This is a genomic window from Mangrovibacter phragmitis (assembly GCF_001655675.1).
GTDB lineage: Bacteria > Pseudomonadota > Gammaproteobacteria > Enterobacterales > Enterobacteriaceae > Mangrovibacter > Mangrovibacter phragmitis.
Genome location: NZ_LYRP01000009.1, coordinates 1 through 57,671 on the forward strand (window position 1 = coordinate 1; position 57,671 = coordinate 57,671).

A 57,671-nucleotide genomic window follows, 5' to 3' on the forward strand; every position below is an offset into this window, starting at 1 on the left:
CCGGTGGAGCATGGCAGGGAAGGGTACATCACAGGTTTACAGATGCTGCTGCAGGTGGAATCCCGGCTGGAATGGCTGCCCACCCTGCTGCTGTTGCCGTTGTCACTGGTGGAAAGCGTGTCGAGGTATATAGGCACGCAGACCAGCAGGCGCCCGCAGTGGTCAGCAGAGGTGGAAATGGCCTGCCGGCCAGAGCCGGGTGACCCGGTGAATGTGGGAGCAGAGCACAATGGGCCTGGCCGCTGGCGCACGGTACTGGCCAACGAACCCCGTGCTGTTTACGATGCCAAAAACCAGTATCTGAAAGATGCCAACCAGAAAATAAGGAATAAAATGGCTCATAACAGGGATGCGTGAACATCATAATGTCTGGTGTGTACAGGTGAACCCTGTGGTTGTGATTTATTCATCAATCCGCCTGTTACAAGGCGGGTTTTACTTGGTGGTATAGTAAAAATAAAGAAGAGTAACTATTTATATATATTCTTTGCTCTGGGTGTTCATCATAAGATGAATATAGTATGTGAGTTATTTGATGTTTTATTGCCATGTTAATTATTTTTTTAAATGCTCTGATTTTTATCGATTGGTTCAGTCTGTACTCTGATGTTGATTATCCATATTTATAATTATTTGAGGGAAATAAATGAAAGGAATTATTCGGGTTGGAGATAAAACCACAGGCGGAGGTATTGTGGTGTCTGGTTCAAATAAAATGAAGTTCGGTGGGGTAGGGGTTGCCCGGTTAAATGACCCAGTGATTTGCCCCATTCCTGGCCATACACCTTCGTTTATATCTGAAGGTCATCTAACGATGAAAGATAATGGTTTGCCTGTCGCTTTTCATGGATGCAAATGCTCTTGTGGGTGTTCGCTAATCTCATCGCTAACTAATGTGAAAATGAGCCCATAATGCCTGTCGACCTCTCTACTATTCCGCAGCCTGCAAGGCGTAAGCCACCGCCATCAGTAAAAAGATGGTTGGTGTATTTATTAGGTTCTCTTGTTTGTGGTGGTATTGTAACTCTTTGGCTATGGCCGGAAACGATTCCTGTTAAGAGTGCATTGTTTTGGCATTGCTTTATTATTATACCCTTTGTGCTTTGGGGAATAACAGCAGCAATACGTTGGCTACTCTGGCTGAGTTTTGAATGGTTTGCAGATGGTTGGGACAATGAGCGCGAACTGGATTTAAAAAATGAAATTGAACGTGCTCAGCGTTTTATTGTACTGAATGCAATTTCTGTTCATTTACCACATGTTGCTGCTTCGGAGTCAATAAGCCAGCAATTCCTATTGCCAGAAGGTGTTTCTCTGCCCGCCGTGGTCGATGAAAACACGCTCTCTGTGAGCCACTATGCTGAATTTAATGATGCGGGTGAATTGCTGTCAGTTCGCATTAACAAATGGATTGGTTTGTTGCTTGCCGATCCAATCATTCAGTCTGGCCTGTACAGAGGTAATCCAGAGTATCGGTTGAAAGTTGTTATTCAAATAGCGAATGAGTCTCAGCTTAATGAACAGGAAATTTCTGCTATAAAAAAAATAGTTATCCCATTAGTTCCCTCATCAGCCATAATTGAAATCATCTCTGACTATGGGTTGTCTGATATTGATAACTGGTTGGATGAACCTGATACTTTCCACATGTTATTGGTTCTTTCCGTAAATTTACTTGATAGCATGTCTGATGGTGAGGGGGAGGTTGCAGTTGGGCTTTTATTTTGTTCAACAGACAGTAATTGTGGTGAACCCTATATTGCCCGGGTTCACAGACCTGAATGTACTAAAGAACCTCTATCTGTTCACTCTGCTGCGTTGCAGGCAATGCGATGGGGAAAAGTTAGTGCAGATGATGTGGCAACTTTATGGCTATCCGGGGTAAATAGTGAATATAATCTACCAGCCATGCTGGCTGGTCATAACCTGAAATTTCCGCGGGTTGAAGAAAATAAGCAGTTGATACATATTGATGTAAAAAGTGGCACTACAGGCTTGTCATCCCCCTGGCTGGCACTTGCCCTTGCTGCAGGGAACAGCGAGTCAGTATCATTTCCTCAATTGGTAATCAATATAGAAAAACCGGATATAACCCTTTGGTGGTTTGTAGTACATCCTTATATATCCCCTTAGCTAAAATGATAACTTATGCAGTGTTATCTTATTAGGTGATTCTGTATTTTTCATTGCGAGTTGTTTCATATCAGGAGAAAAAATGGAGCAGAAAAAGCAGGGAGCAAAAATTGCAATATACAGGCTATGGTTTATTTTATTCTTTTTTCTGTTACTTGGCGTGATTGTTAGTTTGATGCTGAGTATTTACCCTGTCCAAATGGGTTTTATTTCAGGTGAAAAAATATCTTTTTTTATGTTAAGTTTATCAATAACTGTCGGGTTAACTATAGTCGTTACGATCACTTTTATTGTATTGATTTTCTTGGGTAAGTTTATTTATGTGCATGTTAAAGAAGAGGCCGGTAAGAAAAATGAAACTGAGTTAAAAAGGCGGGAAGTCAAAATATCATCATCAGTGCTCTGCTACCAACAGTTAAAGGTATATTTGCATAATCGTTATTATTTTTTTTGGCGCCGCAAAGTCCGCCTGATCCTGATTACCGGTGATGACGGTGCTGTCAGTCGCCTGGTCCCAGGTCTTAAAGAAAACCAGTGGTTGGAATGCAACGGCACCGTGCTGATATACGGCGGTAATCTGGATAGCCTGCCTGATACTGAAAAGCTTAATGCCTTGCGTAAACTGCGCCGCTTCCGCCCACTGGACGCCATTATCCGGGTGCTGGACACCACTCAGTCTCTGACCCCCCAGCGTAGTGACACCGACCTGCGTAGCCTGGAAAAGATCAGTGAAATCCTGCGTTATTCTCCCCCTGTCTGGCTGTGGCAACTGTGTGCCAGTGCATGGCCACAGGAAGGCAGAGAACCACAGGCAGTGGGAATAACCCTGCCGCGCAATGCCAGGTCGGAAGATGTGGAAGCACAGCTAAATACACTGTTGCCGCAGTTACGCCAGCAAGGGTTGTCGCAGGTGGGAAGTAACTGGTCATATGATTTTTTGCTGCGCCTGGCATGGCAACTGGGGCAAGGGGGCAGCGCACAATGGAAGGCTCAACTGATGCCCTGGCTGCAGGGTGCGTCATCGCGCATTTCACTTAGAGGGGTGATGTTCAGCCAGCCTGAGCCTGTGGGAAAAAATGGTGGTAAGGAGACTGTCCCATTGCATCCTCATGCGCTGGTGTTGCCACCAACCTGGCAAGGGGTGTTGAATGGCTGTGCGCGGGTACGTGGTTTTCGGGTGGGCCGCCCATGGGAGCCGGTACTTGCATGGAGCCTGGCGGCTTTATGTGCTGCCTGGTTTACCGGCCTGTTGATTTCAGCAACGGTCAATTACCACCATATTTCCACTGTTGCTGCTCGTGCTCACGCCCTGGATGTCAACCCGCCAGTATCAGATGCTCAGCTCACTGCTCTGCACGCCCTGCGTAACGATGCCGGGCGCTTGCAATACCACATCCAGCAGCGCGCGCCTTTGTACTGGCGTTTTGGTCTGGATCATAGCCAGCCTTTGCTGGATGCGCTGCTACCTTATTACGGCGGGGCGAATAACCACCTGATACGTGACTCAGCCAGCCAGGCGCTGGCACAGGCATTACGTACCCTGGTGAATACCCCTCCGGACAGTAACCAACGAGCGGAGCTGGCCAAATCCGGCTATGACCAGCTAAAAGCCTGGCTGATGATGTCCCGGCCTGAGCGAGTGGATGCCGCCTTTTTTACCGAAGTCATGGCAAGCGTACAGCCAGCACAGCCCGGTTTGTCTCAAGGGTTGTGGCAGGCACTGGCGCCGGATTTATGGGCGTTCTGGATGGATTTGCTGCCATCTCAGCCTGGCTGGGCAATTACGCCCGACAATGCCCTGGTGACCTGGAGCCGTCAGGTGCTGTTACAACAGGTGGGGCAGCGTAGCGCGGAAAGCAATCTGTATAACGGTATTCTGCTGGCTGTGCGGCGTAATGTGGCAGATGTCACGTTGGAAGACATGACAAACGGTACAGAAGTAGGGCGATTATTCTCAACGCGGGAAGTGGTTCCGGGAATGTTTACCCGACAGGCCTGGGAAAATAGTGTTGCACAGGCCATTGACAGTGCGGCGAATGCCAGGCGAGAAGAAATTGACTGGGTTCTGAGTGACGGGCGGAACAGTGTATTGGCAGATATCTCACCGGAAGCCCTGAAAACCCGGCTCACACAACGGTATTTTACTGATTTTGCCGGGGCCTGGCTGAATTTTCTCAATAGCCTTCAACTTACACCGGCAAACACAATTGCTGATGTTACCGACCAACTGACCCTGATAAGTGATGTCCGTCAGTCTCCGGTTATTGCCCTGATGAACACGCTTGCCTGGCAGGGCCAGACAGGGCGGCAGGGAGAAGGGTTATCAGGCATTCTGTTGCGCCCGGTTAAAAATCTGACCAGTGGGCCAGGACCTGTTATAGACCAGCTTGCCGCCGAACCACAAGGGCCGCTGGATGATACTTTTGGTCCTTTACTGGCGCTGTCTGGCATTTCAGGTGGCACTGGCGTGATGAGCGCAGACAGCAGCTTAAGCCTGCAAACCTGGCTGACCCGTATTACGCGGGTGCGTCTGCGCCTGCAACAAGTGGCTGCAGCGCCAGACCCACAGGAAATGATGCAGTCCCTGGCACAAACTGTGTTTCAGGGAAAAAGCGTGGATCTGACAGATACGCGCCAGTATGGCAGCCTGATGGCCGCGAGCCTGGGGGAAGAGTGGAGCGGTTTTGGTAGAACTGTCTTTGTGGAGCCTCTGACACGGGCATGGGAAGCGGTTCTGCATCCGTCAGCCATCAGCCTGAATGGTCACTGGAAACGCTCTGTGGTGGCCGACTGGCAGACCGCTTTTGGTGGGCGTTACCCACTGGCAGACAGTAAGAGTGAGGTGTCACTGCCAATGCTGGCGGAATTTATTCGCGCTGACAATGGGCGGATTGACCGTTTCTTGTCCACACAACTGGGTGGTGTCTTGCACAAGGAGGGCAGCCGGTGGGTTCCCGATAGCGCGAACAGCCAGGGGCTGGCATTCGACCCGGCTTTTCTGGAAGCAGTAAACCAACTGAACCAGTTAGCAGAGATCCTGTTTACCAATGGTCAGCAAGGTATTCGCTTTGAACTCCAGGCGCGTCCGGCACCGGATGTAGTGGAAACTCGCCTGACCATTGATGGCCAGCAACTGCACTACTTTAACCAAATGGCCGACTGGCATACTTTCCGGTGGCCGGGAGAAACATACCAGCCCGGGCTGATGCTGACATGGGCATCAACCCGGGCTGGCACTCGCTTGTTTGGTGATTATACCGGTACCTGGGGGCTTGTCCGTTGGCTGGAACAGGGAAAAAGCAGGCCGCTTAGCCGCAGCGAGTGGATGATAAGTTTCACAGCACCGGATGGCCGGGAGCTGGAGTGGGTATTACGTTCACAACTGGGGAAAGGACCGCTGGCTTTGTTAGCCCTGCGGGGTTTCCGGTTGCCAGAAAAAATATTTATTGTGGAACCGCATACCCCCAGCCCAAACGCCCCTGGCGCCAGCAACAGCGTAGTGATGCAAGGAACTGAAGAATGAGCAACCTCCAGAATCTTATTTCCGCCTGTGGTACAGACGAAAAGACATTAAGAGCACAAACACAGTCGCATATTGTTGACTGGGAACGCTGGATACAACCAATCAATGAAAACGATCCAACTGGGGGTGATTCGGGCTATGACGATGATTTCCAGTTGATGCGCGATGAAGTTAATAAACTCACCGGTACAGACACCGCCCTGATTTGCCAGCTTGCCGAAAAGCTACTTACCGCTACCAGTAAAGACCTGCGTGTAATCACATTTTATGTTTGGGCGCGTTTACATCAGGATGGAGAAACTGGCTTTGCCGAAGGGCTTGAATTACTGGCGGGCATGCTTGAGCGATATGGCACCCGTCTGCATCCTTTGCGCGAACGCACCCGGAAATCGGCACTTGAATGGTTAACCAGCCGCAAGGTTATGGACAGCCTGTTGCTGTACCCCGAAGTTGATATGGCCGTGATGCCACGTATTACAGGCGCTTTATTGTTGGTGGAGCAGGCGATTGTGCAGTTAGATGTGCCGTCACGGCCAGTGCTGGCACCGCTATACCAGGGGTTAAACCAGCGCCTGGAACAAAGCGGTGGAGCCAGTAGCCTTGTGCCGCAGAACAGCCGTGAAGAGACTAATAGCATCCCTGCCACGAGATCTCCGGCACCTGTTATGTCTTCGGTCTCTTCGGGGCGCGATCTGCTTGATCAGGCCAAAGTGCTGGCAGCATACCTGCGTGATCAGCCCGGGGGCTGGCTTGCAGGGCATCACCTGATAAAGAGTATCCGTTGGGACACGCTGGCAACCTTACCGCCGCTGGATTCAGCAGGCCGCACACGCCTGGTGCCGCCAAAGCCGGATAACCGGGCACATCTGAAGCGCCTTTATCTTCAGCAAAGCTGGAACGAATTACTTGAGCGGGCAGATAGCTTACAGGCGCAGGGGGTTAACCACCTGTGGCTTGATGTGCAGTGGTATATCTGGCAAGCCCTGCTCAAAATGGATAACGACACTGTTCGGGCCGACATTATTTGCCGTGATCTTCAGGGCTTGCTAACCCGGCTTCCCGGGCTGGAAACCCTGGCCTTTGACGATGGCACGCCTTTTGCGGATGAAGTCACACTGAGCTGGATTAACGCCACTGTGCTGGGGGAACCTGACAACTGGAAAGAAGAGCCAGTTAATGCGCCAGACTTAGCCAGTGATACAGTACTGGAGCTTGAGGCTGAAGCGATACAACTCGCTGATACCGAAGGCGTTGAAGCAGCATTAAACTGGCTGCAATTACGGCCAGGCATTACTTCGGTCAAAGACCGCTGGATGGTCCGCCTGCTGATGGCAAGGGTAGCCGAGCAGTACAATAAAAATGAACTGGCACTGCATTTGTTAAGTGACCTGGATAACCGAGCCAGTGAGCTCACCCTTGACCAGTGGATACCTGAACTTATGTTTGAAGTTAAAGCCCGTTGGGTCAGGTTACTCCGGGCAAAAGCCGGGCGTAATGAAACAGATAAGTTGCGCCTTCAGGCAGAGATGGACACTCTGTTGTCCGGGTTGATTGCGCTGGATCCTGCCAGGGCTGCGGTATTGTGCCATTGAATACACAGGCAATTAATTGAAAAAAGGATGAGTTATGGCTAAAGGCCATTATCTGGTAATGGGCGACAGGACAACCTGTGGTGGAAGAATTATAGAAGGGGCAGAGGATCACCAGTTACTTGGTATGCCAGTTGCGCGTGAGGGCGATAAGGTTTCTTGTGGTCTGACTCCTTTTATTTATGTGATTCAGGGAGGAATATTAAATGACACGCTGCATGGGCGAAAGCTGGCAGGTACCCTTGAAAGTTTCAGTACCTGCCCGTGTAAAGCTCGGTTCATTTCTTCACTCCCGCTGGATACTTATGAGTGAATCAGAGTATTGCTGTGCGCTGTAGTGTTATTTTATGGTATTCAATTGCTGTGATGTTTACAGCTAAAATAAATGAAATGTATTTTTTTGTGAAACTGATTGTTGTTTTTAATTGAAATTAATAATCAATTTTTTATTTTTATAAACTATATGTGGTGAATCTTTTTGCCATCCCTGAGAGTGTTGCAAGTTGGTTTTTTTATATTTCACAAACAAAAGATGGTTAGTGAAGACTTACAATTATTACTCAAGTAGAAAATATTATGGATGATTTAACTCTGCGTTATTACGACGCTGAAATGCGTTACCTGCAAGAAGCGGGTGAAGAATTTGCCCGGGCTTACCCGGACCGGGCAGCCATGCTTAATCTTGATAAATCCGGTGCCCGTGATCCGTATGTTGAACGCTTGTTTGAAGGGTTCGCATTTTTAATGGGACGGTTACGGGAAAAACTGGATGATGACCTGCCTGAACTGACAGAAGGGCTGGTCAGCCTGTTGTGGCCTCACTATTTGCGCACTATTCCTTCGCTATCTATCGTCGAGTTTTCCCCTGACTGGCGCGAAATGAAGGAAAGGCACCAGATCCGTAAAGGTTTTGAAGTGCTTTCCCGTCCAATAGGCGAAAAGGGAACTCAGTGCTGCTACACCACTACCCGCGAACTGAGCCTGTACCCACTCTCGCTGGAAAAGGTCTCTTTGAAAACCAATCAGAATGGATGCTCAGTAATTAATTTCCGTTTTAGTTGTAGTAACCTTGCAGACTGGAGCCATATTAACCTGAGTGAACTACCGCTTTATTTTAATGCGGATGCCCCGCTGGCCTGTGCAATGCACGAGGCATTTACCATGAATGTGGACCGAATATGGTTACAGTTATCGGATGGTAGTGAAGCTCGTGAACTGAGGGGATATTTCACTGCTTACGGTTTTGATGATGATGATAACCTGTGGCCAAAAAGCCATAGCAGCTTTAGTGGTTATCAGTTATTACTGGAATATTTTACCTTCCGTGAAAAGTTCATGTTCACCAGCTTGCGTGGCCTGGAAACCGTCAACTTCCCGCCGAATTTGCAATGGTTTGAGGTTGAGGTTCTCCTGGCCCGGCGGTGGGAGCATGATTTCAGCTTTACTGAAAAACACATACGCCTGAACTGTGTACCCGTTATTAATTTGTTTCGGCTGGAGTCAGACCCGCTCAATATAAATTCTCTGCAAACAGAATACCTGTTAACGCCAATGCGGATTCAGGACGGTTATACAGAAATTTACGCTGTCGATGAGGTAACCTCATCCAGCTCACATACCTATGTGCCATTCTCAAGCTTCCGCCATAAAGGCGGCATGATGTGCCATGAGGCACCTGAGTATTATTATCATACCCGCGTTCGTCGTGGCCCATCCGGTTTGCATAACACCTGGCTGATTCTGGGTGGTGAGGCATTTGATAGCCATACTGTCCCCGCAGATGAAAGCCTGTCCCTCACGTTAACCGGAACGAATGGCCAACTGCCACACCGGGCGTTGCAAAGTACGGTATTGGATACTGTGATGAGAGCGACCGCTGTCAGTATCACGGTAACCAATCTGTGCGCACCCACGCTCCCTTGTTACCCACCCGAGCAGGACCGCTTTCACTGGCGAATTCTCAGTCATCTTGGCAGCAGCTTCTTATCCATGATGGATGACGCAGAAGTATTACGCGGCACGCTGGCGCTTTATGAATGGACTCACAGCGAGATGAACCGACGCAGGCTGGAGGCCATCATTGATGTTACGCATTCAGAAACCGAACGCTTTGAGCAAGGGTACCTGGTTCGTGGTGTGCAAATTGAGGTAACACTCGACAGTCATGGTTTTGCCGGAAGAGGGGATATTTGCCTGTTTGGCGAAATGTTAAGCCGCTTCTTTGCCTTGTATACCGACATCTATCTGTTTAATCGCCTGGTAATCACTTTGCAACCAACCGGAGAACGCCTGGAATGGGAAGAGAAACACAGCCGCCATATTCCAGGTTGAGCCCTCGCCTGGAAGCAGAACTGAACCGGATAAACTTTTACCGTTTCTGCCAGTTACTGGAGAAAAACCAGCCGGGCAACCCACCATTAGGCACAACCAGCCATCCCGCCGATGACCCGGTGCGTTTTTGCCCTCATCCTGGTATGGGGTTTCCGGTAAGTGAACTAAAGTGTGTTGAATATGATGAGGAGGGCAGCCAAAACCCACCGGTTATTCGTACAACATTTATGGGCCTGTATGGCGTTGATTCCCCCTTGCCAACCGCGTACCTCGACGACATCACGCAACAACGTGAAGGGCATGAAGCACTGCAAGGGTTTCTGGATATCTTCAACCACCGGATTCTCACTCAGTTTTACCGTATCTGGCGTAAATATTCGTATCCGACCACTTTCGAGCCAGGCGGAACTGACAATATTTCACAGTCGTTACTGGGCCTGGTGGGGTTAGGTATACCCGGTATGGCGAAGCATATTGGTACGCCTGTGTCGCGCTTTTTAGCGCTGTTGGGCATCCTGCGCCAGCCGGGAAAAACCCAGGAAGGAATACAGGCACTGGTCACGTTGCTGGCACCTGAAACAGTCGCGCAAGTTAGCCCTTATTGCCTGCGTCCGGTGGCAATCAGCCATCCGTCGGGTTTTTATGGCGAAGAGGATATGTTGCTGGATGGCAATATGCCATTGGGTGATGAAGTGATGGACGCCTCCAGCCAGTTGTTGATAACACTGTGCACCGGAAATCACCAGGAGGCGCAGGGCTGGAGGCCGGATGGGCGGCTGTATCAGGATTTTCTGGTTATGTTGCGCGTATACCTTGGGTGGCGTTTTAAAGCCAAAATCCTCCTGACAGTTTGCACAGAAGCATTGAGTATGCGCCCGTTGGGCGAAGCGCCATTATGGTTAGGTATCAATGGTGTTCTGGGAGCCGAAGGTGAGGTATTGCCTGCTGATATTCCACAAACTTTTACCACCACTTTAGGCTATTACAGCGGCCTGCAACCCGCACTACAACGAGAGGGAAGTCGACGTGTCAGGTATCAATTTTCTTAATAAAACTTTTTATCTTGTGCCAGTTGTGGCACTGGGCCTTACCGGGTGTGGTTTAACGCAAAGCGTTACAGATGGAAGTAAATCTGCATTTAACGCAGTTTTCTACAAACAAATCAAAGTGCTGCATCTGGATTTTACCGCCCGTGAGGTCCTGAACACGGATTCACGAGAGAGCAATTCACTTTCAGAGCCTGTCGTTGTGCGGGTTTATCAACTCAAAGACAGCCAGACGTTTGAAAAGATAGTTTATGAACAATTACTGCGCGATGGTGAAAACAGTCTTAAAGAGGATTTACTGGCAACCCGGGATGTCGTGGTTAAGCCGGGCGGTGATGCTATGCTGGATATGCCGCTGGAAGCCGGAGCAAAATTTGTGGGTGTCGCAGGTCTGTTTCGCGAACCTGATCACAAAAATAACCACTGGAAACTCATCATTCAGCGTGAATCCCTGTCAGTAAATAGTGCGCGCATCATTGAGCTGGGCGCGAACAGCCTGCGGTTGTTGCCCGCTAAGGATGACTGAGTGATGAAAAAGCAACATCATTCCCCATCACTTTATGAAATACTCTGCGGTAATTTTACGGGAGCGTTTGACCTGCACCAGGTGAGTGAAGAAAACCAGGTTATTTTGTCTGTACTGGACAACATGCAACGTATCCTGAATTGCCGGGCAGGCACACTGGCGCATTTACCGGATTATGGATTACCCGATATGGCAACTATTCTGCAGGGTATGCCAGGGACCGCCCACCAGTTAATGAGTACCCTCTCTGCTGTTTTGCTGAAATATGAACCCCGCCTGAAAAAGATAACCGTTGTTATGCTGGATCAGGCGCAACCCGGGGAACTGTGCTACGCCATTGATGCCGAACTGAAAGATATTGGTCTGGTGCGCTATGGCACCCAGTTTATGCCAGAAGGCAAGGTGTTGCTCAGGCATCTTAAACAACGGCGCTTCATCAACAACTCACCTGGTCTATAAGTTTTTCTCACCACTGACGGAACAGTATCTGTGAACACCCGAAAATACCTTCGTACAGGCAGCGATCCACGCTCACTGCCTGATTATGTAGCTTTGCGTGATGAAATGATGAAACTCACCCATCCTGCCCGGCCTGATGTGAACTGGCAAACGGCAGAAATGCTCTGCCTGCGGTTATTTGAACATAATGGTGTCGAATTACAGAGTGCGACATGGTATACGCTTGCGCGTATGCACATTGCCGGCCTGGTGGGCATGAACGAAGGGCTTGCCTTGATTAATGCACTGGCCGCACATCAATGGTCTGTGATGTGGCCCGCCAGTGTGCATGCCCGTATGGAAATAGTGACTGGCCTTAATCAGCGCCTGCAGGCTGTCTTTCGCACTCAGGTTTACCGGTCTCCCGATGATCTTTCTGAGCTCTACCGGGCACAACAAGAGCTGGATGAGCTGAGTGATACACTGGGCCGCCATGAACTCAGGCAGACCAGTCAGTTGGCAGCGTTTCAGCAACAGATAAAACAGGCAATTACCCGGCTGGAGAATATGCCGCGTGGCTGTCAATCTGCACAAGATATCGTGTTGCCTGCCCAGGCGGTGACACAGTTTGCCGAACCTTTGCGCCCGGCCAGAGAACGTCTGGTCTACATTGTGCCCCACGAGCCGGTCGTGGATGTTGATTCACTGCCCGCTCAAGGAAAAGTAAAGCATCATAACCTGTGGTTGTTTTTGAGCGGCGCATGCACTGCATTATTGCTGAGTAGCGTGGTTAGCTGGGGGTGGCGCTATCTGAATACACCACCCGCAGGCCTGGCACAACTGAACGCCTCACTGGCCCCGTTACCCGGTATCGTGCCTGAAGAGCAACGAGTGGCACTTAGCCAGTATGTGGTAGCAAAACCGCATGGCAGCGAAAAGTTGGTAAAACAAACTCGTGAACAACTCGGCTGGCTGGCAACACTGCCACAGGGCTGGCAACATCAGTACGCCCGGCAGCTATTATCACAGGCCGAATTATTGTTGCCCTACAATACGGCGGTAGAGCCAATGATACGTGACTGGCAGCAACAGGCGGAAGCAAGTGCCATGCCATTGCCTCAGTTAACTAACTGGCAGGACGGAATGGTAAAATTGCAACGCCTGGCTGACCAGCTCAATGCTCTGGATGAAAAGCGCGGCAAGTACATGACGGTCAGTGAACTGAAGTCGCAGGTTTTCGCCATCACAGAGGCATTCCGCCTGCATATTCCTGCTGAAGAGCGGTTGCGCCAGTTGACGCAGGCAGGTAACACCAGTACCCAGCCTGGCGCTTTACAGTTACAAACCGAACTGCACATCAGGCAACTTCTATACCGTTATAGCCTGATAAACATGCAGCTGGAAAGCCGGGTTAGCGGAACAAGTGGAAAACAATAACGGCGTGAGGTGACAGTGACTGGCTGTAACTTTTACAACCGGATATACAAAAAACAAAGCCCCATCTGGGGCTTTGTTTTTGCTACCACAACAACAGGCAAAAAGATTGCCTTAGTGGGATGACAAGTCTGACGTAAAATCACGCTTGGTGTAGCCGGTATACAACTGGCGCGGACGGGCGATTTTTAACCCTTCGGCGTGCATTTCACTCCAGTGTGCAATCCAGCCAACGGTACGTGCCATTGCGAAAATTACCGTAAACATTGAAGACGGAATCCCCATTGCTTTGAGGATGATGCCCGAATAGAAGTCAACGTTCGGGTACAGCTTACGTTCAATGAAGTACGGGTCGTTCAACGCGATGTGTTCCAGCTCCATTGCCACTTCCAGCAGGTCATCTTTCATACCCAGCTCTTTGAGCACTTCATGGCAGGTTTCACGCATTACAGTGGCGCGAGGATCGTAGTTTTTATAAACACGATGCCCAAAACCCATCAGACGGAAAGAGTCATTCTTATCTTTCGCACGGCGTACAAATTCCGGAATGTGTTCTTTCGCGCTAATTTCTTCGAGCATCTTCAGACAGGCTTCGTTCGCGCCACCGTGAGCAGGTCCCCAAAGAGAGGCAATGCCTGCAGCAATACAAGCGAAGGGGTTGGCACCAGAAGAGCCTGCGGTACGTACGGTTGAGGTCGACGCGTTCTGCTCATGGTCGGCATGCAGAATCAGAATGCGGTCCATTGCACGTTCCAGCACCGGATTAACTTCATAAGTTTCACACGGTGTGGCGAACATCATATGCAGGAAGTTACCGGCATAGGAGAGGTCATTTCGTGGGTAAACGAAAGGCTGCCCAATGGAGTACTTGTAACACATCGCCGCCACTGTTGGCATTTTCGACAACAGGCGAAACGCCGCGATTTCACGGTGACGAGGAATATTCACATCCAGAGAGTCATGGTAAAACGCAGCCAGCGCACCGGTTACCCCGCACATGACGGCCATAGGGTGGGAGTCACGGCGGAAGCCATGAAACAGGCGAGTAATCTGCTCATGGATCATGGTATGACGCGTTACAATCGTTTTGAACTCATCATATTGTTCCTGTGTGGGTTTTTCACCATACAGCAGGATATAACAGACTTCGAGATAGTTGGAGTGAGTTGCCAACTGATCGATGGGGAAACCGCGGTGGAGTAAAATACCTTCATCACCATCAATAAAGGTTATTTTAGATTCACAGGATGCGGTTGAGGTGAATCCAGGGTCAAAAGTAAAAACCCCTTTTGAACCAAGGCTACGGATATCGATTACATCCTGGCCCAGGGTGCCTTGTAGCACGTCCAGCTCAGCGACAGAGCCCCCTTCGAGGGTTAGGTTTGCTTTTTTATCAGCCATTTACGGTCTCCTTAGCGCCTTATTGCGTAAGACTGCGGCTTTACCAGTTTGCTTTCATGGCCAGGTTGAAGTTTACCAGTTTGTTATATCAGCTCTCGTCTCTGTTTTAGAGGATATGACCAGGGTACAGAGAGATGGGCGCTTGCAGGTAACCATTCAGACCGTGGTGAAACAACAGCAAATCAGGGTGTTAGCAGCCAGTATAATAAAATCTTTATATCACTAATAACTGTCCTGACTACTGTGGTCAATACTGACACACTGTTACATAACTTATTCTCAGGTGAAAGAGTGACCCTATAACTTTTGCGAATTATACGGCGTTTTCGGTGATGGATGTAACAATAATGTTTAATTTTTGTCAAATCAGATAATTAAAAATTAAAAAAATGTTGTTATCGTGATCGTGTTCACTGTTCCAGCCAAAAACACACAAACTATTTGTAGGTTAATTGTAATGATATTGTGAACATCCTATACTGCCGCCAGGTCTCCGGAACATACTGCTCCCGCGAGCCACCCAGCGTAGTACTCGTCATTTTAACACCTGGAAGCAGTTGTTTTGCATGACGCAGAGTTATAGAAAACCACGCTGTCTGACCGCCTGCAGACCGGAGGAAGGAATAATAAAAACAGCATGTGGGCGCTATTCATAATGAAAAATGTGAAAAAACAAAGACCTGTTAATCTGGATCTTGCTACGATCCGATTTCCCGTCACCGCAATTGCTTCCATCCTCCACCGCGTTTCCGGCGTGATCACCTTCGTGGCGGTCGGCATTCTGCTATGGTTGCTGGGGCTGTCCCTTTCCTCACCCGAAGGCTTCCTGGTTGCTTCATCAATTATGGACAGCTTTATCGTTAAATTCATCTTTTGGGGCATTCTTACCGCACTTGCTTACCATGTTGTCGGTGGAATTCGTCATATGCTGATGGACTTTGGTTATCTGGAAGAAACCTTAGAGGCAGGTAAGCGTACTGCCAACATCGGTTTCGGTATTACTGTCGTGCTTTCTATTCTTGCAGGAGTTCTCGTATGGTAAGCAACGCCTCTGCGCTTGGTCGTAATGGTGTGCACGACTATATTCTGGTGCGTGCAACTGCGATTATCATCGCGCTGTATATCGTCTATATGGTTGGCTTCTTTGCAACCAGCGGTGAACTAACCTGGCAAATCTGGACGGGTTTCTTTGCCTCCGCTTTCACAAAAGTATTCACCTTGCTGGCGCTGTTTTCTGTGCTGGTTCATGCCTGGATTGGCATGTGGCAGGTGTTAACCGACTACGTTAAACCACTGGCTATACGTCTTGTCCTGCAACTTGCCATTGTTGCAACGCTGCTGGTTTACGTTATTTATGGGTTTGTTGTGGTGTGGGGTGTGTAATGAAATTGCCAGTCAGAGAGTTTGATGCAGTGGTTATCGGTGCAGGTGGCGCAGGCATGCGTGCTGCACTGCAAATTTCCCAGTCAGGGCAAACTTGTGCTCTGCTGTCCAAAGTATTCCCTACCCGCTCCCATACGGTATCCGCACAAGGGGGCATTACTGTCGCATTAGGCAATTCCCATGAAGATAACTGGGAATGGCATATGTACGATACAGTGAAAGGTTCTGATTACATTGGTGATCAGGATGCGATTGAATACATGTGTAAAACCGGCCCGGAAGCGATTCTTGAACTGGAACATATGGGTTTGCCATTCTCGCGTCTGGATGACGGGCGTATTTATCAGCGTCCGTTCGGTGGTCAGTCGAAGAATTTTGGCGGTGAACAGGCTGCGCGTACTGCGGCGGCTGCAGACCGTACTGGTCATGCATTATTACATACGCTGTATCAACAAAATTTGAAAAATCACACCACCATTTTTTCTGAATGGTATGCACTGGATCTGGTAAAAAACCAGGACGGCTCGGTGGTGGGTTGTACTGCACTGTGCATCGAAACCGGTGAAGTCGTGTACTTTAAAGCCCGCGCTACTGTGCTGGCGACCGGCGGTGCAGGGCGCATTTACCAGTCAACCACCAATGCGCACATTAATACTGGCGACGGCGTTGGTATGGCAATGCGTGCGGGTGTGCCTGTTCAGGATATGGAAATGTGGCAGTTCCACCCAACAGGGATCGCCGGGGCTGGGGTTCTGGTCACGGAAGGTTGCCGTGGTGAAGGCGGTTATTTGCTGAATAAACATGGCGAACGCTTCATGGAACGTTATGCGCCAAATGCCAAAGACCTTGCCGGCCGCGATGTGGTTGCCCGTTCAATCATGATTGAAATCCGTGAAGGTCGCGGTTGCGATGGCCCATGGGGCCCGCATGCCAAACTGAAACTTGATCACCTGGGTAAAGACGTTCTGGAATCCCGTCTGCCGGGTATTCTGGAATTATCGCGCACATTTGCTCATGTTGACCCGGTCAAAGAACCTATTCCTGTTATTCCTACCTGCCACTACATGATGGGTGGGATCCCCACCAAAGTAACGGGCCAGGCATTGACCGTGAACGAAAAAGGCGAAGATGTTGTGATTCCGGGCCTGTTTGCCGTTGGTGAGATTGCCTGCGTGTCTGTTCACGGTGCCAACCGTCTGGGCGGGAACTCGCTGCTGGACCTGGTGGTATTCGGGCGTGCGGCAGGTATGCATCTGCAGGAATCTATCAATGAGCAGGGTGCACTGCGTGATGCAAGTGAATCTGATGTGGAAGCCTCCCTTGAGCGCATGAATCGCTGGAACAACAACCGCACAGGTGAAGACCCGGTGGTGATCCGCAAAGCATTGCAGGAATGCATGCAGCACAATTTCTCCGTATTCCGCGAAGGCGATGCAATGGCGAAAGGCCTGGAAGAGCTCAAAGGTATTCGCGAGCGCCTGCAAAATGCGCGTCTTGATGATACGTCAAGTGAGTTTAATACCCAGCGAGTGGAATGTCTTGAACTGGATAACCTCATGGAAACGGCGTATGCCACAGCGATGTCAGCAAACTTCCGGACCGAAAGCCGTGGTGCACACAGCCGCTTCGATTTCCCGGAACGTGATGATGAGAACTGGTTGTGTCACTCCTTGTACTTGCCAGAAAGTGAATCCATGGTACGCCGTAAGGTGAACATGGAACCTAAATTGCGCCCGGCGTTCCCGCCGAAGGTACGTACTTACTGATTGCGGAGACAAGGTGATGAAACTCGAATTTTCAGTTTATCGTTATAACCCTGATGTAGACGATGCTCCGCGTATGCAGGATTACACGCTGGAAGCTGACGAAGGGCGAGATATGATGCTGCTGGATGCGTTAATCCAGTTGAAAGAAAAAGATCCGACACTGGCTTTCCGTCGTTCCTGCCGTGAAGGGGTGTGTGGCTCCGACGGCATGAACATGAATGGCAAAAATGGCCTCGCCTGTATCACTCCCATTTCGGCGTTGCGTAATGGTAATCAAAAAATTGTGATTCGCCCGTTGCCCGGGTTGCCAGTGGTGCGTGATCTGGTTGTGGACATGGGGCAGTTCTACACTCAATATGAGAAGATTAAACCTTACTTGTTGAATAATGGGAAAAATCCACCAGCCAGAGAACATTTGCAGTCTCCGGAACAGCGGGAAAAACTTGATGGCCTGTACGAATGTATTTTATGTGCCTGCTGTTCAACGTCCTGCCCGTCTTTCTGGTGGAACCCGGATAAATTTATTGGGCCGGCAGGTTTGTTAGCGGCTTATCGCTTCCTGATAGACAGCCGTGATACGGAAACAGACCAACGCCTTGACGGGTTGAGTGATGCTTTCAGTGTGTTCCGCTGCCACAGTATTATGAACTGTGTCAGTGTTTGCCCAAAAGGTTTGAACCCAACTCGCGCAATTGGTCATATTAAGTCGATGTTGTTGAAACGTAGTGCATAATATGAAAGGCCGGGAAGTGGTTTCCCGGCCTTTCAGGAAATCTTTAAAAACTGCCGGTAGCACCTTGCACCGGGTGTCATACTCAAAAGGTGCAATTGCGCGAAGACAGTTTTTAAAGGTTCCTTCGCGAGTGATTTCATTATAAAAGCTCGCTGAAAGTGAACCCTGGTACGTGCCCCATAAGGGTGTACGATGTAGTTTTTACGGCGAAAGTAAGCCTGTAAGGCTTAAGGGATCACGATGCAGAACGGCGCAATGAAAGCCTGGCTGGACTCTTCTTACCTGTCTGGTTCTAACCAGACGTGGATAGAACAGCTCTATGAAGACTTCTTAACCGATCCTGACTCAGTGGACGCACACTGGCGCTCCATGTTCCAGCAGTTGCCCGGAACAGGGGCCAGACCGGATCAATTCCATTCCAAAACACGTGATTATTTTCGTCGTCTGGCGAAGGATGCCTCACGTTACACTTCCTCAATTACCGACCCTGACACCGATGCCAAGCAGGTAAAAGTTCTGCAGCTCATCAACGCATATCGCTTCCGCGGTCACCAGCAGGCTAACCTCGACCCACTCGGGCTGTGGCAACAAGAGTCGGTACCTGATCTCTCCCCTGCATTTCATAACCTGACTGAAGCAGATTTCCAGGAGAGCTTTAACGTGGGGTCTTTTGCAATTGGCAAAGACACCATGAAGCTGGGCGACTTAATCACTGCACTGAAGCAAACCTATTGTGGTTCTATCGGTGCGGAATATATGCATATCACCAACACAGAAGAAAAACGCTGGATTCAGCATCGGATTGAATCTGTGGTTGGTCAGCCTTCTTTCTCTAAAGAAGAGAAAATGCGCTTCCTCAGTGAGTTGACTGCGGCTGAAGGCATGGAACGTTACCTCGGTGCCAAATTCCCTGGCGCAAAACGCTTCTCACTGGAAGGTGGGGATGCGCTTATCCCCATGCTTAAAGAACTGATCCGCCATGCGGGTAAGAGCGGCACCCGCGAAGTGGTACTGGGTATGGCGCACCGTGGCCGTCTTAATGTACTAGTTAACGTTCTGGGCAAAAAACCGCAGGATTTGTTTGATGAATTTTCCGGGAAGCATAAAGAACACCTGGGGACAGGTGATGTGAAATATCACATGGGCTTCTCGTCAGACATTGAAACTGAAGGTGGTCTGGTCCACCTGGCGCTGGCGTTCAACCCTTCACATCTGGAAATTGTCAGCCCGGTTGTTATCGGCTCTGTGCGTGCGCGCCTTGACCGTCTGGATGAACCGGGCAGCAACAAAGTTCTGCCTATCACTATTCATGGCGATGCTGCTGTTGCCGGGCAGGGTGTGGTTCAGGAAACCCTGAATATGTCCAAAGCCCGTGGTTACGACGTGGGGGGGACGGTTCGTATCGTTATTAATAACCAGATTGGTTTCACTACATCGAATCCACTGGATGCCCGTTCCACACCTTATTGTACGGATATTGGGAAAATGGTGCAGGCGCCGATTTTCCACGTCAATGCGGATGATCCGGAAGCGGTGGCATTTGTTACCCGCCTGGCACTGGATTACCGCAATACCTTCCAACGTGACGTATTTGTTGACCTGGTGTGTTACCGACGTCATGGCCATAACGAGGCCGATGAACCCAGTGCAACTCAGCCACTGATGTACCAGAAAATTAAAAAACACCCCACGCCTCGCAAACTCTATGCAGACAAACTGGAACAGAACCAGATTGCCACGCTGGAAGATGCCACTGAGCTGGTGAATCTGTACCGCGATGCGCTGGATGCTGGTGATTGCGTGGTGAAAGAGTGGCGTCCAATGAATATGCATTCATTCACCTGGTCGCCTTATCTGAACCATGATTGGGATGAAAGTTACCCGAATAAAGTTGATATGAAGCGTCTGCAGGAGCTGGCAAAACGTATCAGCACGGTTCCGGAAGCGGTAGAAATGCAGTCCCGTGTCGCGAAAATTTACGGCGATCGCCAGGAGATGGCAGCCGGTAATAAACCGTTCGACTGGGGAGCCGCAGAAAACCTGGCTTACGCCACAATGGTTGACGAAGGTATTCCGGTACGTATCTCTGGTGAAGATGCCGGTCGTGGAACATTCTTCCACCGCCATGCGGTCATTCATAACCAGACCAATGGCTCGACTTACACGCCACTGTGCCATGTGCATAATGCGCAAGGTACTTTCCGCGTATGGGATTCAGTTCTGTCTGAAGAAGCCGTTCTGGCCTTCGAATATGGTTATGCGACGGCAGAACCTCGTACCCTTACTATTTGGGAAGCACAATTTGGTGACTTCGCGAACGGTGCCCAGGTGGTAATCGACCAGTTCATCAGTTCTGGTGAGCAAAAATGGGGCCGGATGTGCGGGCTGGTCATGTTACTGCCTCATGGCTATGAAGGGCAGGGGCCAGAGCACTCTTCCGCGCGCCTGGAACGCTACCTGCAACTGTGTGCTGAGCAAAACATGCAAGTGTGCGTGCCGTCAACACCGGCACAGGTTTACCATATGCTGCGCCGCCAGGCATTGCGTGGTATGCGCCGCCCACTGGTGGTGATGTCACCCAAATCACTGTTGCGCCATCCGCTGGCGATTTCCAGCCTGGATGAACTGGCTAACGGCACTTTCCAGCCTGCAATTGGTGAAATCGATGACATCGACCCGCAAGCTGTGAAACGTGTGGTGATGTGTTCTGGCAAGGTGTACTACGATTTGTTGGAGCAACGCCGTAAAAATGATCAACATAATGTGGCGATTATCCGTATTGAGCAGTTGTATCCGTTCCCGGTACAAACCGTGCAGGAAGTGCTTAAACGGTTCTCCCATGTTCATGACTTTGTCTGGTGTCAGGAAGAGCCACTGAACCAGGGCGCATGGTATTGCAGCCAGCACCATTTGCGCGAAGTCGTACCTTTTGGCTCCGCACTGCGTTACGCAGGGCGTCCGGCGTCGGCATCACCTGCCGTCGGGTATATGTCCGTTCACCTTAAACAGCAGCAAGATCTGGTTAATGACGCGCTGAATGTCGAATAGTTAAAGGATAAATAATGAGTAGCGTAGATATTCTTGTTCCCGACCTGCCTGAATCCGTTGCCGACGCCACCGTGGCAACCTGGCATAAAAAACCGGGTGACGCGGTAACCCGCGACGAAGTTCTGGTTGAAATCGAGACTGACAAAGTGGTACTGGAAGTACCGGCTGTCGCTGATGGTGTACTGGATGCAGTGCTTGAAGCTGAAGGCACAACGGTAACTTCTCGCCAGATTCTGGGGCGGCTGCGCGAAGGTAACAGTTCTGGTAAAGAAACCTCTGCAAAAGCGGATGAGAAAGAATCCACACCAGCACAGCGTCACACGGCTGATCTTGAAGAACAGACTAATGACGCGTTAAGCCCGGCAATTCGCCGCCTGTTGAGTGAACATGATCTTGACGCCAGTGCCATTAAAGGCACTGGTGTTGGTGGGCGTATCACTCGTGAAGATGTTGAAAAACATCTGGCTAAAGCCCCTGCCGCACCCGCAGCTCCGGCAGTAGAGCCTGTTGTGGGTAGTCGCAGTGAAAAACGTGTCCCGATGACGCGTTTGCGTAAACGTGTAGCGGAACGGCTGCTGGAAGCGAAAAACTCAACTGCAATGTTGACGACGTTTAACGAAGTTAACATGAAGCCAATTATGGATTTGCGTAAACAGTACGGTGAGGCGTTTGAAAAACGTCATGGTATCCGTCTGGGCTTTATGTCTTTCTATGTTAAAGCTGTGGTTGAAGCACTGAAACGCTACCCGGAAGTGAATGCTTCAATCGATGGTGATGACGTGGTTTACCACAACTACTTCGATGTCAGCATGGCTGTGTCAACACCTCGTGGTCTGGTTACGCCAGTATTGCGTGACGTGGATACACTGGGTATGGCCGATATCGAAAAGCGTATTAAAGAGCTGGCAGTGAAAGGCCGTGACGGTAAACTCACCGTTGAAGATTTGACCGGTGGTAATTTCACTATTACTAACGGTGGTGTGTTTGGTTCTTTGATGTCCACTCCGATTATCAATCCGCCGCAAAGCGCCATTCTGGGTATGCATGCCATCAAGGACCGCCCGATGGCGGTAGGCGGTAAAGTAGAAATTCTGCCAATGATGTATCTGGCACTTTCTTACGATCACCGTCTGATAGACGGGCGTGAGTCCGTTGGTTTCCTGGTGGCAATTAAAGAGATGCTGGAAGACCCGACTCGCCTGCTGCTGGATGTGTAGTTGTGTGGGGCTTGCCCCACACACCGATTACCCGGCCACAGCACATGCTGTGGCGCAGAGTACCCCGAGCCTAGATGCTCTTCATCTGATTTGAATGGATAGAACTCATGAACTTACACGAATATCAGGCGAAACAATTGTTTGCCCGGTATGGCTTGCCGGCACCGGTGGGTTATGCCTGTACCACACCGCGTGAAGCGGAAGAAGCAGCGTCTAAAATTGGTGCTGGTCCTTGGGTAGTAAAATGCCAGGTACACGCAGGCGGCCGTGGTAAAGCTGGCGGTGTGAAAGTAGTCAAAAGTAAAGAAGATATCCGTGCTTTTGCTGAACAGTGGCTGGGCAAACGCCTGGTAACCTACCAAACAGACGCGAATGGTCAGCCGGTCAACCAGATTCTGGTTGAAAATGCGACTGATATTGCAAAAGAACTGTATCTTGGCGCAGTAGTGGACCGCAGCAGCCGTCGCGTAGTGTTTATGGCTTCTACTGAAGGCGGTGTGGAAATTGAAAAAGTTGCTGCGGAAACGCCGCATCTGATCCACAAAACCGCCATTGACCCGCTGACGGGTCCGATGCCGTATCAGGGGCGTGAACTGGCATTTAAACTGGGGCTGCAAGGCAAACAGATTCAGCAGTTCAGCAAGATTTTCATGGGGCTGGCTACCATGTTCCTGGAGCGCGATTTGGCGCTGGTGGAAATCAACCCCTTAGTCATTACGACTCAGGACGACCTGATTTGCCTTGATGGCAAACTGGGTGTTGATGGTAATGCATTGTTCCGCCAACCAGAACTGCGTGAAATGCATGACAAGAGCCAGGAAGACCCGCGCGAAGCCCATGCTGCACAATGGGAACTGAACTATGTGGCGCTGGAAGGCAATATCGGTTGCATGGTAAATGGCGCAGGTCTGGCTATGGGCACCATGGATATTGTGAAACTGCATGGCGGCGCACCGGCTAACTTCCTTGATGTGGGCGGTGGTGCAACGAAAGAACGTGTTACTGAAGCGTTTAAAATTATTCTGTCAGATGATGCTGTTAAAGCGGTACTGGTTAACATCTTCGGTGGGATTGTGCGTTGCGACTTGATTGCCGATGGCATCATTGGCGCCGTTTCTGAAGTTGGTGTAAATGTGCCAGTTGTTGTGCGCCTTGAAGGTAATAACGCAGAACTGGGGGCGAAGAAGCTGGCAGAAAGTGGCCTGAATATTATTGCGGCGACCAGTCTGACCGATGCCGCGCAGCAGGTTGTTGCTGCAGTGGAGGGGAAATAATGTCCATTTTAATCGATAAAAACACCAAAGTTATCTGTCAGGGTTTTACTGGTAGCCAGGGGACATTCCATTCCGAGCAGGCCATTGCTTATGGTACCCAAATGGTCGGTGGTGTTACGCCAGGTAAAGGCGGTACGACTCACCTGGGTTTACCCGTGTTTAATACCGTTCGTGAAGCGGTAGAGGCCACCGGGGCGACTGCATCGGTTATTTATGTACCGGCCCCGTTCTGTAAAGACTCGATTCTTGAAGCAATCGATGCTGGTATCAAATTAATTATCACTATTACTGAAGGTATTCCGACTCTGGATATGCTGACAGTGAAAGTGAAACTGGACGAAGCTGGTGTGCGCATGATTGGGCCTAACTGCCCGGGCGTCATCACTCCGGGTGCATGCAAAATCGGTATCATGCCTGGGCACATTCACCAACCGGGTAAAGTCGGTATTGTTTCACGCTCTGGTACGCTGACCTATGAAGCAGTGAAACAAACCACTGATTACGGTTTTGGTCAGTCGACGTGTGTTGGTATCGGTGGTGACCCAATTCCGGGTTCCAACTTTATTGATATTCTGAAAATGTTCCAGGAAGACCCGCAAACCGAAGCCATCGTGATGATTGGTGAAATCGGTGGTAGCGCGGAAGAAGAAGCTGCTGCCTATATTAAGGAACATGTCACTAAGCCTATGGTGGGTTACATTGCGGGTGTTACCGCGCCGAAGGGCAAACGTATGGGCCATGCAGGTGCCATTATTGCCGGAGGTAAAGGTACTGCAGACGAAAAATTCGCAGCACTTGAAGCTGCCGGTGTGAAAACTGTGCGTAGCCTGGCAGATATCGGTGAAGCGCTTAAATCTATTCTTCCTCAATAAAAAATGGTGATCGCCAGTAAGGCGTGAACCCCTTTTCGACATGGTTGGCCACCCACAGGGTGGCCTTTTTTTCCGAACAGTGACGGCAGTTTCGTGAAAGAATGAAAATTGAAAATAAAAAGTTAAAAACTTGATTAATATTGTGAAGGAACTACGCTTAATACTATTGACCCAGAGTGACTGTTTCATCCTGAAAATGCCAATTACGTTGCGCTTTAATTATTTATAATATTGCACACATACAATTAAAGTTAATTTAGTTAACATTAAATTAACTTAACGTACACACGAATAACCTCGTTAACATAAAATACGTATATTGATTTAAATCAATAAAATAACCCCCTGCCACCTAATGAAAAATGCCAAATTTGTCGAAGATCAAACTGGCGCTTAAGGATATTTTTCGCTATAAATTGATCACCGTCGAGAAACGCAAAAAACGTTCAGTAAAAACCTATTTATTGTAAGCCTATTGAAGCGTAATATATTCGCGGGATTCATTTGGTATTAATTAACGTATTTGTAACCTTTTTGCTTTTCTTGTTTTACATTCAGTGGTGCCGGAAAAGAAAGAGGTCGCAAATGTTTTTTGTATTGGGGCAAGTGTAGGGGAATGCTGTAGCCAGGCATCCTTCTATTCGGCGTCTTCATGCGAGGAGCAAGGAGTCAAGATGTTTGATATAGTCGAACTGTCACGATTGCAGTTTGCCTTGACCGCACTGTACCACTTTCTGTTTGTGCCACTGACGCTTGGTATGGCGTTCTTGCTGGCCATCATGAATACGATATATGTGTTGTCTGGTAAACAAATCTATAAAGATATGACCAAGTTTTGGGGAAAGTTGTTTGGTATCAACTTTGCCCTTGGGGTTGCCACAGGGTTAACCATGGAATTCCAGTTTGGTACTAACTGGTCATATTATTCGCATTATGTGGGCGATATTTTTGGTGCGCCGCTCGCTATTGAAGGGTTAATGGCCTTCTTCCTTGAGTCGACATTCGTTGGGCTCTTCTTTTTCGGTTGGGACCGACTCACCAAAGTACAGCATATGGCTGTGACCTGGTTAGTTGCACTTGGCTCTAACCTTTCTGCGTTATGGATTCTGGTCGCAAACGGCTGGATGCAAAACCCAATCGCTTCAGAGTTCAACTATGAAACCATGCGTATGGAAATGGTCAGCTTCTCAGAGCTGGTCCTGAACCCGGTCGCACAGGTTAAATTCGTTCACACGGTTGCCGCAGGCTATGTAACCGGCGCAATGTTTATTCTCAGCATTAGCGCATGGTACATGCTCAAAGGCCGTGACCATGCATTTGCAAAGCGCTCCTTTGCGATTGCTGCCAGCTTCGGTATGGCTGCTGTGCTTTCAGTTATTGTGCTGGGTGATGAATCCGGTTACGAAATGGGGGACGTACAGAAAACCAAACTGGCAGCCATTGAAGCTGAGTGGGAAACACAACCCGCTCCTGCCGCATTCACCTTGTTTGGTATTCCTGACCAGGCTGAACAGAAGAACCATTACTCGATTAAGATCCCGTATCTGCTTGGGCTTATTGCCACACGTTCTGTCGATACACCAGTTCTTGGTCTTAAAGATCTGATGGCACAGCATGAAGCGCGTATCCGCAATGGGATGAAAGCCTATAAGTTGCTGGAGGAATTGCGCGCGGGTTCCACCGACCAGGCGGTACGTAACGAGTTTAACAACGTTAAGAAAGACCTTGGCTATGGCCTGTTGTTAAAACGTTATACACCGAATGTAACGGATGCAACTGAAGCTCAAATCCAGAAAGCGACCAAAGACTCTATCCCGGAAGTGGCGCCACTCTATTTTGCTTTCCGTATCATGGTGGCGTGTGGAATCTTACTGCTGCTGATTATCGGTCTGTCGTTCTGGTCGGTGATTCGTAACCGTATTGGTCAGAAAAAGTGGTTACTGCGTGCCGCATTTTACGGGCTTCCATTACCCTGGATTGCAGTAGAAGCAGGGTGGTTTGTTGCTGAATATGGTCGCCAACCATGGGCTATCGGTGAAGTACTGCCAACTGCAGTGGCTAACTCAACGTTGTCCGTTTCTGACCTGATTTTCTCCATTGTATTGATTTGCGGTCTGTACACCTTATTCCTGGTGGCGGAACTGTTCCTGATGTTCAAGTTCGCACGTCTGGGGCCAAGCAGTCTGAAAACCGGTCGCTATCACTTTGAGCAATCCGGTGCGACAGCTCAAACGGCACGCTAAGACAGGAGTCGAAACATGATAGATTATGAAGTATTGCGTTTTATCTGGTGGTTGCTGATTGGCGTACTGCTGATTGGTTTTACCGTTGCTGATGGTTTCGACTTCGGCGTAGGTATGCTGACCCGTTTTATGGGACGCAATGATGTTGAGCGCCGTATCATGATCAACAGTATTGCCCCGCACTGGGACGGCAACCAGGTATGGCTGATTACCGCAGGTGGTGCATTATTTGCTGCCTGGCCGATGGTCTATGCTGCCGCCTTTTCGGGCTTTTATGTCGCCATGATTTTGGTGCTGTCATCATTGTTCTTCCGCCCGGTTGGCTTTGATTACCGCTCAAAAATCGAAGATGCCCGCTGGCGTAACCTGTGGGACTGGTGTATTTCAATTGCCAGTTTTGTTCCGCCATTGGTTATTGGAGTGGCATTCGGTAACTTGCTGCAGGGGGTACCGTTCAGCGTGGATGAGTATCTGCGTCTTACCTATACCGGTAATTTCTTCCAGTTGCTCAACCCATTCGGTATTGTTGCCGGAGTGATAAGCGTCACGATGTTCCTGACTCAGGGTGCGACTTACTTGCAGATGCGTACCAATGGTGAAGTTCTGCTGCGCGCCCGCGTTGTGTCTCAGGTAGCCACGCTGGTTATGATGGTGTGCTTTATCCTGGCGGGTGTTTGGGTTATGTATGGTATTGATGGCTATGTTGTGACCTCAGCCATTGATCATCATGCTGCATCTGATCCACTGATGAAAGAAGTGACTCGTCAGGCTGGTGCATGGCTGGTTAACTTCCATAAAGCTCCTGTTCTGTGGGTTATCCCTGCGCTTGGCGTAGTGTTGCCACTACTGACTGTGTTGATGACTCGCGCAAATAAAGCAGCATGGGCATTTATCTTCTCCTCGCTGACTGTTGCCTGCGTCATTCTGACTGCTGGTGTGGCAATGTTCCCATTCATTATGCCGTCCAGCATTATGATGAATGCCAGCCTGACAATGTGGGATGCGACATCCAGCCAGTTGACCTTGTCTGTGATGACTTACGTGGCGATTGTGTTCGTACCAATCATTCTTCTGTATACCGCCTGGTGTTACTGGAAAATGTTTGGTCGCATTACGAAAGAACACATTGAAAGCAACACGCATTCTCTGTACTAAGTAAGGAGCTGATTATGTGGTATTTCGCATGGATTCTGGGCACCCTTCTTGCGTGTGCATTCGGTGTGATTACAGCACTGGCACTGGAGCACGTTGAAGCGACTCAGTCCGGAGAAGAAAAGCAGGGATGAAAACTCTGATTTCATCACTCTATAAGCTGGTAGATAAGAGCCCGTTAAGGGCTCTTTCTCTGGTGATGGCTTTGCTCCTGGCTGGTTGTATGTTCTGGGACCCGTCACGGTTTGCTGCACACACCAGTGCGTTATCTGTGTGGCATGGTTTATTGCTGATGTGGGCAGTATGCGCAGGGGTAATTCACGGTATCGGTTTTAAACTGAAAGCTATTCAGTGGCAGGCTGTTTTTTGCCCGTTACTCGCCATGATCGTACTGGCAGCAGGGTTGGCTTTTTTCTTTTTTTGAATAAGCTACCTCCGTCACAATTTATGGGCTTTACAAAGCCCATAAATATTTACACTCCTCACCCCTTAACCCATTCCCAACCCACTTCAGCTTGCGTATAGTAGCAACGTTTATTTTGCCTTACCGGGATGTAAAGTGAGCACTAAGCAGTTTCAATGGCCTGTTCGTGTCTACTATGAAGATACCGATGCAGGGGGAGTGGTTTACCACGCCAGCTACATTGCCTTTTATGAAAGAGCACGTACTGAAATGCTGCGTGAACATAACTTCAGTCAGCAGGCATTACTCGAAGAGCGTGTTGCCTTTGTTGTGCGCCGGATGTCCATCGAGTACCACGCGCCAGCCCGGCTTGATGACTTACTCGAAATCCAAACAGAGATTACCACGCTACGCCGGACATCTATGGTCTTTACGCAGCGTATAGTCAATGCAGACAACAAGATCCTTAATGAAGCGGAAGTGCTTATTGCTTGCGTTGATCCAATCATCATGAAGCCAAAAGCGCTTCCACTTTCTATTGTCGCGGAGTTCAAGCAGTGACTGACATGAATATCCTTGATTTGTTCCTGAAGGCAAGCCTTCTGGTTAAACTCATCATGTTGATTTTAATAGGTTTCTCTATTGCGTCCTGGGCTATCATCATCCAGCGTACCCGCATTCTCAATGCGGCAACACGCGAGGCTGAAACCTTCGAAGATAAGTTCTGGTCGGGCATTGATTTATCCCGCCTGTATCAGGAAAGCCAGGGGCGTCGTGAAAATTTGAGCGGCTCCGAGCAAATTTTCTATTCGGGTTTCAAAGAATTTGCCCGCCTGCATCGGGCAAACAGTCATGCACCGGAAGCTATTGTTGAAGGGGCATCCCGGGCAATGCGGATTTCCATGAACCGAGAACTGGAGTCGCTGGAAACGCATATTCCCTTTCTGGGTACAGTCGGTTCGATCAGCCCGTACATCGGTTTGTTTGGTACGGTGTGGGGGATTATGCATGCGTTTATCGGACTGGGTGCGGTGAAGCAGGCCACACTGCAAATGGTCGCGCCAGGGATTGCTGAAGCGCTGATTGCAACAGCGATTGGTCTGTTTGCTGCGATTCCTGCTGTCATGGCATACAACCGTTTGAACCAGCGTGTTAACAAGCTTGAATTGAATTACGACAACTTTATGGAAGAGTTTACAGCGATTCTGCACCGTCAGGCGTTTACCACTAGTGAGAGCCAAAAGGGGTAAACCATGGCCAGAGTGCGGGGACGAGGTAGCCGGGAGCTGAAGTCCGAAATCAATATTGTGCCGTTGCTGGATGTTCTGCTGGTGCTGGTGCTTATCTTTATGGCCACGGCACCTATCATCACACAGAGCGTCGAGGTGGATTTACCCGATGCAACGGATTCACAGTCCGTGGCGACTAACGATGATCCACCCGTCATTATTGAAGTCTCTGGTGTGGGGCAGTACAGCGTCGTGGTTGCGAAAGATCGTATGGATCAACTTCCGCCAGAGCAAGTTATTGCAGAGGCTCAACGGCGCCTGGCAGCAAATCCGAAAACGGTATTTCTGATCGGGGGCGCGAAAGAAGTCCCTTATGATGAAATTATTAAAGCGCTTAATTTGTTGCATCAGGCTGGTGTGAAATCGGTAGGTCTGATGACCCAACCAATTTAATCAGCGCTATAACGGCAGAGTTTTTGGGAACCAAGAGTGTCAAAGGCAACCGAAGAGAACAAAAAGCTTAAACGTGCCATCATCATCTCAGCGGTACTGCATGTCATACTGTTTGCGGTGCTGATTTGGAGTTCGTTTGACGAGCATATTGATGCCAGCGCCGGCGGTGGTGGCGGTTCGTCTATTGATGCCGTGATGGTTGATCCTGGCGCTGTAGTCGATCAATACAACCGTCAGTCACAACAGCAGGCCAGTGCGCAAAGAGCGGCGGAGCAGCGTGAAAAACAGGCTCAGCAGCAGGCTGAAGAACTCCGCGAGAAACAAGCGGCGGAACAACAGCGCCTGAAGGACCTGGAAAAAGAACGGTTAGCTCAGGAGCAGGCACAACAGCAAAAACAGGCTGAACAGGCGGCAGCAGAAAAGGCTGCGGCTGAAAAAGCGGCGGCTGAGAAAGCGGCGGCTGAGAAAGCGGCAGCAGATGCTGCAGCAGAAAAAGCAGCTACGCAAAAAGCAGCGGCTGAGAAGGCAGCAGCGGAAAAAGCGGCGGCGCAAAAAGCAGCGGCAGAGAAGGCTGTAGCGGAAAAAGCGGCGGCACAAAAAGCAGCGGCAGAGAAGGCAGCAGCGGAAAAAGCGGCGGCGCAAAAAGCAGCGGCAGAGAAGGCTGYAGCGGAAAAAGCGGCGGCACAAAAAGCAGCGGCAGAGAAGGCGGCAGCACAAAAAGCGGCGGCACAAAAAGCAGCGGCAGAGAAGGCAGCAGCGGAAAAAGCGGCAGCACAAAAAGCAGCGGCAGAGAAGGCGGCCGCTAAAAAAGCTGCCGCCGAAAAAGCGGCTGCAGAGAAAGCCGCAGCCCGCAAAGCTGAGGCGAAACAAGCGGCTGGGGTTGATGACCTGCTGGGTGACCTCAGCTCACATAAAAATGCGCCGAAAGCGGGCGGTGGAGCAAAAGGCAGCAACGCCTCACCTGCGGGCAGTGGTAATACCAGGAACAATGGCGCATCAGGTGCTGAAATTAATGGCTATGCTTCACAAATTAAGTCAGCTATTGAAAGTAAGTTTTATGATTCAGGCTCTTATGCAGGTAAAACCTGTACGCTCAGAATCAAGCTGGCACCAGATGGCATGTTGCTGGATGTACAGTCAGAAGGTGGTGACCCGGCATTATGCCAGGCGGCACTTGCGGCTGCTCGCCAGGCACATATGCCGAAACCGCCAAGTCAGGCTGTTTATGAAGTCTTTAAGAATGCGCCGCTGGATTTCAAACCGTAATTCTATTCCCCTGTAATAAGGGAGTAGCATGAACGTTAAGTCGCCGGGTGGCGGTAGTTTTGTGTTATTGGGTTTGTTAACCTTCTGCTAATTATCGTGGATCTTGTGTCCAGATAAGGGAGATATGATGAAGCAGGCATTACGAGTTGCATTAAGTTTCCTGATGCTGTGGGCAGCAGTGCTGCACGCCGAAGTACGCATCGAGATAACTCAGGGGGTGGACTCGGCTCGCCCCATCGGTGTGGTACCGTTTAAATGGGCAGGTCCGGGTACTGCACCAGAAGACATTGGCGGCATTGTTGCTGCTGACTTACGTAACAGTGGTAAATTTAACCCGCTGGATACATCTCGCTTACCTCAACAGCCTTCTACAGCACAGGAAGTTCAGCCTGCTGCATGGTCTGCATTGGGGATTGATGCAGTTGTTGTGGGCCAGGTCTCACCGAATCCGGATGGCAGCTATTCTGTGTCATATCAACTGGTGGATACCGGTGGAGCACCGGGTTCCGTTCTGGCCCAGAACACCTATAAAGTGAATAAGCAGTGGTTGCGCTATGCCGCTCATACCGCCAGTGATGAAGTATTTGAAAAACTGACGGGAATTAAAGGGGCATTTCGTACACGTATTGCGTATATCGTTCAGACATCAAACAGCCAGTATCCTTATGAACTGCGCGTTGCAGACTACGATGGCTACAACCAGTTCCTGGTACATAAATCCCCTGAGCCTTTGATGTCTCCGGCATGGTCTCCTGATGGCAATAAACTGGCCTATGTGACCTTTGAAAGTGGCCGCTCTGCCCTGGTGGTTCAGAATCTGGCTAATGCGACAGTTCGCCAGATAGCCTCTTTCCCACGGCACAACGGTGCACCGGCATTTTCACCAGATGGCACCAAACTGGCTTTCGCTTTGTCTAAAACAGGTAGCCTGAATCTGTATGTGATGGATTTAGCATCCGGGCAGATTCGCCAGATTACCAATAGTCGTAGCAACAACACTGAGCCAAGTTGGTTCCCGGACAGCCAGACACTGGCCTATACTTCTGACCAGGCAGGTCGTCCGCAGATTTATAAAATCAACATTAATGGCGGTGCTCCACAACGTCTTACCTGGGAAGGTGCACAAAACCAGGATCCCGATGTCAGCGCCGATGGTAAATTCATGGTGATGGTGAGCTCCAATGGCGGTGCCCAACATATCGCCAAACAGGATCTGGAAACGGGAGGAGTGCAAACTTTAACTTCTACGTTCCTGGACGAAACGCCAAGTCTGGCACCTAACGGCACTATGGTAATCTACAGCTCTTCTCAGGGGATGGGATCCGTGCTGAATTTGGTCTCTACAGATGGGCGTTTCAAAGCGCGTCTACCGGCTACTGATGGTCAGGTGAATTCACCAGCCTGGTCGCCGTATCTGTAAATAAAAGAGTTCTTACTAAGGATTATAAAAAATGCAATTTAACAAAGTGCTGAAAGGGCTGATGCTGGTTCTGCCTGTTATGGCTGTTGCTGCTTGTAGCTCTCACAAAAATGCAAATAATGGTCAGAGCGAAGGCATGCTGGGTGCCGGGACAGGTATGCAAGGCAATGGCAATATGTCTTCTGAAGAACAGGCTCGCCTGCAGATGCAACAACTGCAACAGAACAATATCGTTTACTTCGATCTGGACAAATACGATATCCGTTCTGAATTCGCAGCGATGCTGGATGCTCACGCCGCTTTCCTGCGCAACAACCCGTCTTACAAAGTGACTGTTGAAGGTTATGCGGATGAACGTGGTACGCCAGAATACAACATCGCACTGGGCGAACGCCGTGCAAATGCTGTGAAAATGTACCTGCAGGGTAAAGGCGTTGCTGCAGATCAGATCTCTATCGTATCTTACGGTAAAGAAAAACCAGCAGTACTGGGTCACACCGAAGCTGCTTATGCGAAAAACCGTCGCGCCGTACTGGTTTACTAAGAGAATGGCATGATCAGTAACTTCAGACATCATTTGCTGAGTCTGTCGTTACTGGTTGGCGTAGCGGCCCCCTGGGCCGCTAATGCTCAGGCGCCAATCAGTAGTGTAGGCTCAGGGTCCGTGGAGGACCGTGTAACGCAACTCGAGCGCATTTCTAATGCGCACAGCCAGCTTTTAACCCAACTTCAGCAGCAACTTTCAGATAATCAGTCCGACATTGACTCTCTGCGTGGCCAAATTCAGGAAAACCAGTATCAACTTAGCCAAATTGAAGAACGGCAGAAGCAGATACTGTTGCAGATAGGCAATATGTCTGGTGGGGCGGCAGCTAATGGCGCAACGCCTGCTGATGGGAGTGCGAGTGGTAATACCGGGAATACCGCCACACCATCTGCACCTGCTTCATCAGCACCGGTTCAAACCGGTGACGCTAATACAGATTACAATGCAGCGTTTGCTCTGGTACAGGATAAGTCGCGCCAGGATGATGCCATTACCGCATTCCAGAACTTTGTGAAAAAGTATCCGGATTCAACTTATGTTCCGAATGCGAATTTCTGGCTGGGGCAATTGTATTACAGCAAAGGCAAAAAAGACGATGCAGCTTACTATTTTGCTTCTGTTGTTAAAAACTTCCCGCAATCACCGAAAGCACCGGATGCAATGTATAAAGTCGGTTTGATCATGCAGGAAAAAGGTGATACAGCAAAAGCGAAAGCGGTTTACCAACAAGTGGTCGCAAAATATCCAGGCACGGATGGCGCAAAACAGGCTCAAAAACGCCTGAATGGCATGTAATCCTCAGGGCAAGGCCCGATAATGCCGTTTTTCTGGCCTTGCCGCCTGAAACATAAGCAGTTGAGTTATCTTTGTCGAAATTTTTGTTGCGCTGAAATGAGAAAGCAGTAATATATGCCGCCGTTGCCGGGGGATACATCACTTAAGAGTGGTGAGCCAGCAAGACGACGGGTCGTTAGCTCAGTTGGTAGAGCAGTTGACTTTTAATCAATTGGTCGCAGGTTCGAATCCTGCACGACCCACCAAAATTCAGGTGATCGTCGCGGTAGCAAGGTGTTTCATGTGGTTCTTATCCATGGCCCACCGTTAAGGCAGTTTACTGCCTGTCCAGCATTACATGTGGGTGATTAGCTCAGCTGGGAGAGCACCTCCCTTACAAGGAGGGGGTCGGCGGTTCGATCCCGTCATCACCCACCACTTCGGGTCGTTAGCTCAGTTGGTAGAGCAGTTGACTTTTAATCAATTGGTCGCAGGTTCGAATCCTGCACGACCCACCAGTTTTCTCCGGTGGATATGTTTAAGGCAGCAAGGTGTCTTGTTGCGTGGCTTGCTCACTTTGTGAAAACAGCCCTGCAGCTGTGCAGGGGGAAGTAATAGTAATAAAAGCAGTAGCTTAATTGATGGGTCGTTAGCTCAGTTGGTAGAGCAGTTGACTTTTAATCAATTGGTCGCAGGTTCGAATCCTGCACGACCCACCATCATTTAAGCCAGTATTACCCATAAGGGGTCGTTAGCTCAGTTGGTAGAGCAGTTGACTTTTAATCAATTGGTCGCAGGTTCGAATCCTGCACGACCCACCAGTGTAGAAAGGCGCCCTAAAGGCGCCTTTTTGCTATGTGAAAAAAAGTGCAGAATGAGAACCTGCTGCAGGTTCGAGCCGAGCGAAGCGAGACAACGTTGCCTCTGGCAATAGCCCGAAGGGTGAGGCCAATGGCCGAATCATCCTGCACGACCCACCCGAAATGCAGAAAGGGGACCTGAGGGCGCCTTTTTGCTATGTGAAAAAAAGTGCAGAATGAGAACCTGCAGCAGGTTCGGGCTTGGCAACACAACGCGAGCACCGGCAACGATTCTGCCCTGGTTAAGCCTGTATCCCGGCGATTTAACCACCTCGACATCAAAGTAACCCATCCATCATTTTTTCATTCCCGGGTAAATCCCTGAGAACAAAATGCGGCAATACGCAAAACGGTAATTTTGCGTATTTGGCAGACAAAATCTCACGACAAAAAGCGATAATTCGGCTATCTTGTTTAGCATATAAAACAAATGACCTGCCCGGAATGGAAAAACACCAGTAGCAGGCATTTTTTGGTTAAGCTGTTAAACGAGAGTATCCCATGAGTGTGATGGCCGAACTGCACGATTCCATTTATCCCTTTCCTCCGAAACCTCCGCGTTTGAGTGATGCGGAAAAAGCACAGTATCGGGAAAAGATCAAAGCGTTACTAAAAGCGCGTAACGCTGTCATGGTGGCGCATTACTATACCGACCCGGAAATTCAGGCTCTGGCTGAAGAAACAGGAGGCTGTGTTGCAGACTCACTGGAAATGGCTCGCTTTGGCGCAAACCACCCGGCTTCCACTCTGTTGGTTGCAGGTGTTCGCTTTATGGGAGAGACGGCAAAAATTCTCAGCCCGGAAAAAACGGTTCTGATGCCAACGCTTGCCGCAGAGTGCTCGCTGGATCTGGGCTGCCCGGAAGATGCATTCAGTGCATTCTGTGATGCTCACCCGGACAGGACAGTAGTGGTGTATGCCAATACCTCAGCGGCAGTTAAAGCGCGTGCTGACTGGGTTGTAACATCCAGTATTGCGGTGGAACTTATCGAACACCTCGACAGCCTGGGGGAAAAAATCATTTGGGCGCCGGATCGTCATTTAGGGCGTTATGTCCAAAAACAGACTGGGGCAGATATTCTTTGTTGGCAGGGTGCCTGCATTGTGCATGACGAATTTAAAACCCAGGCGTTGTTACAAATGAAGGCACTCTACCCGGATGCCGCCGTACTGGTTCACCCTGAGTCACCTCAGGCCATCGTTGACCTGGCAGACGCTGTTGGCTCAACCAGCCAGCTCATTGCTGCAGCACGTAAATTGCCTCACCCAAGGCTGATTGTAGCAACTGACCGCGGCATTTTTTATAAAATGCAGCAGGCCTGCCCGGAAAAAATATTACTGGAAGCACCGACTGCCGGAGAAGGTGCAACCTGCCGTAGTTGTGCTCACTGCCCATGGATGGCAATGAATGGTTTGCGGGCGATTGCCAGCGGGCTGGAGCAGGGTGGTGCAGAGCATGAAATTCATGTTGACTCTGTGTTACGGGAAAAGGCTCTCTTGCCACTGAACAGAATGCTGCAATTTGCGGCGTCTTTGAACCAGGTTGTTAAAGGAAATGCCTGAATTAACGCCCGTGAGATGTTACACGGGCGCACAGGTAATCTGGTATTAGTGATGTTTTAGTGATGGTGGTGGTGCGCTCCGGCTGACTGCGCCTGATTCAGGTCACACTGCGTTGTACTGCACGGCTGGTATTCCATTTGTACTGTGGCATGGGCGATGTGGTAGTTTTCACGCAGGAACGTGTGAATACGCCCCAGCAGTTCGTCGTGATCCCGTGGAGGGATGACCTGTACATGCAACGTCAGAAGTGGCTGTTCACCAACCAGCCACACATGAACGTGATGTACCTGGCGAACTTCAGGCAAAGCCCGGGTCAGGGCTTTTTGCATTTTCGCAATGTCCAAATCGCGTGGGGCGCCTTCCATTAATTCATTGACACTTTCTTTTAGTAACTGCCAGGCACTGCGCAATACCAGACAGGAAACCAGCACAGACAAAATAGGATCTACCGGTGTCCATCCTGTCCACATGATCACAATCGCGGCAACAATGGCACCCACAGAACCCAGCAAATCCCCCATAACATGCAGTGCAGCGGCACGCACGTTCAGATTACTTTCGCTGTTACCACGATGAAGCACCCAGAAGGCCGCGAGGTTTGCCAGTAACCCCAAAATGGCGATGGTGAGCATCATGGTGCCGCCAACGGGTCTGGGATGCCAGAAACGTACCACCGCTTCCCAGACAATCAGTACAGTGATAACGACCAGCGCAATGGCATTAACAAACGCGGCAAGAGTGGGCAAGCGGAGCCAGCCAAATGTATGGCCCAGGGCTGGTGAACGACGGGCAATTCGCACAGCCATCAGCGCAATAAACAGGGCTACAGCATCGGTCAGCATATGCCCGGCATCTGCCAGCAGAGCAAGAGAGCCAGACAGTAAACCGCCAATAACTTCAGCCACCATAAACAGCGCTGTTATTAAAAACGCACAGAACAGGCGAGTTTCATTGTCATGGTTGCCGTTGTGCGAATGGTGATGGGAGTGCGTATGAGCCATGTGTCTCCTGAGCGTAAAGGGATAAGCCAGTGAAGTCTTTGTTGCATATATCTATTATGGCTTCAGGTCTGCAATGGGTACAGCAGATAAAACTGTAAACCCAGGCTCCAGTCTGAGATGATTTTAAAATTTATCTATATTTTTCAGTGTATTGTGTGAGATTCGGCGATAAATTATGTTTTCATGCTGGTGGTGTGATTTTATTGGCTTATGATGCTGTGTTATTTGGTTTTTTTAACTTTATTTTCTGCTGGTCAGCTGTGTTGCTGGTATTTTGTTCCTGTAGTGTAAAATTGCGTTTACACAACTCAGGTGAAGAGATAGATTGGATGGGTTGCAATCAGGAAAATTAGCATAGCCAGTTTTTATTGGGATTATCATGAATTATCAGAATGACGATTTACGTATCAACGAAATTAACGAGCTTTTACCTCCGGTAGCATTGCTGGAAAAATTCCCGGCGACAGATAATGCTGCAGCGACAGTCTCTGGTGCCCGTAATGCCATCCATAATATTCTCACCGGCCAGGACGATCGCCTGTTAGTGATTATTGGCCCGTGCTCAATTCATGATCCCAGTGCAGCGCAAGCTTATGCCACGCGTTTGTTGGAAATGCGTGAAGCCCTGAAAGGGGAACTGGAAGTGGTAATGCGGGTGTATTTTGAAAAACCGCGCACCACTGTTGGCTGGAAAGGGCTTATCAACGACCCTTACATGGACAGTAGTTATCAGATTAACGACGGGTTACGCATTGCCCGTAAACTCCTGTTGGAAATTAACGATACTGGTTTGCCAACAGCGGGTGAGTTCCTTGACATGATCACACCGCAATATATGGCAGACTTGATGAGTTGGGGCGCTATTGGTGCCCGTACCACGGAGTCTCAGGTTCACCGTGAGCTTGCTTCTGGCCTTTCATGCCCGGTTGGGTTTAAAAATGGTACCGATGGTACAATTAAAGTCGCAATTGATGCCATCAATGCAGCCGGTGCACCCCACTGCTTCTTGTCGGTCACTAAATGGGGGCATTCTGCTATCGTTAACACCAGCGGGAATGGTGACTGCCATATTATTTTACGCGGCGGCAAAGCACCAAATTACAGTGCAGAACATGTAGCTCAGGTGAAACAAGGCCTGGAAAAAGCCGGGTTGGCACCGCAAGTAATGATTGATTTCAGCCACGCAAATTCCAGCAAGCAATTTAAAAAGCAAATGGATGTATGTGCCGATGTTTGCGGGCAAATTGCTGGTGGTGAAAAAGGTATTATGGGTGTGATGGTAGAGAGCCACCTTGTTGAAGGTAACCAGAGCCTGGGCAGTGGTAAACCACTGGAGTACGGCAAAAGTATCACTGATGCCTGCATTGGCTGGGAAGATACTGCAGCCCTGTTAACTCAGCTTGCTGGCGCGGTAAAAGCGCGCAGAACAAAATAAGAAACCGCTCATGTGAGCGGCTTTCTTCAACATACGGTGCCGGGGTAAAACTGGCACCGTTTTTTTATTACCTGGCTTTACCCTGATTGGCAACAGCCGCTGCTTTCGCTGCGATTTCGTCTGCGTTGCCCAGGTAGTAGTGTTTAATCGGATTAAAGTTTTCGTCAAACTCATAAACCAGCGGAACACCTGTCGGGATATTCAGCTCCAGGATTTCGTCTTCGCTCATGTTATCCAGGTATTTAACCAGCGCACGCAGAGAGTTACCGTGAGCAGCAACAATCACACGCTCACCGCTTTTCATCCGTGGCAGGATGCTTTCGGTCCAGAAAGGAATAACACGTTCAATGGTCAGCGCCAGGCTTTCCGTTACCGGCAGCTCTTTTTCCGACAGGCTGGCATAACGTGGGTCATGGCCTGGGAAACGTTCGTCATCTTTTGTCAGCTCTGGCGGGGTAACCGCAAAACCACGACGCCACTGTTTAACCTGCTCGTCGCCATATTTTTCTGCGGTTTCTGCTTTGTTCAGCCCCTGCAGCGCACCATAGTGGCGTTCATTCAGTTTCCATGATTTTTCTACCGGCAACCAGGCCTGGTCCACTTCGTCCAGGATATTCCACAGCGTGTGGATGGCTCGTTTCAGCACAGAGGTGTAAGCAAAATCGAAACTATAGCCTTCGTCTTTAAGCAGTTTACCTGCCGCTTTGGCTTCGCTTTTACCTTTTTCAGACAGGTCAACATCGTACCAGCCAGTAAAGCGGTTTTCCTGGTTCCACTGACTTTCACCGTGACGAACCAGAACCAGCTTAGTTACAGCCATAATATTACTCCTCGTAATCCTGGGGATTGAATGATAACAATTATCATTATATTGCCGTGGTGGCGCCAGCGGCAACGCCAAACCTTAAACATAGCGAAATTCTTGGCAGAGTGTAAGGCTGATGTGAATCTGTGGTTGCTCTTTTGCTGCTAAATGGTTTTAAAAACAGCGGTTTGTTTAAAAATTGAGCTTGTTGCTTGTGTTGCCAGGTGAAACGGCTTGAGTTGCTGAAAGGATACACCCCCAGTAAAATCAGAGGGGCATCACTGATAACCATACCCGTTAACTATATCTGTTAACTCCGATCGTTAACCACATCCGTTAACTACACCGGTTATCTATGCCAGTGACTTATACCTGGGTAGGGTGTATAGCAGCCTCAGACCACGGCATAGCGGCCTGAGGCTGGTAGTTAACCTGTCACAGTGCGGTAAACTGGTACTCTGTAATACTTTGCCAGGTTTCACCCGGTTTGAGCACACAGTCAGGTTGTGGCCACTCCGGGTGGTTGGGGCTGTCTGGCAGAAACTCACTTTCCAGAGCCAGACCCTCAAAGGATGCATAGTGGGTAAACTGCCGCGCCGGTGTGCCGTCAAGATAGTTCCCGGAATAGAACTGTAATGCCGGTGCTGAGGTAAACACACTCATTTTAAGCTTGTTATCTGAAGACCAGACATGTGCTGCTGGCAGGGTGGCGTCCCCACGGGCAGTGAGCAGGAAAGCATGATCGTAACCTTTCACGCCAGCCTGGTTTTCATCGCGCAGAAAATCTTCCGCAATTGTTTTCGGTCCACGGAAATCAAAACCAGTATGCTGAACATCCGCCAGTTCACCAGATGGAATACCGTTGCTGTTAACCGGTAACCACTGCTCAGCGAACAGTTGCAGGCGGTGCTGGCGAATATCGCTTTTTTTACCATCCAGATTGAAATAGGCATGGTTGGTCAGGTTAACCGGGCAGGGTTTATCAACCTGAGCCTGGTAAATAATGGCAATGCGGTTATCCGGTGTTACCCGGTAAATGACGCTGGCCGTCAGATTGCCAGGGAAGCCCTGATCGCCATCTGGTGAGGTCAGTTGTAAAACCGCCTGCTGACTGTCATGGCTGACGATTTTCCAGCGGCGCTTATCAAAGCCCTCAGGGCCACCATGCAGTTGGTGTTCTCCCTGGCTGGGTTTCAGGTGAACAGTCAGCCTGTCATGGGTGTACTGGCTGCTGTCAATACGGTTCGCATAGCGGCCAATGGATGCACCCAGAAAGGCTGCCTGATGGGTATACTGTTCGGGTGTTTCGCAGCCCAACAACACTTCTCGGGTATGCCCGTCTTTCAACGGAACGCGGCACGACAAGAGTGTTGCGCCCCAGTCCATCAACATCACTTCCATGCCTGTCTGGTTGTGTAATGTTATCAGCTTAAACGGTTGGCCATCCGGTGCCATTCCGTGATCCTGGCTTAACATAATCCGGCTCCTTCGGAGGGTTTGCACACATAAAAGGTTTCTTTAATACCGGTTTTCGCTTCGTACTGGCTGGCGACAGCCTGGCGTACATCATCGACCAGTGTTTCAGGCACCAGTGCTACAACGCAACCGCCAAAACCACCACCCGTCATACGCACGCCACCTTTATCACCAATAGCAGCCTTAACAATATCAACCAGCGTATCAATTTGTGGGACGGTTATCTCAAAATCGTCACGCATAGACGCATGAGAAGCTGCCATCAGCTCACCCATTTTCTGCAAATCGCCATCTGCCAGCGCATTGGCTGCTGCCAGGGTACGCTCATTCTCGGTTAATACATGGCGTACGCGTTTTGCAACGATCGGATCCAGTTCATGGGCTACGGCATTAAACGTTGCCAGGCTCACATCCCGTAATGCCTTCTGTGTGAAGAAGCGGGCACCCGTTTCACACTGCTCGCGCCGGGTGTTGTATTCACTGCCGACCAGTGTGCGCTTAAAGTTACTGTTGATAATGATAACTGCCACACCTTTTGGCATTGGGACTGCTTTAGTGCCAAGGCTTCGGCAGTCGATAAGCAATGCATGGTCATGCTTGCCCAGCGCCGAAATCAACTGGTCCATAATGCCGCAGTTACAGCCCACAAACTGGTTTTCAGCTTCCTGCCCATTCAGCGCCAGTTGCGCGCCGTCGAGTGGCAGGTGGTACAGTTGCTGGAAGACTTTGCCCACAGCCACCTCCAGAGAGGCTGATGAACTCAAACCAGCGCCCTGAGGGACATTACCGCTAATCACAAGGTCGGCGCCGCCGAACCCGTTATTACGTTTTTGCAAATGCTTAACGACCCCACGAACATAATTAGACCACTGCTGGTCCGGGTGGCTCAGAATAGGCTCATCAAGGGAAAACTCATCACGCTGATTATCGTAATCTGCGGCAATAACACGCACGATACGGTCATCGCGGGGAGCGCAACTGATAACAGTCTGGTAATCAATTGCACAAGGCAAAACAAAACCATCGTTGTAGTCAGTGTGTTCACCAATCAGGTTCACACGACCCGGAGCCTGGATAGTTTCTTTTGCCGGGTAGCCAAAAAATTCAGTAAAAAGGGCCAGGGTGTTCTCTTTCAGACTCATTGTTATTCTCCTGATTCGCGAAAATGGATATCACTGACTGCCCGCAGGCGCTCGGCAGCCTGCTCGGCAGTTAAATCGCGCTGAGTTTCCGCCAGCATTTCGTAACCCACCATAAATTTGCGTACTGTTGCTGAGCGTAACAGTGGTGGGTAAAAGTGAGCATGCAACTGCCAGTGGGAGTTGTCTTCGCCATTAAATGGCGCGCCATGCCAGCCCATGGAATACGGGAAAGAGCACTGGAATAAGTTGTCATAGCGGCTGGTCAGCTTTTTCAGTGCAACAGCCAGGTCTTTGTGTTGTTCAGGCGATAAATCTGTCAGGCGCTGTGTCGGCGCTTTCGGCAGTAACAGGGTTTCAAATGGCCAGGCCGCCCAGTACGGCACAACTGCCAGCCAGTGTTGTGTTTCCACAACGGTACGGCTGCCATCATTCATTTCCTGCCGGGCATAGTCGACAAGCATGGAGGAACCATGTTGGGTAAGCCAGGTCCATTGGTGCTCATCTTCACGCGCTGCTTCATTGGGCAGGAAACTGTTCGCCCACACCTGCCCATGTGGATGCGGATTGGAGCAGCCCATGGCGGCCCCTTTGTTTTCGAAAACCTGAACCCACGGATAAGTGCGGCCCAGGTCTGCGGTTTGTTCCTGCCAGGTGCGGATAACCCCTTCCAGGGCTTCCAGTGTCAGCTCTGGCAGAGTTTTGCTGTGATCAGGTGAAAAACAGATAACCCGGCTGGTACCTCGGGCACTCTGGCAACGAAACAGAGAACCTGGGTTTTCCGCTGCATCGGGTGTATTGGGCATCAGCGCGGCAAAATCATTTGTAAAAACATGCGTCCCGGTGTAGTTCGGGTTGGTATCGCCTGTTACCCGGGTATTACCCGGGCACAGATAACACTCAGGGTCATGCTCGGGTAATGATTGTTTGGCTGGCGTCTCCTGCGCCCCTTGCCAGGGGCGCTTTGCTCGGTGCGGAGAAACCAGAACCCATTGCCCTGTTAACGGGTTATAGCGGCGGTGTGGGTGTTCGACAGGATTAAAGGGTTCCATAGCACTTCCTTAGTCAGGATAACCTTGCGGGTGGCGGGATTGCCACCGCCAGGTATCGGCGGCCATTTCTTCAAGCGTGCGCGAAACACGCCAGCCAAGTTCTTTATCCGCTTTGGTTGCATCTGCCCAGTAAGCGGGTAAATCACCTGCACGGCGAGGTGCGAAGTGGTAATTGACGGGTTTACCACAGGCTTTACTGAACGCATTAATCACATCCAGCACGCTACTACCCACGCCAGCGCCAAGGTTGTAAATATGCACACCCGGTTTATTCGCCAGTTGCTGCATGGCAACCACATGGCCATCAGCCAGGTCCATTACATGGATATAATCCCGTACTCCGGTACCGTCTTCCGTTGGGTAGTCATTACCGAACACTGCCAGTGACTCTCGACGCCCGACAGCAACCTGCGCAATATAAGGCATCAGGTTGTTTGGAATGCCTTGTGGGTCTTCGCCCATATCTCCCGATGGGTGGGCACCGACTGGGTTAAAATAGCGCAGCAGGGCAATGCTCCAGCTCGGGTCTGCGGTATGCAGGTCCGTTAATATTTGCTCCACCATTAATTTGCTGCGCCCGTAGGGGCTTGCCGGCATCCCGGTGGGGAAGGTTTCGACATAAGGAATTTTCGGCTGGTCACCATACACTGTGGCTGATGAGCTGAAGATAAAGTTTTTGACACCCGCTGCCCGCATCGCGGCAATCAGGCGTAAAGTGCCATTGACGTTGTTGTCGTAGTACTCAAGTGGTTTTTGGACCGATTCACCAACGGCTTTCAGGCCGGCGAAATGAATAACGGCTTCAATCGCATGGTCATGAAGAATTTCGGTGAGTAAGGCTTCGTTGCGAACATCACCATCAATAAATAACGGCTGTTTTCCACCAAGGCGTTCAATGACAGGCAGTACGCTGCGTTTACTGTTGCACAGGTTGTCGAGAATAAACACCTCGTGCCCGCTTTGCAGTAACTGAACGCAGGTATGACTGCCAATGTAACCGCTACCACCTGTTACCAGAACTCTCATTTTTCGCTCCATTACGCTTATGGTATGTAATAAACATAGCATAACAGAGTGGTAAAAAGTGTGATATGGAATAAATTAGTGGAATCGTTTACACAAAGATTTTATCTCTAAATAACAAATGAACAGGCGCATTGTAAATCAACAGGATAGATTGTATAGCTGCGGGGATTCTGAAAAAGCGGGCCGATGATGGCCCACTTGAGTTCACAAAATATCGGTCTGGTAACGATAAATGTTGTTGTCCGGGACAAAAGTTAAACGATGGGTAATACAGTCTGGTGCATCCTGCATATGATGAGAGACGAATAACAACTGAGTATCACCTTCACTAATCAGCACATCAATAAAGCGACGCACCAGTAAACGGTTTAATGGATCAAGGCCCTGCAGCGGCTCGTCCAGAATCAATAATGTAGGGTGTTTAACCAGCGCCCGGGCAATCAATGCAATGCGTTGCTGCCCCCAGGAAAGGGAGTGGAAAGGGGCATCGGCCGTGGCATTATCCATGCCCAGCAATTGCAGCCACTCACGTACCAGGCGTTGCTGGCGTTCAGAAACGGCCTGGTAAATACCAATGGTGTCGAAGAAACCAGAGAGGATGACATTACGTAATGTGGTGCTGACCCGGTAGTCAAGGTGCAGGCTACTGCTGACATAGCCAATATGTTTTTTAATATCCCATATGGTTTCACCACTGCCACGACGACGGCCAAACAATGTCAGGTCATTACTGTAACCCTGGGGATGATCGCCAGTAACCAGACTCAGTAACGTGGATTTGCCGGCACCATTTGGGCCGACAATCTGCCAGTGCTCGCCGGGGTTTACCTGCCAGTCAAGCTCATGCAACACGGGGCGGTCATTCCAGGACACCACCCCTTTATTCAGGGTAATCAGTGGTTGAGTGGGATCGAGCGTGGTGCCTGGTGAAGGTACATCTGCTTGCGGAATACTGATACCCGCCAATTGTTCACTGTGAGCCAGTTGCGCGATAAGTGCCTGGGAAAGTAATTCAGTTTTATCTCCTGTGGCCTGCAACGCACAATCGGCCAGCACACCCGCATAACGGATAAACTCAGGAATCTCATCGAACCGGTTTAGTACCAGCACCAGGGTATAACCTTGCTGATTGAGAGAGGCCAGCTCTCCGGCAAGTTGTACCCGTGACTGACTGTCCAGACCATCAAAGGGTTCATCGAACACCAGTAAATCCGGGGTAGGCATCAGCGCCTGGCATAACAAGGCTTTGCGTGTTTCACCAGTGGACAGGTACTTAAACCGCCTGTCCAGTAAATGGCTGATACCGAACCGTTGCGCCAGTTGCTGACAGCGAGCCGGGTCTTTTACTGTATCCTGAATAATTTCAGCAGTGGTGCGCCCTGTGTCGTCTTCATCGGCACTGAGCATGTCCGTATTATTGCGTTGCCACTCCTCACGTACCAGTTGGTGGAGTAATTCAAACGAGAGCAAAACAGGTTTTTTAAATGAGCTGGTCAGCGCGCCACGCATGGCGGGCAGGTGACCACTCAGTACGCGAGCGAGCGCGGATTTTCCACTGCCATTCGCGCCAACAAAGGCCCAGCTTTCCCCGGTGCGTAAGGTTAAATCATCAATCACCAGTGAACGGGTATCGCTCAGGTGAAACGTACATTGCGAAATTTGCAATAATGACATCATGTATCCCGTTTATTGCAGTAAATAATACAGGGATACGTGTTCCGACCGGGCTTGTCAATCACTATGCTGTTTAAACCCGGTCCGCCTGTACGTTGTTAACAGAGAGTGGCGATGATTACGTGGTCGGCATTGAAGTAAGCCGTGGCCTGGTTACCCACTTCGAGCGCTTCCTGGGCAACCACCTGGTTGGGAAGTGTTGCACACAGTGTCTGCCCGTCGGCAAGCGTAACCAGCACTTCACTCTGTTCAGGGCCCTGTTCAATGGTGTTAATTGTGCCAGTCAAAATGTTGTCAGCCTGGCTTGCGCGCTGTGTGTCTCGGGTAATACCTACCCAGGGTGCTTTTACCAGTACCAGTACTTCTTTACCTGGCTCCAGACCAAGCCGTTGTGCGCTTTGTTCAGTCAGTGCCACTTTCAGCTGTGTTTTCCCGTCGGCCAGCAGAATATTGACATGCTGCTGAACATGCTGGTTATCCCGCTCAAGAAGAGTGCCAAAAAGTTGGTTTCTGGCACTGGTTTGCAGTGAAAAACGTGAAATGGCGGCTAATAAACTGTCCAGCGGCAGGGCATCATCACGCAGTACATCAAATGCTTTTTGCTGAATTTGCGCCAGCAAATCATACAGCTGGATTAAGCGTTTCCCATAGGGAGTTAATATTGCCCCGCCACCGCCTTTGCCCCCGGTCGCTCTTTCTACCAGCAACTGGTCGGTCAGTTGGTTCATTTCATTTATGGCATCCCAGGCACTTTTGTAGCTAATACCCGCCATTTTAGCACCCTGGCTAATTGAGCCTGTTTGCTCTATCTGTTTAAGAAGAGAAATACGCCTTGGGTCTGCAAAAAGGCTTCCCTGAAGTTTAAGCGTAAGTAAGATTTCAGCCTGCATGTGCGGCTCCTGGTTAAACGAGAATCCAGTGATTGTAAACGTCAGGGCAAATTCGCACAAAAGGCGTGTGCGTTTTTGGTGGATAACAGTACAATGACCCAGAATTTACAAGGGAGACAACCATGTTAGAGTTATTGAAAAGTCTGGTTTTCGCCGTTTGCATGGTGCCTGTCATGATGGCGATTATTCTCGGGCTGATTTATGCGTTTGGTGAGTTATTCAACATCTTTTCAGGTATTGGCCGTAAAAAGACCTCCTGAGTCTCCACGCATAACGCCATTTATAACGCCCGGTTTGCCCGGGCGTTGCTGTTTCTGGCTGGCAGGGAAAAACTTATTTTCCCTGTTTGTAGTAGAAAACAGCAAATCACTAAATTTCAGCAGTCCCCAATAGCAGGTAACTGATAACGGTTTTTCTGTCCCGCGTTTATCATCCGGTTTAACCGGGATTTTTCGTTGTAAAGCCACCCGTTTTTTTGCCGATAAATGTTATGAGAATCACAGGTGTTACGTTATATTGCGAAATATACAACGAAAAACCTGGAGATAATCATGGCTAAGAAGTGGGTAAAACTGGCAGTGGGTGTCACTTTATCATTGGGAATGGCGGCACAGGCGGTGGCAGATAATGCCAAAATCACTGTTTTTGCGGCTGCCTCTTTAACCAATGCGCTGCAAGATATTGCAACCCAATATAAAAAAGAGAAGCAGGTTGATGTGATCGCATCTTTTGCTTCATCCTCAACACTGGCCCGCCAGATTGAGGCTGGTGCACCGGCTGATTTATTTATCTCTGCAGACCAAAAATGGATGAATTACGCAGTCGATAAAAACACTATTGATACCGCCAGCCGTAAAACGTTGTTGGGTAATAGTCTGGTGCTGGTTGCGCCAGCCGCTGCTTCTCAGGGCGCGGTAACAATTAACGATAAAACTGACTGGGTGGCATTATTGAAAGGTGGACGTCTGGCTGTGGGTGACCCGGCTCATGTTCCGGCAGGGATTTATGCAAAACAGGCACTGGAAAAATTGGGTGCCTGGGATACACTTTCCGCAAAACTGGCTCCCGCGCAGGATGTGCGCGGTGCGTTAGCACTGGTTGAACGCAATGAGTCACCTTTGGGGATAGTCTATGGCTCTGACGCAGTAGCCAGCAAAGGGGTAAAAGTGATTGGAACCTTCCCGGAGGATTCTCATCCGAAAGTTGAATACCCCCTTGCGATGGTAAAAGGGCATACTGATGCTCAGGTGAAAGCATTCTATGAATACCTGCAAGGCCCTGAGGCAGCAGCAGTATTCAAACAATATGGGTTTACGACGAAACAATGATATTGACTGATCCCGAATGGCAGGCGCTCTTACTCAGCCTGAAAGTTTCAACATTTGCTGTTTGTGTGAGTTTGCCATTTGGGATTGCGTTAGCATGGGTGCTGGTTCGTTGCTCTTTCCCCGGGAAATCTTTACTGGATGGCATTGTCCACCTTCCTCTTGTTCTGCCGCCTGTTGTTGTCGGTTACCTGTTGCTGGTGGTAATGGGGCGCAATGGCGTGGTTGGCCGTTTTCTTTATGAATGGTTTGGCCTGACATTTGCCTTTAGCTGGCGAGGTGCGGTAATGGCTGCGGCGGTGATGTCGTTTCCTTTAATGGTGCGGGCCATCCGCCTCGGGCTGGAGGGGGTGGATCAGCGCCTGGAGCAGGCAGCCAGAACCCTTGGTGCCAGCCGCTGGCGCGTGTTCTGGACGATTACACTGCCACTGACACTGCCGGGTATTATTGTCGGTACAGTTCTGGCGTTTGCCCGTTCACTGGGCGAATTTGGCGCTACCATCACTTTTGTTTCCAATATTCCTGGTGAAACCCGCACACTTCCTTCTGCAATGTACACCCTGATTCAGACACCTGGTGGTGAAGGTGCTGCTGCCCGGTTGTGCGTTATCGCCATTATCCTGGCTTTATGTTCACTGATGATTTCTGAATGGCTGGCCAGGTTGAGCCGTCGGCGTATAGGGAGAGAGTAATGCTGGAGCTGCAGTTTACCCAAACACTTGGCACACACCGCCTGCATATTGATGAAACCTTGCCTGGCAAAGGGATTACCGCCATTTTTGGAGTGTCTGGCGCCGGGAAAACGTCGTTAATTAATGCGATAAGCGGCCTGACTCGCCCCCAGGAAGGGAAAATAGTACTCAATGAGCGGGTGCTGAGTGACACCGAACAGGATGTCTTCCTTGCCCCGGAAAAACGGCGTATAGGCTATGTCTTTCAGGATGCACGCCTGTTTCCCCATTACCGTGTGCGTGGCAATTTGAAATATGGTATGGCAAAAAAAATGGCACCACAGTTTGATAAACTGGTGCAATTACTGGGGATAGAACCACTACTCGAGCGCCTGCCAGGCAGTCTTTCCGGTGGAGAAAAACAGCGGGTGGCGATTGGCCGCGCCTTGCTGACAGCACCGGAACTTCTGCTGCTGGATGAGCCTCTTGCTTCACTGGATATTCCCCGCAAACGCGAAGTGCTGCCATACCTCCAGCGGCTGGCTCAAGAAATCAGCATCCCAATGCTGTATGTTACGCACTCGCTGGAAGAGATTCTGCACCTGGCGGAAAAAGTGCTGGTGCTGGATCAGGGGCTGGTTAAAGCCTACGGTAATCTGGAAGACGTGTGGACCAGCCAGGTTATGCACCCGTGGCTGCCGGAAGAGCAGCAAAGCACAGTGTTTAAAGTGACGGTGCTCGAGCACCACCTGCACTACGCCATGACAGCTCTTGCGGTAGGCGACCAGCATTTATGGGTACACCGCCTGGAGTTACCTGAAGGGGTCGCTGTGAGGATTCGCATTGCGGCATCGGATGTGTCACTGGTGCTTATCCCGCCGCAAAGTAGCAGTATTCGTAACATTCTGCGTGCCAAAGTGGTTGAGTGCTATGACAACGAGAAAGGGCAGGTTGAAGTTCGCCTGGAAGTGGGCTCCCGCACACTCTGGTCACGTATCAGCCCGTGGGCGCGTGATGAACTGGCGATTAAGCCTGGCCTGTGGTTGTACGCACAGATAAAAAGCGTTTCTATTACCACGTAATTTTCGGCGGTTATGCAGCAGCATCTACAATACCAGCCAGAGAAAACTCGGGCATGTTCAAAGTCGTGCTGCCTGATGGAAACGACACTGCGGCGCTGATGCTACTGGTTAATGGTTGTATCGGTTATTTATCGGTAGCATAATCTCTCGTACCCGTTCAAACACAAGGAGAGGTAATGACCTGGCAGGGTGTTGATATTACTACTGGTGGCCCGGCATTAAGTATATGGCCGCCTGTTATTTATTATTTTGTGTCAATCATTGTCGGTGGGGGGGTATATATTGGCAGGCACTTTGTTGAAAAATACGCCAATATTACAGTTTTTTTGATTTACGTTTTTTGTGTGCTATTCATTGCAGCGCTTCATTATTGTCTTTTCAAATTTGGTGCGGAGTTTGCCAGTGGTGTACTCAGGGTGCATTTAGATGTATATGCTTATGATTCTATACACTTTGGCTCAATTGCATTTGCACTTGTCTATATTTTTGCAGTTCCATCAAAGTTCAAGTAATTGTAGATGTTGGAGAGCAAGGAAAGTCCAATGACCTGGAATGACATTGTAATTACAGCTTCGATATGGCCTCCCGTGATTTTTTATATTGTGTCAATCGTTGTAGGTGTATTGTTATACGTAGGGAAGTACTATGTACATCGCCGTGCTAATTTTACTATATTCATTCTTTATGGGTTAGTTGTGGGTGCTGCCGCCTCGGTGCAAATGTGCTTATATAGGTTTGGTGAAGGCTTTGCAAAAGATATATTAAGGGTGAACTTAGATGTGTATGGATACGATTCAATATATAATGGCGCATTTATTTTTTTTCTAATATACATTTTTGCTATGCCAACAAAATTTAAATAATCATACCTAAGAACAAGGAAAGTACTATGACCTGGAATGAAATTGTAATCACAAATTCAATATGGCTCCCCATAATTTATTATATTGTGTCAATCATTGTTGGCATTTTGCTATTCGTTGGTAAGTACTATGTGCATCGTCGTGCTAATTTTACTGTCTTTATGCTTTATGGCCTTGTTGTGATCTTTTGTGGTGGTGGCCAACTGGCACTTTTCAGGTTTGGTGGTGATTTTGCCAGAGATATACTAAGAGTAAACTTAGATGTATATTCATATGATTCAATTTTCTATGGTTCATATCTGTTTGCTTTAGTGTATGCTCTTGCAACTCCAATTAGATTTAAATAATCACCCCCAAGCACAAGGAAAGTACAATGACCTGGAATGATATTATAATAACAGATTCAATATGGCCTCCAGTGCTATACTATACTGTATCAATCATTGTTGGTATATTACTATATATTGGTAAGCTCTTTGTACACCGCTATGCTAACCTTACTGTATATGTATGCTATGCTTTGTTTGTTACTCTATTTTCTGGTATTCAAGTATGTATATTCAGATTTGGAGGTGATTTTACTAATGCAATATTTGGCATTGATTTGGATACACTCGCGTATAAATCTATATATAATGGTGCTTTTGTGTTTTTCCTTCTGTATGGTATCGCTATACCTACAAGATTTAAATAAATACACCTATTCTTGGCGGTGTATTGTTGACTGGGGCTGAAGTACTACATTAATAATGTTAACCAGAAGATAATAGTTTGTGTCAGGATGATTTTTATTAAAATTGTGATTTAAGTCTAATCCTATTGACTGAGAGAAAACTAAAAAATACTCATTGACTGGTTGAGTACTGGTGGTTTAATAACAGTAAAGGAAAGCAGGGAGGTTACACCATGCCACTACATAACCCGGAACAGGGCGATTTTGAAAGCAAGGCTAGAGAATTAGAAGGTATTGCACGTCTTATGGGAATGAGATGGAGCATGGGAATATCTGGTACCGATGAGTTTGTTCATGAGCAACAAGTGTTTATCGATAGCCTGAAACGGGATATTATCACTAACTGCATGTCATACCGGTATGGTATAGACGAGATTAACCGTAGAATCGAAGAGCTAAAAAAGCAAAATAATTTACTTATTTCCCAAGAAGTAGAAATGTATGCGATCATAGAGAAGAAAAAAGAAGAAAAATTAAATACTTTGGTCCTTGCTGAAGTTGGCTTTCTTTCTGGGTTGGCACAGGTGGTTGGTGGTGGATTAGTCTGTGCTAGAACCAGGGGCTCCGCATGTGCTAAGTATGGCATTCCAAATATTATACAGGGTGCTAATAACGTGTATGAAAATGGCTATTATGTTATTTTTATGAAAAATACTACAGGAACATTAAGAGATGCATATCATTATGTGGCACATAAACTAGGGGTATCGAATGATACGGCGGACCTGGTATATGGAGCTGTAGACCTTGGACTTACAACTGGTAACTATACAAAACTTGTTATGTTATCGAGAGAAAAATCTTGGTCATTATTCAGGCATATACGATCGGATTTTATTCGAGGTTGGCAGGAAGCAGGAAAATTAACTATGGGGATGGATGTGATAGGTTCGATAGCTAATTTATATCAGATGTATAAAATAGAAACAAAACCAACTATAAAACCAGTTACAGAACAAGGAAAAAATAATGAACTGGCAGGATATTGATATTTCTTCTGGTGGGTCGACACTAAGTATGTGGCCGCCTGTTATTTATTATTTCGTGTCAATTATTGTCGGTTGTGGGTTATATATTGGCAGGCACTTTATTGAAAAATACGCCAATATTACAGTTTTTTTTGTTTACGGTTTTTTTGTGCTGTTAATTGCAGCGATTCATTATTGTCTTTTCAAATTTGGTGCGGAGTTTGCCAGTGATGTACTCAGGGTGCATTTAGATGTGTATGCTTATGATTCTATACACTTTGGCTCAATTGCATTTGCACTTATCTATATTTTTGCAGTTCCATCAAAGTTCAAGTAGTTGTACATGTTGGAGAGCAGGGGAAGTACAATGACCTGGAGTGATATTGCAATAAAAAATTCAATATGGCCTCCAGTAATATACTACATTGTTTCAATTGTCGTTGGTGTGCTGTTATTTGTTGGTAAGTACTATGTACATCGCCGTGCTAATTTAGCTGGCTTTCTACTTTATGCATTCTTTGTTATTACCATTACAACAGTACAATTTTGTTTGATGCGGTTTGGTGCGGATTTTGCAAAGGATATACTAAGAATAGATTTAGATGTATATGGATATGAGTCAATATTCAATGGTACATATATTTTTGCCATTATATATGGCCTTGCATTACCAACTAAGCTTAAATGCTCATAGTCTCCGGTATGTTGCAGGGAATTATTGCGGATTATGGCAACAGTCATGCTTAAAATCCGCTGTTGTAAATACCACTACTTTATTTCCACATGCTTTTCGGGTGTAGCCAGAAGCCCGGAATAAACTGGTTCTTAAACCGGGCTGTGGTTTTATCAACAAAAAAAAGGTGTACCAACACGCTATTTACAACAAATTACGGGTAATAAAATCGGCAATACCTGTTTGTGTATTATCAGTGATAACCTGGCTTGCGTGCTGTTTAACTTCATCGGCAGCATTCCCCATCGCTACGCCCATACCGGCACTTTCCAGCATGCTGATATCGTTAAAGTTATCGCCGAACGCCACCACGTTTGCCATGCTTAAACCCTGAGACTCAACCCACTGCGCCAGGCGCTTTCCTTTACTGTTACCCGTCTGAGCAACATCAACCTGATCATGCCAGGACCACTCACAGGTCAGACCCAGTTCCTGTTCAACCAGTGCGGTAAATTGTTGCAGGCGTGGAATATTGTCATCTGTCAGAGCGAACTTCCATATGGACTCACACTGATCTACTTCCTGCTCTAAAGAGGCAACATGCAAAAATACCGGGCGCTGCGCTTCCGGTAATGTACTGGCCCATTTCCGGGTACGCTCCACATGCCCAACATCATGCTGATACAGCATGGCGTCGTCGACATACATCAGCCCGTGCACCTGGTGTTTTGCCAGCAGCTTCACCACTGCATGAGCCTGCTGGTGTGAGAGCGGGTCGGATGAAAGTACTTTTTTTGCGTGATAATCATACAAGTGTGTTATGCTTATACAAACAAAAATTAGAAGGTCGTCCATGAAAAAAGTCTTTGTGTATCACCGTGTTAGCTCAGATCAGCAGCTCGACGGGTCAGGCATCGCACGCCAAGCAGAACTATTAGAAGGCTACTTAGAGCGTACTGGTATTTGTGCGGAAATGGATGATCCAGCCCCAGTAGTACTATCGGATCAAGGTGTCTCAGCCTTTAAGGGTTTAAACATCTCAGAGGGTGAGTTAGGGGCATGGATGGAACAAGTACGTAATGGTATGTGGGATAGTTCTATTTTGGTAGTGGAATCTATAGACCGCTTTAGCCGTCAGAACCCGTTTGATGTGATGGGTTACATCAATGCTCTGATGGCACATAACGTAGCTATTCATGATGTAATGGCTAACATAGTTATCAGCCGTAGTAATTCTAAAGATCTACCTTTTGTAATGATGAATGCTCAACGGGCATATGATGAATCTAAGTATAAAAGTGATCGTATTCGTAAAGGCTGGGCGAAGAAACGCGAACAAGCATTTAACAAAGGTACTATTGTAACTAATAAACGTCCTCAATGGATCGAAGTAGAAAACGATAAGTATGTAGTTAATGAGAAAGCGGCAGTAGTTAAAGAGATTTTTGCTCTTTATCAAACTGGCATGGGATGTCCAACTATTGCCAAGCAACTTCAAAGGAAAGAAGGTGAGCAATATAAATTTAATCGTCCGTGGACTGGTGAACTTGTCCATAAGATTCTTACTAATCGCCGTGTAACAGGTAAGATATTCATTTCAGAAATCATCCGTAACCATGATGATATTGAAAATCCAGTAACTCAGAAAAAGTACGATATGGACGTGTACCCTGTAGTGATTAATGAAGAAGAATTTGAATTAGTACAAGGATTGCTTAAGTCTCGTCGTCCAAATGCTGGACGAGTTACCGTAAAGAAAGATGGACAGGAAGAGGTATTGATTAAAAGTAATTTGTTTAGTGGTATCGCACGTTGTACTGAATGCGGCGGTCCAATGTATCATAATGTGGTTCGTGCTAAACGTACACCAAAGAAAGGCGAACCCAAAATTGAGGAATATAGATACATCCGTTGCCTCAATGAACGTGATGGACTTTGTGAAAACAAAGCTATGACCTATGAAACGGTAGAACGATTTGTAGTAGAACATTTGTTAGGGATGGATCTTAGTACTGTAATGAAAGAACAGGAATTTAATCCTGAAATAGAAGTATTACGTATCCAGATTGATCAAGTAAAAGAACAAATCACTAACTATGTAAATGGTATTGAACGTCGTAAAAGTGCTGGTAAAATTATAACTTTTGATATGCGTGAAGATCTCGATGATGCTAAATTAGAGTTAGAGAGATTGTTAGCACGACAGGCTTCATTAGCTACAGTACAAGTAGATGTACCAGTACTACAGGATGTTAACGTTACTGAATTGTATAATGTGAATAACGTAGATATACGCACACGTTATGAGAATGAACTTAACAAGATTGTTTCTAATATTCGTCTAAAGCGTAATGGTACATCTTACACTATTGATATTAACTATAAGCAGAATGAGCTAAAAAGACATGTACTTTTTATTGAGAATAAGAAGAAAGAACAAACGTTAATCAGTGAGGTAATCATTGAAGATGTAGATGGTGCTAAGTTCTATTATACTCCTTCATTCATGATCAGGCTTAAAGATGGCGAAATTCGTTTTCAGCAGACTAACGAAGATCTTTCAATCATTGATTACTCACTATTGCTAAACTACGTAGATGCTGTAGATGGCAATGATGCCGTAGGCCTTTGGATGCGTAACAATTTTAATTTCTTAACAGCATAACCGCACTTTACTACGATTCACATAATCTGTAAGAACATCTGAAATTTTTAGGTGTTTATTATGTCATGCTAAAATTGTCTCACTATCCCAACTTAGACGGGCGGTTATTTTGGCCTAGGAAGTAAATCAACCTCTAACCCCCGAAAAGGGGGTTTTAATGCCTACTATAATTGGTGGCTTTTCATCCTCTTGTAATCATGTATGATTATGGACACAAGTTAAAGCAGCCGTGAAGATATGTTAAGTATCGATGGTAGCTTACTTGCGTCCGTAGTATGTAAATTTAACAAATTTATAACATAAGGGTTAACAGCAATGAGTATGTATGAAATTGAATGTCCACAGACTGGCGAAGTATACGATGTAGAACCAAGTAATTTTATTGATGATTCAGGTGATTATTGTTTTGAAACTCCAGAAGGTTTACGTTTCATCGCAACGTTAGAAGTTGATGATGATTGTAATATCACGTCTGTAATTGATTATTCTGAAAACGTAGGTGCAGATATTGCTACCAATTGTTGGTTATAACTACATAACTGATCATTTTAAAGTAAATCCACTAAATACTCCTATAACATTAATAATAGGAGTATCGAAATGTTTGATTGGTTGTTCACTTCTTTAATACTGATTATCGGATTTATCATCTTAGTAACGGGGTTTATCAAGTACGTATTACTTGGGTGGATTATTTACCTACTAATTATAGTGGTATTATGGATTATAGCCCGTATTTGGCTATGTTTCCGAAAATAAAATACTAAATAGATAGTAGCAAGTGACATTATTACAATAATATCTTCGAAATTTGGGATGCTCAAAAATATTATGATATAATATAGCTATCGAAGATAAATATTTCCATAATTTCCAATGATATTTTAGCCCTATGGCAATCATAGGGTTTTTCTTTGGATTCGGAAAAGCACAAAAAGAATTTATTTCAAAAGGAGAAAATATGAAGGAATTGAAATCTCATCCTGTGAGCGTAAAACTAAATGATACTCAAGTAAAACTACTTGAAAAACTAATACAAGAAGGAAAAGCGAAAACTAAAGCAAGTGCGATACAGTACCTAATTAATCAGTACTCAATACTAAACAGTAAGTAATAAACAACGTTTGATACTATCGTAAAAAGTATTATCTCATTGTACTAGCAAGGAATGCTATGTACGCAATATCATGGAAGACACAGTAATGGAAAAAATCAATGACCTAAAAGGTAATAAAGGAAAATATCATAAAGAAGCTCTAAGAGCATGGCATAACATACATCATAGAGTACTCAATTGTCCATCCTATACTAATGTATTAATCTGCGAAGAATGGTATACATACAGTAATTTCTATAAATGGTTCAGTAACAACTATGTTGCTGGATGGGATATAGATAAAGATATAAAGGGCGGCAATGAATATAGTCCATCAAATTGTTTATTCGTGCCGAAGGAAGTTAACTTACTCTTTCGTAATGTAGATACCAGATATGATAAAGGCGTAGTACGTAATGGTGAAGGTTTTCAGGCACAAATTACAATCGATAGAAAGAATGAGAAGTTAGGTA

General features: G+C 48.2%; 57 protein-coding genes, 5 tRNA genes, 1 other RNA gene and 1 pseudogene (1 of these 64 running past the window's edge). 53 read left to right on the top strand and 11 right to left on the bottom strand.

The genetic code is table 11. The features are described from left to right. The 11 genes from A9B99_RS09560 to A9B99_RS09605 all read left to right on the top strand — a co-directional run. The coding region (locus A9B99_RS09560; RefSeq protein ID WP_331710049.1) for a hypothetical protein at positions 1-357 on the top strand (357 nt) is incomplete at its 5' end. Between the two features lie 289 nt (positions 358-646). Continuing rightward, a complete protein-coding gene (locus A9B99_RS23170) occupies positions 647-913 on the top strand; it encodes a PAAR domain-containing protein (protein ID WP_074388787.1) in 267 nt (88 codons plus the stop codon). Beyond that, positions 913-2,133 (top strand): hypothetical protein, encoded by a 1,221-nt coding sequence (locus A9B99_RS09565; RefSeq protein ID WP_156519030.1) that lies wholly within the window; start codon positions 913-915, stop codon positions 2,131-2,133. Before A9B99_RS23170 ends, A9B99_RS09565 begins: the two co-directional genes overlap by 1 nt. A gap of 175 nt (positions 2,134-2,308) precedes the next feature. Continuing rightward, positions 2,309-5,656, top strand: a complete 3,348-nt coding sequence (locus tag A9B99_RS09570; RefSeq protein ID WP_082917857.1) for an ImcF-related family protein — start codon at positions 2,309-2,311, stop codon at positions 5,654-5,656. Beyond that, on the top strand, positions 5,653-7,248 hold the full coding sequence (gene tssA / locus A9B99_RS09575; RefSeq protein WP_064596970.1) for a type VI secretion system protein TssA: 1,596 nt from the start codon (positions 5,653-5,655) through the stop codon (positions 7,246-7,248). Before A9B99_RS09570 ends, tssA begins: the two co-directional genes overlap by 4 nt. 34 nt (positions 7,249-7,282) lie before the next feature. After that, entirely contained in the window at positions 7,283-7,558 is a 276-nt protein-coding gene (locus tag A9B99_RS09580) for a PAAR domain-containing protein (RefSeq protein WP_064596972.1), read from the top strand. A 263-nt stretch (positions 7,559-7,821) separates the two neighbouring features. Beyond that, positions 7,822-9,576: a type VI secretion system baseplate subunit TssF gene (tssF, locus tag A9B99_RS09585; protein WP_064596974.1), complete on the top strand. Its 1,755-nt coding sequence runs from the start codon at positions 7,822-7,824 to the stop codon at positions 9,574-9,576. Beyond that, the gene (gene tssG, locus A9B99_RS09590) at positions 9,540-10,625 is read left to right on the top strand and encodes a type VI secretion system baseplate subunit TssG (protein ID WP_064596976.1); all 1,086 of its coding nucleotides are present in this window, start codon (positions 9,540-9,542) and stop codon (positions 10,623-10,625) included. Before tssF ends, tssG begins: the two co-directional genes overlap by 37 nt. After that, positions 10,603-11,148: a type VI secretion system lipoprotein TssJ gene (gene tssJ, locus A9B99_RS09595; protein ID WP_064596979.1), complete on the top strand. Its 546-nt coding sequence runs from the start codon at positions 10,603-10,605 to the stop codon at positions 11,146-11,148. Before tssG ends, tssJ begins: the two co-directional genes overlap by 23 nt. A gap of 3 nt (positions 11,149-11,151) precedes the next feature. Then, positions 11,152-11,607, top strand: a complete 456-nt coding sequence (tssE, locus tag A9B99_RS09600; protein ID WP_064597095.1) for a type VI secretion system baseplate subunit TssE — start codon at positions 11,152-11,154, stop codon at positions 11,605-11,607. Between the two features lie 30 nt (positions 11,608-11,637). Next, positions 11,638-13,023 (top strand): VasL domain-containing protein, encoded by a 1,386-nt coding sequence (locus A9B99_RS09605; protein ID WP_064596981.1) that lies wholly within the window; start codon positions 11,638-11,640, stop codon positions 13,021-13,023. Between the two features lie 111 nt (positions 13,024-13,134). On the opposite strand, the gene A9B99_RS09610 is transcribed toward A9B99_RS09605, so the two are convergent. Beyond that, a complete protein-coding gene (locus A9B99_RS09610) occupies positions 13,135-14,421 on the bottom strand; it encodes a citrate synthase (protein WP_064596983.1) in 1,287 nt (428 codons plus the stop codon). A 182-nt stretch (positions 14,422-14,603) separates the two neighbouring features. Further along, positions 14,604-14,786, bottom strand: coding sequence for a hypothetical protein (locus tag A9B99_RS24565; RefSeq protein ID WP_440137629.1), 183 nt, complete (start codon positions 14,784-14,786; stop codon positions 14,604-14,606). 272 nt (positions 14,787-15,058) lie between these two features. Between A9B99_RS24565 and sdhC the strand changes: the two genes are divergently transcribed. The 26 genes from sdhC (at position 15,059) to nadA (ending at position 36,624) form a co-directional block, all read left to right on the top strand. Further along, positions 15,059-15,463 carry a succinate dehydrogenase cytochrome b556 subunit gene (sdhC, locus tag A9B99_RS09615; protein WP_064596985.1) on the top strand — a complete coding sequence of 135 codons (405 nt, stop codon included), beginning with the start codon at positions 15,059-15,061 and terminating at the stop codon, positions 15,461-15,463. Beyond that, entirely contained in the window at positions 15,457-15,804 is a 348-nt protein-coding gene (sdhD, locus tag A9B99_RS09620; protein ID WP_064596986.1) for a succinate dehydrogenase membrane anchor subunit, read from the top strand. The genes sdhC and sdhD overlap by 7 nt, the downstream gene beginning before the upstream one ends. Beyond that, the gene (sdhA, locus tag A9B99_RS09625) at positions 15,804-17,570 is read left to right on the top strand and encodes a succinate dehydrogenase flavoprotein subunit (protein WP_064596988.1); all 1,767 of its coding nucleotides are present in this window, start codon (positions 15,804-15,806) and stop codon (positions 17,568-17,570) included. The genes sdhD and sdhA overlap by 1 nt, the downstream gene beginning before the upstream one ends. A 16-nt stretch (positions 17,571-17,586) precedes the next feature. After that, complete coding sequence (locus tag A9B99_RS09630; protein ID WP_064596991.1) at positions 17,587-18,303, top strand: succinate dehydrogenase iron-sulfur subunit; 717 nt, start codon at positions 17,587-17,589, stop codon at positions 18,301-18,303. Positions 18,304-18,543: 240 nt separating this feature from the next. Then, positions 18,544-21,351 carry a 2-oxoglutarate dehydrogenase E1 component gene (gene sucA, locus A9B99_RS09635; protein ID WP_064596993.1) on the top strand — a complete coding sequence of 936 codons (2,808 nt, stop codon included), beginning with the start codon at positions 18,544-18,546 and terminating at the stop codon, positions 21,349-21,351. A 14-nt stretch (positions 21,352-21,365) separates the two neighbouring features. Continuing rightward, positions 21,366-22,568, top strand: a complete 1,203-nt coding sequence (gene odhB, locus A9B99_RS09640; RefSeq protein WP_064596995.1) for a 2-oxoglutarate dehydrogenase complex dihydrolipoyllysine-residue succinyltransferase — start codon at positions 21,366-21,368, stop codon at positions 22,566-22,568. A 107-nt stretch (positions 22,569-22,675) separates the two neighbouring features. Then, a complete protein-coding gene (gene sucC / locus A9B99_RS09645; RefSeq protein WP_064596996.1) occupies positions 22,676-23,842 on the top strand; it encodes an ADP-forming succinate--CoA ligase subunit beta in 1,167 nt (388 codons plus the stop codon). Further along, on the top strand, positions 23,842-24,714 hold the full coding sequence (sucD, locus tag A9B99_RS09650) for a succinate--CoA ligase subunit alpha (RefSeq protein ID WP_064596999.1): 873 nt from the start codon (positions 23,842-23,844) through the stop codon (positions 24,712-24,714). The genes sucC and sucD overlap by 1 nt, the downstream gene beginning before the upstream one ends. A gap of 674 nt (positions 24,715-25,388) precedes the next feature. Further along, the gene (cydA, locus tag A9B99_RS09655; RefSeq protein WP_064597000.1) at positions 25,389-26,957 is read left to right on the top strand and encodes a cytochrome ubiquinol oxidase subunit I; all 1,569 of its coding nucleotides are present in this window, start codon (positions 25,389-25,391) and stop codon (positions 26,955-26,957) included. Between the two features lie 15 nt (positions 26,958-26,972). After that, the gene (gene cydB, locus A9B99_RS09660; RefSeq protein ID WP_064597001.1) at positions 26,973-28,112 is read left to right on the top strand and encodes a cytochrome d ubiquinol oxidase subunit II; all 1,140 of its coding nucleotides are present in this window, start codon (positions 26,973-26,975) and stop codon (positions 28,110-28,112) included. Positions 28,113-28,126: 14 nt separating this feature from the next. Next, a complete protein-coding gene (gene cydX, locus A9B99_RS09665) occupies positions 28,127-28,243 on the top strand; it encodes a cytochrome bd-I oxidase subunit CydX (RefSeq protein WP_064597002.1) in 117 nt (38 codons plus the stop codon). Then, positions 28,240-28,533 carry a cyd operon protein YbgE gene (gene ybgE, locus A9B99_RS09670; protein WP_064597003.1) on the top strand — a complete coding sequence of 98 codons (294 nt, stop codon included), beginning with the start codon at positions 28,240-28,242 and terminating at the stop codon, positions 28,531-28,533. The genes cydX and ybgE overlap by 4 nt, the downstream gene beginning before the upstream one ends. Before the next feature lie 135 nt (positions 28,534-28,668). After that, positions 28,669-29,073 carry a tol-pal system-associated acyl-CoA thioesterase gene (ybgC, locus tag A9B99_RS09675; RefSeq protein WP_064597004.1) on the top strand — a complete coding sequence of 135 codons (405 nt, stop codon included), beginning with the start codon at positions 28,669-28,671 and terminating at the stop codon, positions 29,071-29,073. Next, complete coding sequence (gene tolQ / locus A9B99_RS09680) at positions 29,070-29,762, top strand: Tol-Pal system protein TolQ (RefSeq protein ID WP_156519031.1); 693 nt, start codon at positions 29,070-29,072, stop codon at positions 29,760-29,762. Before ybgC ends, tolQ begins: the two co-directional genes overlap by 4 nt. A 3-nt stretch (positions 29,763-29,765) precedes the next feature. Continuing rightward, positions 29,766-30,194, top strand: coding sequence for a colicin uptake protein TolR (tolR, locus tag A9B99_RS09685; protein WP_064597005.1), 429 nt, complete (start codon positions 29,766-29,768; stop codon positions 30,192-30,194). 36 nt (positions 30,195-30,230) lie between these two features. After that, on the top strand, positions 30,231-31,460 hold the full coding sequence (gene tolA, locus A9B99_RS09690; protein ID WP_064597006.1) for a cell envelope integrity protein TolA: 1,230 nt from the start codon (positions 30,231-30,233) through the stop codon (positions 31,458-31,460). A 127-nt stretch (positions 31,461-31,587) separates the two neighbouring features. Continuing rightward, positions 31,588-32,880, top strand: coding sequence for a Tol-Pal system beta propeller repeat protein TolB (gene tolB, locus A9B99_RS09695; RefSeq protein ID WP_064597009.1), 1,293 nt, complete (start codon positions 31,588-31,590; stop codon positions 32,878-32,880). Between the two features lie 31 nt (positions 32,881-32,911). Then, the gene (gene pal, locus A9B99_RS09700; RefSeq protein ID WP_064597011.1) at positions 32,912-33,424 is read left to right on the top strand and encodes a peptidoglycan-associated lipoprotein Pal; all 513 of its coding nucleotides are present in this window, start codon (positions 32,912-32,914) and stop codon (positions 33,422-33,424) included. Between the two features lie 9 nt (positions 33,425-33,433). Continuing rightward, the gene (gene cpoB, locus A9B99_RS09705) at positions 33,434-34,222 is read left to right on the top strand and encodes a cell division protein CpoB (RefSeq protein WP_064597013.1); all 789 of its coding nucleotides are present in this window, start codon (positions 33,434-33,436) and stop codon (positions 34,220-34,222) included. A 169-nt stretch (positions 34,223-34,391) separates the two neighbouring features. Further along, a tRNA-Lys gene (locus A9B99_RS09710) sits at positions 34,392-34,467 on the top strand. Between the two features lie 96 nt (positions 34,468-34,563). Next, positions 34,564-34,639, top strand: a tRNA-Val gene (locus tag A9B99_RS09715). A 4-nt stretch (positions 34,640-34,643) separates the two neighbouring features. Beyond that, positions 34,644-34,719: transfer RNA gene (locus A9B99_RS09720), tRNA-Lys, on the top strand. Between the two features lie 125 nt (positions 34,720-34,844). Next, positions 34,845-34,920 (top strand) — tRNA-Lys (locus A9B99_RS09725). A gap of 26 nt (positions 34,921-34,946) precedes the next feature. Beyond that, positions 34,947-35,022, top strand: a tRNA-Lys gene (locus tag A9B99_RS09730). Between the two features lie 32 nt (positions 35,023-35,054). Further along, positions 35,055-35,181: non-coding RNA, RtT sRNA (locus tag A9B99_RS09735), on the top strand. A gap of 381 nt (positions 35,182-35,562) precedes the next feature. Next, positions 35,563-36,624 (top strand): quinolinate synthase NadA, encoded by a 1,062-nt coding sequence (nadA, locus tag A9B99_RS09740; protein ID WP_064597015.1) that lies wholly within the window; start codon positions 35,563-35,565, stop codon positions 36,622-36,624. A gap of 56 nt (positions 36,625-36,680) precedes the next feature. Here nadA and zitB read toward each other — a convergent pair whose 3' ends face one another. After that, positions 36,681-37,625 carry a CDF family zinc transporter ZitB gene (gene zitB / locus A9B99_RS09745; protein WP_064597016.1) on the bottom strand — a complete coding sequence of 315 codons (945 nt, stop codon included), beginning with the start codon at positions 37,623-37,625 and terminating at the stop codon, positions 36,681-36,683. A 379-nt stretch (positions 37,626-38,004) separates the two neighbouring features. Between zitB and aroG the strand changes: the two genes are divergently transcribed. Further along, positions 38,005-39,060 (top strand): 3-deoxy-7-phosphoheptulonate synthase AroG, encoded by a 1,056-nt coding sequence (gene aroG / locus A9B99_RS09750; RefSeq protein WP_064597018.1) that lies wholly within the window; start codon positions 38,005-38,007, stop codon positions 39,058-39,060. Positions 39,061-39,127: 67 nt separating this feature from the next. On the opposite strand, the gene gpmA is transcribed toward aroG, so the two are convergent. The 7 genes from gpmA to modE form a co-directional block, all read right to left on the bottom strand. Further along, positions 39,128-39,880 carry a 2,3-diphosphoglycerate-dependent phosphoglycerate mutase gene (gpmA, locus tag A9B99_RS09755; protein ID WP_064597020.1) on the bottom strand — a complete coding sequence of 251 codons (753 nt, stop codon included), beginning with the start codon at positions 39,878-39,880 and terminating at the stop codon, positions 39,128-39,130. Between the two features lie 420 nt (positions 39,881-40,300). Beyond that, complete coding sequence (galM, locus tag A9B99_RS09765) at positions 40,301-41,341, bottom strand: galactose-1-epimerase (RefSeq protein WP_064597023.1); 1,041 nt, start codon at positions 41,339-41,341, stop codon at positions 40,301-40,303. Next, positions 41,335-42,483 carry a galactokinase gene (galK, locus tag A9B99_RS09770; protein ID WP_064597025.1) on the bottom strand — a complete coding sequence of 383 codons (1,149 nt, stop codon included), beginning with the start codon at positions 42,481-42,483 and terminating at the stop codon, positions 41,335-41,337. Before galK ends, galM begins: the two co-directional genes overlap by 7 nt. 2 nt (positions 42,484-42,485) lie before the next feature. Then, a complete protein-coding gene (gene galT / locus A9B99_RS09775; protein WP_064597027.1) occupies positions 42,486-43,532 on the bottom strand; it encodes a galactose-1-phosphate uridylyltransferase in 1,047 nt (348 codons plus the stop codon). A 9-nt stretch (positions 43,533-43,541) separates the two neighbouring features. After that, positions 43,542-44,558 (bottom strand): UDP-glucose 4-epimerase GalE, encoded by a 1,017-nt coding sequence (gene galE / locus A9B99_RS09780; protein ID WP_064597029.1) that lies wholly within the window; start codon positions 44,556-44,558, stop codon positions 43,542-43,544. Positions 44,559-44,762: 204 nt separating this feature from the next. Beyond that, on the bottom strand, positions 44,763-46,232 hold the full coding sequence (gene modF / locus A9B99_RS09785; RefSeq protein WP_064597031.1) for a molybdate ABC transporter ATP-binding protein ModF: 1,470 nt from the start codon (positions 46,230-46,232) through the stop codon (positions 44,763-44,765). A 98-nt stretch (positions 46,233-46,330) separates the two neighbouring features. Next, positions 46,331-47,122: a molybdenum-dependent transcriptional regulator gene (modE, locus tag A9B99_RS09790; RefSeq protein ID WP_064597033.1), complete on the bottom strand. Its 792-nt coding sequence runs from the start codon at positions 47,120-47,122 to the stop codon at positions 46,331-46,333. A 122-nt stretch (positions 47,123-47,244) separates the two neighbouring features. Here modE and A9B99_RS09795 point away from each other — a divergent pair, with 122 nt between their 5' ends. The 11 genes from A9B99_RS09795 (at position 47,245) to A9B99_RS09845 (ending at position 53,458) form a co-directional block, all read left to right on the top strand. Next, positions 47,245-47,382, top strand: coding sequence for an AcrZ family multidrug efflux pump-associated protein (locus A9B99_RS09795; RefSeq protein ID WP_064597035.1), 138 nt, complete (start codon positions 47,245-47,247; stop codon positions 47,380-47,382). A 291-nt stretch (positions 47,383-47,673) separates the two neighbouring features. Further along, positions 47,674-48,450, top strand: coding sequence for a molybdate ABC transporter substrate-binding protein (gene modA, locus A9B99_RS09800; RefSeq protein WP_064597037.1), 777 nt, complete (start codon positions 47,674-47,676; stop codon positions 48,448-48,450). Then, positions 48,447-49,139 (top strand): molybdate ABC transporter permease subunit, encoded by a 693-nt coding sequence (gene modB / locus A9B99_RS09805; RefSeq protein WP_036109221.1) that lies wholly within the window; start codon positions 48,447-48,449, stop codon positions 49,137-49,139. The genes modA and modB overlap by 4 nt, the downstream gene beginning before the upstream one ends. After that, complete coding sequence (gene modC, locus A9B99_RS09810; RefSeq protein WP_064597039.1) at positions 49,139-50,200, top strand: molybdenum ABC transporter ATP-binding protein ModC; 1,062 nt, start codon at positions 49,139-49,141, stop codon at positions 50,198-50,200. Before modB ends, modC begins: the two co-directional genes overlap by 1 nt. Positions 50,201-50,376: 176 nt before the next feature. Further along, the gene (locus A9B99_RS09815; protein WP_064597040.1) at positions 50,377-50,712 is read left to right on the top strand and encodes a hypothetical protein; all 336 of its coding nucleotides are present in this window, start codon (positions 50,377-50,379) and stop codon (positions 50,710-50,712) included. Positions 50,713-50,742: 30 nt separating this feature from the next. After that, the gene (locus A9B99_RS09820) at positions 50,743-51,063 is read left to right on the top strand and encodes a hypothetical protein (protein ID WP_064597041.1); all 321 of its coding nucleotides are present in this window, start codon (positions 50,743-50,745) and stop codon (positions 51,061-51,063) included. A 26-nt stretch (positions 51,064-51,089) separates the two neighbouring features. Next, complete coding sequence (locus tag A9B99_RS09825) at positions 51,090-51,410, top strand: hypothetical protein (protein ID WP_064597042.1); 321 nt, start codon at positions 51,090-51,092, stop codon at positions 51,408-51,410. A 26-nt stretch (positions 51,411-51,436) separates the two neighbouring features. Continuing rightward, on the top strand, positions 51,437-51,757 hold the full coding sequence (locus A9B99_RS09830) for a hypothetical protein (protein ID WP_064597043.1): 321 nt from the start codon (positions 51,437-51,439) through the stop codon (positions 51,755-51,757). Between the two features lie 212 nt (positions 51,758-51,969). Then, complete coding sequence (locus A9B99_RS09835) at positions 51,970-52,785, top strand: DUF4225 domain-containing protein (RefSeq protein WP_064597045.1); 816 nt, start codon at positions 51,970-51,972, stop codon at positions 52,783-52,785. Beyond that, entirely contained in the window at positions 52,766-53,101 is a 336-nt protein-coding gene (locus tag A9B99_RS09840) for a hypothetical protein (protein WP_064597048.1), read from the top strand. Before A9B99_RS09835 ends, A9B99_RS09840 begins: the two co-directional genes overlap by 20 nt. Before the next feature lie 30 nt (positions 53,102-53,131). After that, entirely contained in the window at positions 53,132-53,458 is a 327-nt protein-coding gene (locus A9B99_RS09845; RefSeq protein WP_064597051.1) for a hypothetical protein, read from the top strand. 183 nt (positions 53,459-53,641) lie between these two features. Here A9B99_RS09845 and A9B99_RS09850 read toward each other — a convergent pair. Beyond that, positions 53,642-54,271, bottom strand: a pseudogene (locus A9B99_RS09850) (pyridoxal phosphatase); the annotation flags it as partial. Between the two features lie 19 nt (positions 54,272-54,290). Here A9B99_RS09850 and A9B99_RS09855 point away from each other — a divergent pair. The 4 genes from A9B99_RS09855 to A9B99_RS09865 all read left to right on the top strand — a co-directional run. Further along, positions 54,291-56,102 (top strand): recombinase family protein, encoded by a 1,812-nt coding sequence (locus A9B99_RS09855; protein WP_064597054.1) that lies wholly within the window; start codon positions 54,291-54,293, stop codon positions 56,100-56,102. A gap of 315 nt (positions 56,103-56,417) precedes the next feature. Further along, complete coding sequence (locus A9B99_RS09860) at positions 56,418-56,633, top strand: hypothetical protein (RefSeq protein ID WP_064597056.1); 216 nt, start codon at positions 56,418-56,420, stop codon at positions 56,631-56,633. A 361-nt stretch (positions 56,634-56,994) separates the two neighbouring features. Continuing rightward, positions 56,995-57,216: a hypothetical protein gene (locus A9B99_RS23825; protein ID WP_156519032.1), complete on the top strand. Its 222-nt coding sequence runs from the start codon at positions 56,995-56,997 to the stop codon at positions 57,214-57,216. An 88-nt stretch (positions 57,217-57,304) separates the two neighbouring features. Then, positions 57,305-57,671: the 5' portion of a hypothetical protein gene (locus A9B99_RS09865; protein ID WP_156519033.1), read on the top strand. 104 nt of this gene lie beyond the right edge of the window; 367 of the gene's 471 nt are visible here — the first part of the coding sequence; it begins with the start codon at positions 57,305-57,307; its stop codon lies off the right edge, out of view.

Coding starts and splice junctions, on each gene's coding strand:
- A9B99_RS23170 (WP_074388787.1), top strand. CDS start 647: ATGAAAGGAATTATTCGGGTTGGAGATAAAACCACAGGCGGAGGTATT.
- A9B99_RS09565 (WP_156519030.1), top strand. CDS start 913: ATGCCTGTCGACCTCTCTACTATTCCGCAGCCTGCAAGGCGTAAGCCA.
- A9B99_RS09570 (WP_082917857.1), top strand. CDS start 2,309: ATGCTGAGTATTTACCCTGTCCAAATGGGTTTTATTTCAGGTGAAAAA.
- tssA (WP_064596970.1), top strand. CDS start 5,653: ATGAGCAACCTCCAGAATCTTATTTCCGCCTGTGGTACAGACGAAAAG.
- A9B99_RS09580 (WP_064596972.1), top strand. CDS start 7,283: ATGGCTAAAGGCCATTATCTGGTAATGGGCGACAGGACAACCTGTGGT.
- tssF (WP_064596974.1), top strand. CDS start 7,822: ATGGATGATTTAACTCTGCGTTATTACGACGCTGAAATGCGTTACCTG.
- tssG (WP_064596976.1), top strand. CDS start 9,540: ATGGGAAGAGAAACACAGCCGCCATATTCCAGGTTGAGCCCTCGCCTG.
- tssE (WP_064597095.1), top strand. CDS start 11,152: ATGAAAAAGCAACATCATTCCCCATCACTTTATGAAATACTCTGCGGT.
- A9B99_RS09610 (WP_064596983.1), bottom strand. CDS start 14,421: ATGGCTGATAAAAAAGCAAACCTAACCCTCGAAGGGGGCTCTGTCGCT.
- sdhC (WP_064596985.1), top strand. CDS start 15,059: ATGTGGGCGCTATTCATAATGAAAAATGTGAAAAAACAAAGACCTGTT.
- sdhD (WP_064596986.1), top strand. CDS start 15,457: ATGGTAAGCAACGCCTCTGCGCTTGGTCGTAATGGTGTGCACGACTAT.
- sdhA (WP_064596988.1), top strand. CDS start 15,804: ATGAAATTGCCAGTCAGAGAGTTTGATGCAGTGGTTATCGGTGCAGGT.
- A9B99_RS09630 (WP_064596991.1), top strand. CDS start 17,587: ATGAAACTCGAATTTTCAGTTTATCGTTATAACCCTGATGTAGACGAT.
- sucA (WP_064596993.1), top strand. CDS start 18,544: ATGCAGAACGGCGCAATGAAAGCCTGGCTGGACTCTTCTTACCTGTCT.
- odhB (WP_064596995.1), top strand. CDS start 21,366: ATGAGTAGCGTAGATATTCTTGTTCCCGACCTGCCTGAATCCGTTGCC.
- sucC (WP_064596996.1), top strand. CDS start 22,676: ATGAACTTACACGAATATCAGGCGAAACAATTGTTTGCCCGGTATGGC.
- sucD (WP_064596999.1), top strand. CDS start 23,842: ATGTCCATTTTAATCGATAAAAACACCAAAGTTATCTGTCAGGGTTTT.
- cydA (WP_064597000.1), top strand. CDS start 25,389: ATGTTTGATATAGTCGAACTGTCACGATTGCAGTTTGCCTTGACCGCA.
- cydB (WP_064597001.1), top strand. CDS start 26,973: ATGATAGATTATGAAGTATTGCGTTTTATCTGGTGGTTGCTGATTGGC.
- cydX (WP_064597002.1), top strand. CDS start 28,127: ATGTGGTATTTCGCATGGATTCTGGGCACCCTTCTTGCGTGTGCATTC.
- ybgE (WP_064597003.1), top strand. CDS start 28,240: ATGAAAACTCTGATTTCATCACTCTATAAGCTGGTAGATAAGAGCCCG.
- tolR (WP_064597005.1), top strand. CDS start 29,766: ATGGCCAGAGTGCGGGGACGAGGTAGCCGGGAGCTGAAGTCCGAAATC.
- tolB (WP_064597009.1), top strand. CDS start 31,588: ATGAAGCAGGCATTACGAGTTGCATTAAGTTTCCTGATGCTGTGGGCA.
- pal (WP_064597011.1), top strand. CDS start 32,912: ATGCAATTTAACAAAGTGCTGAAAGGGCTGATGCTGGTTCTGCCTGTT.
- cpoB (WP_064597013.1), top strand. CDS start 33,434: ATGATCAGTAACTTCAGACATCATTTGCTGAGTCTGTCGTTACTGGTT.
- nadA (WP_064597015.1), top strand. CDS start 35,563: ATGAGTGTGATGGCCGAACTGCACGATTCCATTTATCCCTTTCCTCCG.
- zitB (WP_064597016.1), bottom strand. CDS start 37,625: ATGGCTCATACGCACTCCCATCACCATTCGCACAACGGCAACCATGAC.
- aroG (WP_064597018.1), top strand. CDS start 38,005: ATGAATTATCAGAATGACGATTTACGTATCAACGAAATTAACGAGCTT.
- gpmA (WP_064597020.1), bottom strand. CDS start 39,880: ATGGCTGTAACTAAGCTGGTTCTGGTTCGTCACGGTGAAAGTCAGTGG.
- galM (WP_064597023.1), bottom strand. CDS start 41,341: ATGTTAAGCCAGGATCACGGAATGGCACCGGATGGCCAACCGTTTAAG.
- galK (WP_064597025.1), bottom strand. CDS start 42,483: ATGAGTCTGAAAGAGAACACCCTGGCCCTTTTTACTGAATTTTTTGGC.
- galT (WP_064597027.1), bottom strand. CDS start 43,532: ATGGAACCCTTTAATCCTGTCGAACACCCACACCGCCGCTATAACCCG.
- galE (WP_064597029.1), bottom strand. CDS start 44,558: ATGAGAGTTCTGGTAACAGGTGGTAGCGGTTACATTGGCAGTCATACC.
- modF (WP_064597031.1), bottom strand. CDS start 46,232: ATGTCATTATTGCAAATTTCGCAATGTACGTTTCACCTGAGCGATACC.
- modE (WP_064597033.1), bottom strand. CDS start 47,122: ATGCAGGCTGAAATCTTACTTACGCTTAAACTTCAGGGAAGCCTTTTT.
- A9B99_RS09795 (WP_064597035.1), top strand. CDS start 47,245: ATGTTAGAGTTATTGAAAAGTCTGGTTTTCGCCGTTTGCATGGTGCCT.
- modA (WP_064597037.1), top strand. CDS start 47,674: ATGGCTAAGAAGTGGGTAAAACTGGCAGTGGGTGTCACTTTATCATTG.
- modB (WP_036109221.1), top strand. CDS start 48,447: ATGATATTGACTGATCCCGAATGGCAGGCGCTCTTACTCAGCCTGAAA.
- modC (WP_064597039.1), top strand. CDS start 49,139: ATGCTGGAGCTGCAGTTTACCCAAACACTTGGCACACACCGCCTGCAT.
- A9B99_RS09815 (WP_064597040.1), top strand. CDS start 50,377: ATGACCTGGCAGGGTGTTGATATTACTACTGGTGGCCCGGCATTAAGT.
- A9B99_RS09820 (WP_064597041.1), top strand. CDS start 50,743: ATGACCTGGAATGACATTGTAATTACAGCTTCGATATGGCCTCCCGTG.
- A9B99_RS09825 (WP_064597042.1), top strand. CDS start 51,090: ATGACCTGGAATGAAATTGTAATCACAAATTCAATATGGCTCCCCATA.
- A9B99_RS09830 (WP_064597043.1), top strand. CDS start 51,437: ATGACCTGGAATGATATTATAATAACAGATTCAATATGGCCTCCAGTG.
- A9B99_RS09835 (WP_064597045.1), top strand. CDS start 51,970: ATGCCACTACATAACCCGGAACAGGGCGATTTTGAAAGCAAGGCTAGA.
- A9B99_RS09840 (WP_064597048.1), top strand. CDS start 52,766: ATGAACTGGCAGGATATTGATATTTCTTCTGGTGGGTCGACACTAAGT.
- A9B99_RS09845 (WP_064597051.1), top strand. CDS start 53,132: ATGACCTGGAGTGATATTGCAATAAAAAATTCAATATGGCCTCCAGTA.
- A9B99_RS09855 (WP_064597054.1), top strand. CDS start 54,291: ATGAAAAAAGTCTTTGTGTATCACCGTGTTAGCTCAGATCAGCAGCTC.
- A9B99_RS09860 (WP_064597056.1), top strand. CDS start 56,418: ATGAGTATGTATGAAATTGAATGTCCACAGACTGGCGAAGTATACGAT.
- A9B99_RS23825 (WP_156519032.1), top strand. CDS start 56,995: ATGGCAATCATAGGGTTTTTCTTTGGATTCGGAAAAGCACAAAAAGAA.